The sequence below is a fragment of the Nocardia brasiliensis NBRC 14402 genome, from assembly GCF_000308475.2.
GTDB lineage: Bacteria > Actinomycetota > Actinomycetes > Mycobacteriales > Mycobacteriaceae > Nocardia > Nocardia brasiliensis.
Map to the genome: position 1 here is coordinate 115344 of NZ_BAFT02000068.1, position 57671 is coordinate 173014.

General features: G+C 69.5%; 47 protein-coding genes (2 of these 47 cut by a window edge). 25 read left to right on the plus strand and 22 right to left on the minus strand.

The window, feature by feature from the left end:
• From TY25_RS25225 to TY25_RS25235, 3 genes are all read left to right on the plus strand, one after another.
• Positions 1–768, plus strand: partial view of a bifunctional cobalt-precorrin-7 (C(5))-methyltransferase/cobalt-precorrin-6B (C(15))-methyltransferase gene (locus TY25_RS25225; protein WP_042259880.1) — the 3' portion only. Its footprint begins 489 nt before the window's first position; only the last 768 of its 1257 coding nucleotides appear in the window; the start codon falls outside the window, past its left edge; the stop codon is at positions 766–768.
• 80 nt (positions 769–848) lie between these two features.
• Positions 849–1472 carry a DUF8020 domain-containing protein gene (locus TY25_RS25230; protein WP_042259882.1) on the plus strand — a complete coding sequence of 208 codons (624 nt, stop codon included), beginning with the start codon at positions 849–851 and terminating at the stop codon, positions 1470–1472.
• A complete protein-coding gene (locus tag TY25_RS25235) occupies positions 1469–2227 on the plus strand; it encodes a cobalt-precorrin-6A reductase (RefSeq protein WP_042260007.1) in 759 nt (252 codons plus the stop codon). The genes TY25_RS25230 and TY25_RS25235 overlap by 4 nt, the downstream gene beginning before the upstream one ends.
• Here the strand turns inward: TY25_RS25235 and TY25_RS25240 are convergent.
• The 5 genes from TY25_RS25240 to TY25_RS25260 form a co-directional block, all read right to left on the minus strand.
• Complete coding sequence (locus TY25_RS25240; protein WP_042259884.1) at positions 2204–2734, minus strand: PadR family transcriptional regulator; 531 nt, start codon at positions 2732–2734, stop codon at positions 2204–2206. The two genes, TY25_RS25235 and TY25_RS25240, sit on opposite strands and share 24 nt — an antisense overlap.
• A gap of 76 nt (positions 2735–2810) precedes the next feature.
• The gene (locus TY25_RS25245) at positions 2811–3080 is read right to left on the minus strand and encodes a hypothetical protein (RefSeq protein WP_014986140.1); all 270 of its coding nucleotides are present in this window, start codon (positions 3078–3080) and stop codon (positions 2811–2813) included.
• Positions 3081–3112: 32 nt separating this feature from the next.
• A complete protein-coding gene (locus TY25_RS25250) occupies positions 3113–4984 on the minus strand; it encodes a precorrin-2 C(20)-methyltransferase (RefSeq protein ID WP_042259888.1) in 1872 nt (623 codons plus the stop codon).
• A complete protein-coding gene (locus TY25_RS25255) occupies positions 4981–5616 on the minus strand; it encodes a precorrin-8X methylmutase (RefSeq protein WP_042260008.1) in 636 nt (211 codons plus the stop codon). Before TY25_RS25255 ends, TY25_RS25250 begins: the two co-directional genes overlap by 4 nt.
• Before the next feature lie 54 nt (positions 5617–5670).
• Positions 5671–6108, minus strand: coding sequence for an Lrp/AsnC family transcriptional regulator (locus TY25_RS25260; RefSeq protein ID WP_029895651.1), 438 nt, complete (start codon positions 6106–6108; stop codon positions 5671–5673).
• Positions 6109–6246: 138 nt separating this feature from the next.
• On the opposite strand from TY25_RS25260, the gene ddaH reads away from it, so the two are divergent.
• Positions 6247–7086 carry a dimethylargininase gene (ddaH, locus tag TY25_RS25265; protein WP_226887287.1) on the plus strand — a complete coding sequence of 280 codons (840 nt, stop codon included), beginning with the start codon at positions 6247–6249 and terminating at the stop codon, positions 7084–7086.
• 322 nt (positions 7087–7408) lie between these two features.
• On the opposite strand, the gene TY25_RS25270 is transcribed toward ddaH, so the two are convergent.
• Both TY25_RS25270 and TY25_RS25275 read right to left on the minus strand, forming a co-directional pair.
• Entirely contained in the window at positions 7409–8794 is a 1386-nt protein-coding gene (locus TY25_RS25270; RefSeq protein WP_042259894.1) for a ferredoxin-like domain-containing protein, read from the minus strand.
• A gap of 82 nt (positions 8795–8876) precedes the next feature.
• The gene (locus TY25_RS25275) at positions 8877–9350 is read right to left on the minus strand and encodes a DUF4352 domain-containing protein (protein ID WP_226887288.1); all 474 of its coding nucleotides are present in this window, start codon (positions 9348–9350) and stop codon (positions 8877–8879) included.
• 522 nt (positions 9351–9872) lie between these two features.
• On the opposite strand from TY25_RS25275, the gene cobN reads away from it, so the two are divergent.
• Positions 9873–13490: a cobaltochelatase subunit CobN gene (gene cobN, locus TY25_RS25280; RefSeq protein WP_042259898.1), complete on the plus strand. Its 3618-nt coding sequence runs from the start codon at positions 9873–9875 to the stop codon at positions 13488–13490.
• 178 nt (positions 13491–13668) lie between these two features.
• A complete protein-coding gene (locus TY25_RS25285) occupies positions 13669–14196 on the plus strand; it encodes a DUF8020 domain-containing protein (RefSeq protein ID WP_042259900.1) in 528 nt (175 codons plus the stop codon).
• A 95-nt stretch (positions 14197–14291) separates the two neighbouring features.
• Here TY25_RS25285 and TY25_RS25290 read toward each other — a convergent pair whose 3' ends face one another.
• The 7 genes from TY25_RS25290 to TY25_RS43255 form a co-directional block, all read right to left on the minus strand.
• Positions 14292–15251 carry a helix-turn-helix transcriptional regulator gene (locus tag TY25_RS25290; RefSeq protein ID WP_042259902.1) on the minus strand — a complete coding sequence of 320 codons (960 nt, stop codon included), beginning with the start codon at positions 15249–15251 and terminating at the stop codon, positions 14292–14294.
• Positions 15252–15293: 42 nt separating this feature from the next.
• Positions 15294–15575 carry a hypothetical protein gene (locus TY25_RS25295; protein ID WP_029895639.1) on the minus strand — a complete coding sequence of 94 codons (282 nt, stop codon included), beginning with the start codon at positions 15573–15575 and terminating at the stop codon, positions 15294–15296.
• Positions 15576–15719: 144 nt separating this feature from the next.
• A complete protein-coding gene (locus TY25_RS25300) occupies positions 15720–16394 on the minus strand; it encodes a formylglycine-generating enzyme family protein (protein ID WP_081869095.1) in 675 nt (224 codons plus the stop codon).
• On the minus strand, positions 16387–16917 hold the full coding sequence (locus TY25_RS25305) for a GtrA family protein (RefSeq protein WP_042259906.1): 531 nt from the start codon (positions 16915–16917) through the stop codon (positions 16387–16389). The genes TY25_RS25300 and TY25_RS25305 overlap by 8 nt, the downstream gene beginning before the upstream one ends.
• Positions 16918–17302: 385 nt before the next feature.
• Complete coding sequence (locus tag TY25_RS25310) at positions 17303–17977, minus strand: cysteine hydrolase family protein (protein ID WP_042259908.1); 675 nt, start codon at positions 17975–17977, stop codon at positions 17303–17305.
• A gap of 101 nt (positions 17978–18078) precedes the next feature.
• Complete coding sequence (locus tag TY25_RS25315) at positions 18079–18471, minus strand: VOC family protein (protein WP_042259910.1); 393 nt, start codon at positions 18469–18471, stop codon at positions 18079–18081.
• An 87-nt stretch (positions 18472–18558) separates the two neighbouring features.
• Positions 18559–19059 (minus strand): GNAT family N-acetyltransferase, encoded by a 501-nt coding sequence (locus TY25_RS43255; protein WP_052383178.1) that lies wholly within the window; start codon positions 19057–19059, stop codon positions 18559–18561.
• A 129-nt stretch (positions 19060–19188) separates the two neighbouring features.
• Here TY25_RS43255 and TY25_RS25325 point away from each other — a divergent pair, with 129 nt between their 5' ends.
• Both TY25_RS25325 and TY25_RS25330 read left to right on the plus strand, forming a co-directional pair.
• Positions 19189–20205 (plus strand): TIGR03617 family F420-dependent LLM class oxidoreductase, encoded by a 1017-nt coding sequence (locus tag TY25_RS25325; RefSeq protein WP_042259911.1) that lies wholly within the window; start codon positions 19189–19191, stop codon positions 20203–20205.
• Entirely contained in the window at positions 20202–20999 is a 798-nt protein-coding gene (locus TY25_RS25330; RefSeq protein ID WP_042259913.1) for an enoyl-CoA hydratase/isomerase family protein, read from the plus strand. Before TY25_RS25325 ends, TY25_RS25330 begins: the two co-directional genes overlap by 4 nt.
• Before the next feature lie 423 nt (positions 21000–21422).
• Here the strand turns inward: TY25_RS25330 and TY25_RS25335 are convergent, their stop codons facing one another.
• Both TY25_RS25335 and TY25_RS25340 read right to left on the minus strand, forming a co-directional pair.
• The gene (locus TY25_RS25335) at positions 21423–21953 is read right to left on the minus strand and encodes a TetR/AcrR family transcriptional regulator (RefSeq protein WP_081869102.1); all 531 of its coding nucleotides are present in this window, start codon (positions 21951–21953) and stop codon (positions 21423–21425) included.
• 291 nt (positions 21954–22244) lie between these two features.
• On the minus strand, positions 22245–22433 hold the full coding sequence (locus TY25_RS25340; protein WP_042259915.1) for a hypothetical protein: 189 nt from the start codon (positions 22431–22433) through the stop codon (positions 22245–22247).
• A 149-nt stretch (positions 22434–22582) separates the two neighbouring features.
• On the opposite strand from TY25_RS25340, the gene TY25_RS25345 reads away from it, so the two are divergent.
• The gene (locus tag TY25_RS25345) at positions 22583–23746 is read left to right on the plus strand and encodes an epoxide hydrolase family protein (RefSeq protein WP_088606753.1); all 1164 of its coding nucleotides are present in this window, start codon (positions 22583–22585) and stop codon (positions 23744–23746) included.
• A gap of 113 nt (positions 23747–23859) precedes the next feature.
• Positions 23860–24240: a PPOX class F420-dependent oxidoreductase gene (locus TY25_RS25350; protein WP_042259920.1), complete on the plus strand. Its 381-nt coding sequence runs from the start codon at positions 23860–23862 to the stop codon at positions 24238–24240.
• A 163-nt stretch (positions 24241–24403) separates the two neighbouring features.
• On the opposite strand, the gene TY25_RS25355 is transcribed toward TY25_RS25350, so the two are convergent.
• Entirely contained in the window at positions 24404–24667 is a 264-nt protein-coding gene (locus TY25_RS25355; RefSeq protein WP_029897649.1) for a helix-turn-helix transcriptional regulator, read from the minus strand.
• Positions 24668–24768: 101 nt separating this feature from the next.
• Between TY25_RS25355 and map the strand changes: the two genes are divergently transcribed.
• Complete coding sequence (gene map, locus TY25_RS25360; protein WP_042259923.1) at positions 24769–25533, plus strand: type I methionyl aminopeptidase; 765 nt, start codon at positions 24769–24771, stop codon at positions 25531–25533.
• A 273-nt stretch (positions 25534–25806) separates the two neighbouring features.
• Here the strand turns inward: map and TY25_RS25365 are convergent, their stop codons facing one another.
• The gene (locus tag TY25_RS25365) at positions 25807–26526 is read right to left on the minus strand and encodes a DUF8817 family protein (protein ID WP_042259925.1); all 720 of its coding nucleotides are present in this window, start codon (positions 26524–26526) and stop codon (positions 25807–25809) included.
• Positions 26527–26636: 110 nt separating this feature from the next.
• Here TY25_RS25365 and TY25_RS25370 point away from each other — a divergent pair, with 110 nt between their 5' ends.
• Together TY25_RS25370 and TY25_RS25375 are read left to right on the plus strand one after the other, a co-directional pair.
• Entirely contained in the window at positions 26637–27185 is a 549-nt protein-coding gene (locus TY25_RS25370; RefSeq protein ID WP_042259927.1) for a PadR family transcriptional regulator, read from the plus strand.
• A 25-nt stretch (positions 27186–27210) separates the two neighbouring features.
• Positions 27211–27591 carry a PPOX class F420-dependent oxidoreductase gene (locus TY25_RS25375; protein WP_042259929.1) on the plus strand — a complete coding sequence of 127 codons (381 nt, stop codon included), beginning with the start codon at positions 27211–27213 and terminating at the stop codon, positions 27589–27591.
• Positions 27592–27825: 234 nt separating this feature from the next.
• Here TY25_RS25375 and TY25_RS25380 read toward each other — a convergent pair whose 3' ends face one another.
• Positions 27826–29202 carry a metallopeptidase TldD-related protein gene (locus TY25_RS25380; RefSeq protein WP_042260013.1) on the minus strand — a complete coding sequence of 459 codons (1377 nt, stop codon included), beginning with the start codon at positions 29200–29202 and terminating at the stop codon, positions 27826–27828.
• A gap of 11 nt (positions 29203–29213) precedes the next feature.
• Positions 29214–30743 (minus strand): TldD/PmbA family protein, encoded by a 1530-nt coding sequence (locus tag TY25_RS25385; RefSeq protein ID WP_042259931.1) that lies wholly within the window; start codon positions 30741–30743, stop codon positions 29214–29216.
• Between the two features lie 642 nt (positions 30744–31385).
• Between TY25_RS25385 and TY25_RS25390 the strand changes: the two genes are divergently transcribed.
• A complete protein-coding gene (locus tag TY25_RS25390) occupies positions 31386–32030 on the plus strand; it encodes a TetR/AcrR family transcriptional regulator (protein WP_226887289.1) in 645 nt (214 codons plus the stop codon).
• Here the strand turns inward: TY25_RS25390 and TY25_RS25395 are convergent, their stop codons facing one another.
• Complete coding sequence (locus TY25_RS25395; protein WP_042259932.1) at positions 32031–32798, minus strand: TSUP family transporter; 768 nt, start codon at positions 32796–32798, stop codon at positions 32031–32033.
• Between the two features lie 107 nt (positions 32799–32905).
• Here TY25_RS25395 and TY25_RS25400 point away from each other — a divergent pair, with 107 nt between their 5' ends.
• Together TY25_RS25400 and TY25_RS25405 are read left to right on the plus strand one after the other, a co-directional pair.
• Positions 32906–34078 (plus strand): sensor histidine kinase, encoded by a 1173-nt coding sequence (locus tag TY25_RS25400; RefSeq protein WP_042259934.1) that lies wholly within the window; start codon positions 32906–32908, stop codon positions 34076–34078.
• 43 nt (positions 34079–34121) lie between these two features.
• Positions 34122–34781, plus strand: coding sequence for a response regulator (locus TY25_RS25405; protein WP_014986103.1), 660 nt, complete (start codon positions 34122–34124; stop codon positions 34779–34781).
• A gap of 15 nt (positions 34782–34796) precedes the next feature.
• Here the strand turns inward: TY25_RS25405 and TY25_RS25410 are convergent, their stop codons facing one another.
• Positions 34797–35453: a maleylpyruvate isomerase family mycothiol-dependent enzyme gene (locus TY25_RS25410; RefSeq protein WP_042259935.1), complete on the minus strand. Its 657-nt coding sequence runs from the start codon at positions 35451–35453 to the stop codon at positions 34797–34799.
• A 170-nt stretch (positions 35454–35623) separates the two neighbouring features.
• Here TY25_RS25410 and TY25_RS25415 point away from each other — a divergent pair, with 170 nt between their 5' ends.
• From TY25_RS25415 to TY25_RS25450, 9 genes are all read left to right on the plus strand, one after another.
• On the plus strand, positions 35624–36106 hold the full coding sequence (locus TY25_RS25415) for an FxsA family protein (RefSeq protein WP_014986101.1): 483 nt from the start codon (positions 35624–35626) through the stop codon (positions 36104–36106).
• A 99-nt stretch (positions 36107–36205) separates the two neighbouring features.
• Positions 36206–36457 (plus strand): ribbon-helix-helix protein, CopG family, encoded by a 252-nt coding sequence (locus TY25_RS25420; protein WP_014986100.1) that lies wholly within the window; start codon positions 36206–36208, stop codon positions 36455–36457.
• Positions 36458–36538: 81 nt separating this feature from the next.
• Positions 36539–38170 (plus strand): amidohydrolase, encoded by a 1632-nt coding sequence (locus TY25_RS25425; RefSeq protein WP_042259936.1) that lies wholly within the window; start codon positions 36539–36541, stop codon positions 38168–38170.
• A 384-nt stretch (positions 38171–38554) separates the two neighbouring features.
• The gene (gene lnt, locus TY25_RS44215; protein WP_226887476.1) at positions 38555–40552 is read left to right on the plus strand and encodes an apolipoprotein N-acyltransferase; all 1998 of its coding nucleotides are present in this window, start codon (positions 38555–38557) and stop codon (positions 40550–40552) included.
• Positions 40553–40914: 362 nt separating this feature from the next.
• Positions 40915–54645: a non-ribosomal peptide synthetase gene (locus TY25_RS25435; RefSeq protein ID WP_081869097.1), complete on the plus strand. Its 13731-nt coding sequence runs from the start codon at positions 40915–40917 to the stop codon at positions 54643–54645.
• Positions 54642–54860 (plus strand): hypothetical protein, encoded by a 219-nt coding sequence (locus TY25_RS42870; protein ID WP_146153935.1) that lies wholly within the window; start codon positions 54642–54644, stop codon positions 54858–54860. Before TY25_RS25435 ends, TY25_RS42870 begins: the two co-directional genes overlap by 4 nt.
• The gene (locus tag TY25_RS25440; protein WP_042259942.1) at positions 54857–55852 is read left to right on the plus strand and encodes a daunorubicin resistance protein DrrA family ABC transporter ATP-binding protein; all 996 of its coding nucleotides are present in this window, start codon (positions 54857–54859) and stop codon (positions 55850–55852) included. The genes TY25_RS42870 and TY25_RS25440 overlap by 4 nt, the downstream gene beginning before the upstream one ends.
• A gap of 62 nt (positions 55853–55914) precedes the next feature.
• Positions 55915–56697: an ABC transporter permease gene (locus TY25_RS25445; protein ID WP_042260016.1), complete on the plus strand. Its 783-nt coding sequence runs from the start codon at positions 55915–55917 to the stop codon at positions 56695–56697.
• A 350-nt stretch (positions 56698–57047) separates the two neighbouring features.
• A protein-coding gene (locus tag TY25_RS25450) for a hypothetical protein (RefSeq protein WP_052383179.1) crosses the window boundary here: on the plus strand, positions 57048–57671 show its 5' portion. Its footprint extends 1101 nt past the window's final position; only the first 624 of its 1725 coding nucleotides appear in the window; the start codon lies at positions 57048–57050; the stop codon falls past the right edge of the window.

The following is a 57671-nucleotide window of genomic DNA, read 5'->3' on the forward strand; positions in this document are numbered from 1 at the left end:
GAACTCCTGGCCCGCAACGGCTTCGGTGATTCCGCGCTGACCGTGCTCGAGCAGCTCGGCGGTCCGGGGGAGCGGCGGGTGACGGATACGGCGCAGCACTGGCGGTACCCGCCCGGCGATCCGCTGAACATCGTGGCGATCGACTGCGTGGCCGATCCGGCACGGCCGCGGGCGACGCGAATTCCTGGCCTGCCGGACGAGTTGTTCGGCGGCGACGGTCAGCTCACCAAACACGAGGTGCGCGCCCTCACCCTCGCCGCCCTCGCCCCCGCGCCCGGCGAGCTGCTATGGGATATCGGCGGCGGCTCGGGCAGTATCGCGATCGAGTGGTGCCGCACGCACCCCGGCTGTCGCGCAGTCTCTTTCGAACGCTCGGCCGGGCGCAGACAGCAGATCGCCGACAACGCGGCGGCGCTCGGCGTCCCCCAGGTGGCGGTGCGCGGCGCCGCCCCGGCGGAGCTGATGCACGAATCCGGCCCGCCGGATGCGGTTTTCCTCGGCGGCGGGCTCACCCAGCCTGGCCTGTTCGAGACATGCTGGGCGCAGCTGCGCCAGGGCGGCCGCCTCGTCGCGAACGCGGTGACGGCCGAATCCGAATCGTTGCTGCTCAGCTGGGCGGCGGCGCACGGCGGTGCGTTGCGCAAGTTCCAGATCTATCGTGCGGAGCCGTTGGGATCGTTCACGACCTGGCGTCCGCAGTTGCCGGTGACGCAATGGTCGGTAGTGAAAGTGCACAATGCGGGGTCGCGAAATGAGGTCCGCGGATAAAAATCGTGCACCCGCGGCGGGTAGGGTCGGTGGCCGAGATCCGATCATGATCGGAAATCCGGTTCCTGATGGGGAGATAGATGAAATACAAAAAGTTCGCCGCAACCGCATTTCTGGCCATCGCCGCTACCGGCGTCAGCGCGGGCACCGTGTACGCCGCACCTTCGCCCGTTCCGCCTGCGACGCAGGACCAAGCAACCACCGCACCCACCGTCACCGGTAAGGACCAGGGCGTCGACTATGCCCTGACCCTGGCCGACGCGGGCAAGTCCCTCGTCACCACCGTCACCGGCGGCGCGTTCACCCTGGCCGCCGACAAGCAGTCGGTCACGCTGCAGAACGCGGCGGGGGAGACCGTCACCAGCATCCCGCTCACCGCGACGGCCAAGGGTCAGCAGGTGGAGATCGCCGCGGCCATCGCCGACGACGCCAAGCAGTTGACGCTCACCCCGAAGGTGCAGCCGTCCGCGAACGCGCCGGTCGCCGCCGAGTTCATCGGCGCGCAGGAGTGGTTCTTCGCGGAATTGCAGCGGGCTTCGCTCGGCGCGCTGGTGGGCGGCTTGATCGGGGCCGCGGTCGGGTTCCTGTTCTTCGCGGTCGGCATCGTGCCCGGCGCCGTGCTCGGCGCGCTCATCGGCCTCGCGGTCGCGGGCGGTCCGTCGCTGCTGAACGCGGGTATCGCCTACTTCAGCGGCCAGCCCTGAGAACCCTGATTCTGGGCGGCACCGGGGAAGCCCGGGAACTCGCCCGCATCGCGACCGGCGAGCCGGGATTCGACATCGTCTCCTCGCTCGCCGGTCGCGTTCGCGACCCGGTGCTGCCGGTCGGCGCGGTGCGCGTCGGCGGCTTCGGCGGGGTCGCGGGTTTGTCGGAATGGTTGGCGGCCAACGGGATCGAGGCCGTGGTCGACGCCACCCATCCGTTCGCGGGGGTGATCAGCGGCCATGCGGCCGCCGCCGCGAAATCGCTCGGTCTGCCCCTGGTGCAGCTGCGGCGGCCGGGCTGGACCGCCGGGCCCGGCGATCGGTGGATTCGCGTGCCCGATCTGGCCGCGGCCGCGAAAACCGTTGCCGAGCAAGGTGAACGCGTCTTCCTGACCATCGGCCGGCAGGGCGTCGCCGCGTTCGCCGGTCTGACCCGGCCGTGGTTCCTGATCCGCGCCATCGACCCGCCGACCGGTGCGCTGCCGCCACGGCACGAATTGTTGCTGGCGCGTGGACCTTTCACACACACGGAGGAAACCCGGTTGCTCGCGGACCGGCGCATCGATCTGCTGGTCACCAAGGACAGCGGCGGCGACCGGACCGAGGCCAAGCTGACCGCGGCCCGGGCGGCGGGAGTGCCGGTGGTCGTGATCGAGCGCCCGCCGCTGCCGGACGGGGCGGTGCCGATGGAAACCGTTGCGCAGGTGTGGGAATGGCTGCGGGCGCAGCGATCAGCGACCGAGCAGCTCGGGTAGGCGGTCGAACCAGTCGAGCACGGCGCGTTCGTAGCCGATGCCGAAATCCAGCGTGGCGCGGGCATAGGGCGGTAGATCGGTGGGGTCCTCGTCCAGATACCTGCTCAACCTGCCCTGATGGATCTCCCGGTTGGCGGCGATGATGCGATCCAGGTGGGCGCGATCGAGGTGGTCTCCGAAGGAGAGCGTGAGCAAGAGCGGGAAGCGGATGTTCTCGCCGCCCGGATCGCGGGCGATCCACTCCAGGAACGCTTCTCGCCCCGCGTCGGTGATCAGATAGGGGGTGCGCTCGCGCGCGCCGGGGACGCCTTTCTCCACCAGTCCCGCCGCGTCCATCGTGGCGAGTTCGCGGTAGACCTGGCTCTGGGTGATCGTCCAGAAGTCACCGATCCGGTCCTGCGCCTTGGCCACCAGATCCCAGCCCGACATCGGGCCTTCGTGCAGGAATCCGAGCAGCGACGCCGCCGTGGAGTTCAACGGCTTGCGGCTGGTCGCGGTGTTCGTCAACCGACTGCTCCCTTCGCTCTCAACATTCCATAGTGGAATGTTATACGAAACGCGTGTCAGGTTCTTCGGCAGTGCACTAGTTGTCGCCGGTCAGCAGCTCGAGCCGGGCCAGTACCTGGGCCATGCCCGCCTCCAAACGGATCTGGCTGCGGCGCAATTCGACGAGATCTTCCTCGATCCGTTCGGCACGCTCGTCGATCCGGTGGATGCCGTCGAGCGCCTTCCTGGTGAGTGCCGCGAGTTCGTTGAGAACGTCCCCCTGTTCGTCGAGTGCCTGTTCGCTCGCGGTGGCTCGGGCCTCCAGGGCTCGGGCGCGCAGCGTCAGCTCCGACAGTGTCGCGGCCAAGATCCCTCCAATCGTCGGTGCGTCAGGAGATCCTACGCGTTCGACGACCTCGCGTCGCCTGCCCCGGCGTAGCGACGCGAGGTGTAGACGCGGACCCCGTGGTCGGTTTCGGTGGCGACGGTGGTCGACGCGCCGATGATCAACAGGGTGCGCATGTCGACGTCCGCCGGGTCGAGCTCGCCGAGCGCGACCACCCGCACCGACTCGGCCGGGCCGCCGACATCGCGGCCGAGCACCACCGGCGTATCCGGCTTGCGATGCTCCAGCAGCAGATCACGCATGGCGCCGACCTGCCAGGTGCGTTGCGAGGAGGCGGGGTTGTAGACGGCGATCGCCATATCGGCGGCGGCCACCGCGGAAAGTCGTTGCGCGACAACCTCCCACGGCTTGAGCCGGTCGGAGAGCGAGATCATCGCGTAGTCGTGCCCGAGCGGCGCGCCGACCCGGCTGGCGACCGCGTTGGCCGCGGTGAGGCCGGGCAGCACGCGCACCGGGACGCCGGCCCACTGGGGATCGTCCGCCTCCTCCAGCACGGCCGCCGCCATCGCGAACACCCCCGGATCGCCCGACGACACGACCGCGACGCGCGCGCCGCGCCGCGCCAGATCCAGTGCCATCGCGGCGCGTTCCGATTCGACCCGGTTGTCGCTGGCGTGCCGTCGCTGTCCCGGGCGGACGGGCACCCGGTTCAGATAGGTGGTGTAACCAACGAGATCCGTTGCCTCCGAAAGTGCTTCGAGCACCTCGCTGGTCGTCCACGCCGCCGCGCCAGGGCCGAGGCCGACGACGGTGACGTGTCCGCCTTCGGCCGCCCCCGCTGTGCCGAGGGTGGGCTCCTGGACAGCACCGGCTCTGGTGCTCGGCTCGTGCCGGACCGCTGTGACATGCTCGCTATCGGCAACACCCGTCGTGTCGAGGGCAGGTTCCGTCGTGGCCCCGGCCAGGGGGTACTGCTCGCTGGATGCTGGGTGGGTGAGCCGCGCCGCAGAGACGTTCTCAGCGGTGTCCTGCTCCTCGAGTTGCGCGGCAACAAATGTGGGCTCTGGCGCGCCGGACGGCGTTGCCGGGGAGCTGTTCTCCGTATGGCCGGTGCCAGTAGGGCGATTACGGGTATCCCGGGAGACCTGCTGCGCGGTAGCGGGATTCGCCGTCAGAGCGGGGATGGTGGTCGGGGTGGGGCCGGGGACCACGGTGATCGCGAAGTACGGTACGTCCGCGTCGTCGACGTCTGCGGCCCGCAGCACCCGCTGCCGGGTGCTGCTCGCCCGTTCGACGTAGTACGCGTCGTCGAGTCGCCCCGAGTCGGAAAGTGCTTGGCGCACACCGGGATAGGTGCGGCCGAGTTTCATGATGGCGGCGGCCTCGGTATCGCGCAGCCGCCGGGTGAGTTCGTCCACCGGCATGGTGCCGGGCAGCACGGTCAGCACCTGCTCGCCCTCGACCAGCGGGGTGCCGAGCGCGGCCGACGCGGCGCTCACCGAGGTGATGCCCGGAATGATCTCGGCCTCGAACCGGTCGGCCAGCCGCCGGTGCATATGCATGTAGGAGCTGTAGAAGAGCGGGTCACCCGCGGCGAGCAACGCCACCGACCGGCCTGCCGCCAGATGGGCGGCCAAGCGTTGCGCCGCCTGCTCGTAGAACTCGTCGATGGCGCCCTGATAGCCGCCGGGGTGGTCGGTGGTCTCGGTCGTCACCGGGTAGACGAGATGCTCCTCGAGCTGGTCCGCGCGCAGGTACGGCGCGGCGATGGCGCGCGAGATGCTGCGTCCGTGCCGCGCGCTGTGGAACGCGATCACGTCGGCGGCGGTGATCACCCGCGCCGCCTTCACCGTGACCAGTTCCGGATCGCCGGGACCGAGCCCGACCCCCCACAGTTTGCCGGGAGTATTCGTCGTCTCGGTCATTCCTGTTCGCTCGCAATCGCATTCAACGCCGAAGCGGTGATGGCGCTGCCCCCGCGCCTGCCCCGGACGGTGAGGAACTCGACCCCGCCGAAAGCGGCCAGCGCGTCCTTGGATTCGGCGGCGCCGATGAAGCCGACCGGGATGCCGAGCACGGCGGCGGGCCGGGGCGCACCCGCGTCCAGTAGGTCCAGCAGATGGAACAGCGCGGTCGGCGCGTTCCCGATGGCGACCACCGCGCCGTCGAGCCGGTCCCGCCACAGCTCCAGGGCGGCCGCGGAACGCGTATTGCCCATGGCGGCAGCGAGTTCCGGCACCCGCGGGTCGGTCAGCGTGCAGATCACCTCGTTGTCCGCGGGCAGTCGCTTGCGCGTCACGCCCGAGGCGACCATGTTCGCGTCGCACAGAATCGGCGCGCCGGCCCGCAGGGCCGTGCGCGCCGCGGCCACCACAGCGGGCGAAAACGCCACGTCCGCGGCCAGATCCACCTGTCCGCAGCCGTGGATCATCCGCACCACCACCTGCGCGACGTCCGGCGGGAACCCGCTGAGGTCCGCCTCGTCGCGGATCATCGCGAACGAGCGCCGATAGATCTCGGCGCCGTCGGTGAGGTAGCTGGCACGCACGTCGGACATGCGCATCACCCTAGGACGTGCGCGCCCGCCCAGTTCGGCGCGGGTAGCCGGAGCTCAGGTGCGGGGACGTTCGAGGATGCGGGACATGACGATGGAACTGCGGGTCCGTCCGACCCGCGCGTTCTCCCGGATGCGTTCGACGGTGACCTCGATTTCGGCCATGTCCGTGGCCATCACGTGCACCAGCGCGTCGGCCTCGCCCGCGATCGTCCACACGCCGACCACCTGTGGAATCGGTTCCAGACTGCGGCGCAGTTCGGCGGGGGAGATGTTGTCGCGGTAGTAGACCTCGACGTAGGCCTCGGTTTTCCAGCCGAGCGCGGCGGGATTCACCAGCGCGGTGAAGCCGATGATCTGCTTGCTCGCCACCATCTTGTCGACGCGGCGCTTCACCGCGGGCGCGGTCAGCCCCACCGCGCTGCCGATCTCCTGGAACGAGGCCCGGGCCTGTCTGAGCAGGTGCTCCAGGATCCGCCGGTCGATGTCGTCCACGTCACAACCCTTTCTTCGATGCACAATAATTCGATGTTCTAGGGCAGATATGCGCAACGAATCGCTGTTTCTGGCGCAATAGTAGGCGAATTACTGTCGTGTAAGCCGCAAGATCGCGCCGACCTACCGGGAGACACGTTGACTTCTGTAGCCACCCTCCGCGCCGAGTCCACCGCACGTCAGCCGTTGCCGAAACGGTTCGTCATGTGCCGGCCGGACCACTTCGAGGTCACCTACTGCATCAATCCGTGGATGGATCCGGACGCGCCCGTCGACCGGGCCCTCGCCCTGGACCAGTGGGAGCGGCTGCGCGCCACCTACCAGGAGCACGGGCACAAAGTCGATGTCGTGCCCGGCGTGCCCGGCCTGCCCGACATGGTCTTCGCCGCGAACGGCGGCCTGGTGATCGGCGACCGCGCGATGTCGGCCAAGTTCACCCACGCCGAGCGGGCCGCCGAAGGTCCCGCCTACCACCGCTGGTTCGCCCAGCACGGTCTGGCCGGGCTGGTCGACGCCCGCGAGGTGAACGAGGGCGAGGGCGATTTCCTGCTGGTCGGTGAGCGGTTGCTCGCCGGGATGGGTTTCCGTAGCTCGCCGGCGGCGCATCAGGAAGTGGCGCAGCACTTTTCCCGCGAGGTGATCTCGCTCGAACTGGTCGACCCGCGCTTCTACCACCTCGACACCGTGCTGTTGCCGCTCGACGCCACCACCATCGCCTACTTCCCGCCCGCCTTCAGCGCCGCGAGCCAGGCGGTACTCGCCGAACTCTTCCCCGACGCCATCGTCGCCATCGACGCCGACGCCGAAGTGCTCGGATTGAACGGCGTCTCCGACGGTTTCAACGTCTTCCTCAGCGACAAAGCCGTCACCCTCAGCGAATCCCTGCGCGAGCGCGGCTTCAACCCGATCGGCATCGACATGTCCGAACTGCTCAAAGCCGGCGGCAGCGTCAAATGCTGCACCCTCGAAATCCACTGACACCACCGGAATAGCACGGCCCGAGGGCTGCGGCCGCCACCGCAACCCTCGGGCCGTTGCCGTGCCGGAGGTATGGCGAAGGAGTGGCCCGCGCGGGGCGACCTGTGCCGGTGGCGCCCGGCGGACCGCGGCCTCAGCGCAAGCGCGGCCGAACGCGTGGCGGGTCTTCGCGTCCTCTGGGCCGGACGGTTTGGACGTGTCGGTGAGGCCCCGTCAGCGGGCGCGGGCTCATGTACCGGGGAGCCGAAGTAGACATCGGCCGCGGCAACGATGTCGTCTCCACCGCGACCGAGATCAGCCGGGCCGCGTCGCGGGCGGTGGTTCAGTCGATGCGGTAGCCGGAATCTGTGGCGATGACGTCGGTGACTTCGCCGCGGGGGCGGCCGCAGCGGCGTTCGCAGCCGGACCAGTGTTGGCGGCCTGCGACGGTCACATCGGTGGCGTTCAGTGAAAGGGGTTGGTGCGCGGGGGAATCGGCGGCGGTGCCGGGCTCGGGAGCATCGGTGTGGGCAGGCGGATCGGCGTGCGCGGGCACCTCGGCGGCGGGCGCATCGGCGTGAGCGGACGGATCGGCATCGGCGGGCGAATCGGCGTTGGCGGGCACCTCGGCGGCAGACGCCTCGGCGGTGGGCGGATTGGCGGCGGGCGAATCGGCTTGGACCGCTGGGTCGTTCGCAGGCGCGAGTACTCGGCCGGATTCGATCGCGTCGGTGACGTCGGCGCGGACGTCGGTCAGTGCTTTGGCGCAACCGGGGCGGCCGGCGCAGGCGCTGACCTGTAGCCAGGGGGAGTTGGCGTCGAAGATGAGGCCCATGGGGGCTAGCACTCGGACGACCTGTTCGGCGGCCCACTCGTCGAGGTCGGCGATGATGAGGCTGCGCCACGGGGTGAGGAAGACGGGACGTTCTATCGCGGCGATGAATTCGGCGGTGCGGGCGGGCAGCGAACCCAGCCGCACGCCGGCGCCGAGGCTGACCGATCCGTTGTCTTGATCCAGCCAGCCGATCGGAATATTTTGGGCGGCACCGAATTCCAGTCGCTCGGCGCTGCGGTCGAGGCCGAGGTGCTCGGCCACTCGCTCGGCGCCGTCGGCGATGTCGTGCAGCCGCCACTGCCCGGTCTCGTCGTCGCGCAGGTCCAGGAAGCCGTGTGCCGCGGCGAGCACGACGTCCACCGCGTCGACCGCGGAGATCCGGATGCCGGCGTCCGCTCCGGCCAGCACCAGCGCGAATTCGTCTGGGCCCGTGGCATGTACGCCGATATCGCCGCTCAACCCGCTGACGTCGCCGCGCCCGTCGTCGAGCGTGAACAGCACCCGTCCGGGCAGGTCGGCGAGCCGGGGTGCGGCGAGCAGTCCCGCGTCGAGCACCGGCACGAACCGGTGCACATCGGAGGTTCCGCCGATGCGACCCGACAGCGGGGAGGCGACGATATTGCGCACCCGCTCGTGCGTCCGGCTCGGCAACAGTCCGGCCGCGTCGAGCCGCTCGGTCAGCGCCGCCGCGTCCCGCACCTGCCGCACCTGCAGATTCCCGCGTGAGGTGAGTTCGAGATGCCCGTCTCCGAGGTCGCGCGCCGCTTCCGCCAGCACTTGCAATTGCGCCGGTTCGATCCGCCCGCCGGGCACCCGGATCCGAGCCAGCGGCCCGTCCGCCGCCTCGTGCAGCCGCAGCACCCCAGGGCAAGAATCCGGAACCCGTCGCGTCATAGTCTCCCCAGCCTACGAAACCGCCCCGGCGCAGCGCGGCGGCACCGGCCGGCGCGCACGCCGCCCGGTGCCGCCGGGGGAACTATTTCAACGCCACCCGGACTCCGCCGGAGAACATCGAATCGTGGAACTCGATCGCGGCCGGGTCGGTGCCTTTCGGCACGTCGAACACGATCGTGACCGCCACTTTGTTGCCGGGATTGATCTCACCGACGAACTGTGGGTTCACCGCCATTTCCGCGGCGGTGTCGTTGGTGAACGAGCGTCCCTGGGCGTCGATCAGTTTCTGGTTGTCGGCGAAGTAGCTCTGCGGTTCGCTGCCGATATTGCTGACGTCGACACGTACCAGGATGAATTCACCCTGCGCGTCCTCTTTCAGGAATTCGTTGTCACCGACCGTTGTCACCGGCGGATCGACCCCCGTGACCGAGAACGCGAACTTGCCGTCCCGAACTTCGGTGCCGGCCGGTTCGGTGGTGCTGCGTTTGTCGTCGACCTTCGATACTTCGTTGGTAACCAGTGCGATACAGCCTACGAAAAGCGCTGCGATCAGCACGAATACACCGAGTAATGCCCACGGCCAGATGCGTCGCCGCCGGGGCGGCGCATAGCCCGGCTGTCCGTACGGCGGCGGAGTAGCCGGCCCTTGCCACGGCTGGGGTGCTTGTGGAGCAGTCAAAGCGGGTCCTTCCGAAATTGCCGCAGAGAGGTCCCCCTGCGACAGCTGAATCTGGCTACGGTCGACTCGTAGCTGATTCATAGCGGTTACACATTGCTGTGTTACAGCTCACAAATCATCGGGACCGCAATCGGGCGCTGACGGGCGCGGCTTCGAACCATTTCGCGCTGCCGATCCCGGTGAACATGGCCAACCTCGGTGCGTCGCGCCGCGACGCGCGGGGTAGCATCCCAGGGCTCGGCGGGTGACGAGGAAACCGGTGTAAATCCGGTGCGGTCGCGCCACTGTGAAAGCCAGACCCTCTGGGCTTGCCCACTCCGCCGGCTCCGCTGGCTGCCGAACCCCGGCAGCGAGCAGCGAACACCCGATGGGCGCGTCACCCGAGGAAGGCTGCCACCTGTGATCCTGCTGCTGTCCACGTCCGATACCGATTTGCTCAGTGCCCGTGCCAGCGGCGCCGACTATCGGTGGGGTAACCCCGCCCGGCTGCTGGTGGACGATCTGCCCGCGCTGCTCGACGGCGCCGATCTGGTGGTCGTGCGCATCCTCGGCGGCAAGCGCGCGTGGGAGGACGGGCTCGCGGTGCTGCGCGACAGCGGGGTGCCGATGGTGGCGCTCGGTGGCGAGATCGCGCCGGACGCGGAGCTGATGGAATGTTCCACGGTGCCAGGCGGTGTCGCCGCGGACGCGCACAACTATCTCGCGGCCGGCGGCGCGGCGAATCTGCGCCAGCTGCACAACTTCCTGTCCGATACGGTGCTGCTGACCGGCCACGGCTTCGAGCCGCCGGTGCAGTTGCCGAGTTGGGGTGTGCTGGAACGGACTCCGGGGGTGGCGATACCGGCGGACGCGCCGACGGTCGCGGTGATCTATTACCGCGCACAGCATCTGGCCGGTAACACCGGCTACATCGACGCGCTCTGCCAGGCGATCGAGAACACCGGCGCCCGCCCGCTCCCGCTGTACTGCGCGTCGCTGCGCACCGCCGAACCGGAGTTGCTCGCGACCCTGCGACAGGCCGACGCGCTGGTGGTGACGGTGCTGGCGGCGGGCGGCACCAAGCCGGCCACCGCCTCGGCCGGCGGCGAGGACGAGGCGTGGGATGTGGGCGCGCTCGCCGACCTGGATGTGCCCATCCTGCAAGGTTTGTGCCTCACCAGCGGACGCGAGCAGTGGGCGGCCAACGACGACGGGCTGTCCCCGCTGGATGTCGCCACCCAGGTCGCGGTGCCCGAATTCGACGGACGGATCATCACGGTGCCGTTCTCGTTCAAGGAGTTCGACGCCGACGGCCTGTCGACCTACGTCCCAGATGCCGAGCGCGCGGCGCGCGTCGCCGGTATCGCGGTGCGTTACGCGCGGTTGCGGCACATCCCGCCCGCCCGCAAGCGCATCGCCCTGATGCTGTCCGCGTACCCGACCAAACATGCCCGCATCGGCAACGCGGTCGGCCTGGACACGCCGGCCAGCGCCATCCGACTGCTCACCGAAATGCGCAAGGCCGGTTACGATCTCGGCGCGCCCGGCGAGATCCCCGGCCTCGACGAACAGGACGGCGACGCCCTGATCCACGCGTTGATCGCGGCGGGCGGCCAGGATCCGGATTGGCTGACCGCCGAACAGTTGGAGGGCAACCCGATCCGGATCAGTGCCGCCACCTACGCGGCCTGGTTCGACACCCTGCCGGACGACCTGCGCGAGGCCGTGATCGAGGCGTGGGGCCCGCCGCCGGGCGAGCTGTACGTGGACCGCTCGGCCGATCCGAACGGTGAGATCGTCATCGCCGCATTGCGCTTCGGCAACGTGGCGCTGATGGTGCAGCCGCCGCGCGGTTTCGGCGAGAATCCCGTCGCCATCTATCACGACCCCGACCTGCCGCCGAGTCACCACTATCTCGCCGCCTACCAATGGTTGCGCGCGGCAGCGGGTTTCGGCGCCGACGCGATGGTGCACCTCGGCAAGCACGGCAACCTGGAGTGGCTGCCCGGTAAGACGCTCGGCATGTCCGCGTCCTGCGGCACCGATGCCGCGCTCGGCGACCTGCCGCTGATCTACCCGTTCCTGGTGAACGATCCCGGCGAGGGTACCCAGGCCAAACGCCGGGCGCACGCCACGCTGGTCGACCACCTGATCCCGCCCATGGCGCGGGCCGAAAGCTACGGCGATATCTCGCGTTTGGAGCAGCTGCTCGACGAGCACGCCAACATCTCCACCCTCGACCCGGCCAAACTGCCCGCCATCCGGCAGCAGATCTGGACGTTGATGCGCGCGGCGAAGATGGACCACGATCTGGGCCTGGCCGAACGCCCGGACGAGGACGTCTTCGACGACATGCTGCTGCACGTCGACGGCTGGCTGTGCGAGATCAAGGACGTGCAGATCCGCGACGGCCTGCACATCCTCGGCCAGGCGCCGGCGGGGGAGAGCGAGCTGGACCTGGTGCTGGCCATGCTCCGGGCCCGCCAGCTGTGGGGCGGTGAACGCAACGTGCCCGGTCTGCGGGAAGCGTTGGGGCTGGACGAGTCCGGCACCGAGGCCCGTGGCCGGGTCGACGTGGTGGAGGAGCAGGCCCGCGGCCTGGTCGCCGCGTTGCAGGCCGCCGACTGGTCCGTGGACGAGGTCGACCGGATCGTCGACGAGTTCGCGGCGGCGGGCGCGACCGCCGACCGTGAGCTGACGGCGGTGCGCGCGGTATTGCGTTTCGCCGCCGCCGAAGTCGTGCCGCGCCTGCGGCAGACCGGGGTCGAGGTGCAGCGCGTCCTGCACGCGTTGAACGGTGGGTTCATTCCCGCGGGTCCCAGCGGCTCGCCGCTGCGCGGCCTGATCAACGTGCTGCCCACGGGCCGTAATTTCTACTCGGTCGACCCGAAGGCCGTCCCCTCGCGGCTGGCCTGGGAAACCGGTCAGGCCATGGCGGATTCGCTGCTGGCCCGCTACCTGGCCGATCACGGCGAGTACCCGCGCTCGGTGGGGCTGTCGGTGTGGGGCACCTCGGCGATGCGCACCTCCGGCGACGATATCGCCGAAGTCCTTGCCCTGCTGGGTGTCCGGCCGGTCTGGGACGAGGCGAGCCGCCGGGTCACCACGCTCGAGGTGATCTCGCTCGACGAATTGGCCCGTCCGCGTGTCGATGTCACGGTGCGCATCAGCGGCTTTTTCCGCGACGCCTTCCCGCACGTGCTGGCGCTGCTGGACGACGCGGTCCGCCTGGTCGCCGAGCTCGACGAGCCCGCCGAGTCCAATTACGTGCGCGCCCATGCCGCTGCGGATCTGGCCGAGCACGGCGACGCCCGCCGTGCCACCACCCGCATCTTCGGTTCCAAGCCGGGCACCTACGGCGCGGGCCTGCTGCAGCTGATCGATGCCAAGAGCTGGCGCACCGACGACGATCTCGCGCAGGTCTACACCACCTGGGGCGGCTACGCCTACGGTCGCGATCTCGACGGCGCGCCGGCGGCCGATGACATGCGCACTGCGTATCGCCGAATCGCGGTGGCCGCCAAGAACACCGACACCCGGGAACACGATATCGCCGACTCCGACGACTATTTCCAGTTCCACGGTGGCATGGTCGCCACGGTCCGCGCGCTGACCGGGAAGAACCCCGAGGCCTACATCGGCGACAGCACCCGCCCCGACGCGGTGCGCACCCGGACGCTGTCCGAGGAGACCGCGCGGGTGTTCCGCGCCCGGGTGGTCAACCCGCGCTGGCTGGAGGCGATGCGCAGGCACGGCTACAAGGGCGCGTTCGAGATGGCCGCCACCGTCGACTACCTGTTCGGCTACGACGCCACCACCAATGTGGTCGCCGACTGGATGTACGAGAAGCTCGCGGAGAGTTACGTTTTCGACGACGTGAACCGCAAGTTCATGGAGCAGTCCAACCCGTGGGCCCTGCACGGTATTGCCGAGCGGCTGCTGGAGGCGGCCGAGCGGGACTTGTGGGAGCGCCCGGAGCAGGCGACACTGGATCGGTTGCGGCAGGTCTATTTGGAGACCGAGGGCGAATTGGAGTAGTCCGGAAAAGCAACCCCCCAATTATCGGGGGAATTTCGAAATCGCTGATCTTGCAGGGCAATTCGATCTGCCGAATGCTCTCGACAACATCATTGCCGAGAGCGCATGATCGATGGTGTTTCCACGGCCGTTTGCCGAGGAAACGCCAATCGAATCGGCTAGATGATTGGAAAGCCTTATGAATATCAGGAAATTCGTAGCGACCGCAGCCCTCACCATTGCCGCGACCGGTATCGCCGCCGCCACCGCGCACGGTGAGGTGCAGGTGGCCGACGCGATCAGCGGCGTCGATCAGGGGGTGGCCTACACCGCCACCGTCGCACCGGACCACTCGAGCGCGACCGTCACGCTCGCCTCCGGCAAGTTCGTGCTCACGCCCGATCAGGGCATCTCCGTCGTGGCGCCGGACGGCTCGCTGGTCGCCACCGTGCCGACCACGATGCAGTCGGTGTCGGGGCAGCAGGTTCGGGTGGCGCCGCAGGTCGACGCCGCCGCAACCACTTTGACGCTGCAGCCGGTCGGGGCCGCGGTCCCGGAGCTGGGCGCACCGCAATTCATCGGTGACGCCGGCACCACCGTCGCGGGCGTGTTGATCGGCTGCGCGATCGGCTTCCTGATCGGGCTGATCTTCGCGATTATCGGGGCCATCCCCGGTTGCATCATCGGTGGCATCATCGGCGGTATCGCGGGCGCCAACCAGCCCTAGTAGGTAATCGCAGTACGAGCGAACCCGGTCGCGATCGGCCCGGTGCCGAGTCGGCCGGGTTTCGCTATTTTCCCGAATTGTGCTGCGTCGAAGTTTTATTCGGCACCGGCCGCGCGCCGGAATCGCTCGGCGGTCGCCAGCAGCTGCTCGACGAGTTCCGGGCCGTCGAGCACCTCGAAATCGACGTCGGCCAAACCGAGATAGTGCGCGAGCATCCGCGGGTCGTCCGAACCCGCCTGCACCACACAGTGATCCGGTCCGTCCGCGGTGACCGACACCGCGGGCGGCAGCTTCGCCCGGATCTCCGGCGCGGGTGCGGCCATGCGCACCGTCGCACGATAGCGCCAGGTCGCGGCGCCGACGCCGCGCTGCACCCGTTCGGTGATCTCGGCTTCGGACAGCTCGCGCGGCGTGAACCGCGGACCGTTGGGCGTCTTCGGCACGATCCGGTCCACCCGGAAGGTGCGCCAGTCGGCGCGCCCGGGATCCCAGGCGACCAGATACCACCGCCCGCGGAAATGCACCATCCGGTGCGGTTCGACCGCGCGTCGCGACGGCGTCCCGGCGTGCGTCTCGTAGTCGAACCGCAGCTGCTCGCTCGCCCGGATCGCCCCCGCCACGGCGGTGAGCACCGCGGCGTCGACGGAGGTGCGCTGGAATTCCGCTGCGTGCACGGTGGCCGAGGTGAGCGTGGCGACCCGGTGCCGCAGCCGTGCGGGCAGCACCTGTTGCAACTTCACCAGCGCGCGGACCGAGGTTTCCTCGATCCCGGTGACCGCGCCGTTCGCCGCGGTGGCCAGCCCGACCGCGACCGCGACGGCCTCGTCGTCGTCGAGCAGCAGCGGCGGCAGCGCGGCGCCCGCGCCGAGCCGGTAGCCGCCCGCGACACCAGGCGTCGCGTGCACCGGATAGCCCAGGGTCCGCAGTCGCTCGATATCGGTGCGGATGGTGCGGGTGGACACCTCGAGCCGTGCGGCGAGCGCGGGACCGGTCCAGTCCCGATGCAGCTGTAGCAGCGACAACAGCCGGAGTAGTCGTGCGGAGGTCTCCAACATTGGTCGATCATCGCAGCAATCGCGGAAGCGTGCCTTCCGCGATCAGCTGCCGACCACCGCGTTCATGATCGTGCCCGCGCTGGTGGCGACCACCCCGCCGATCATCGCGCCCGCGATCATCTTCGGCGACTCCAGCGCACCGCCCTGCCACTTCTCCCAGGCGAATCGTCCACCGGCGAAGGTGATTCCGCAGACGCCGGACAGCAGCACCAGCCAGGTGAGGTAGCGGACCATCTGCAGGATCTTGTCCGAGACCGGCGGCGCTTCCGGTGTCGGGTTACCGATTTGGGCGAGGAGGGCGTCGTGCACAGCGATGATGACCATGAATACGCTCGCTTCGGGTCGATGTGACACCGGATGCGGTGTCACGGGCGCGTTGTCTGGGAGATAGCCATGCTTGTCCCGGACAGTATGTGCGGCCCTGACGATTTCGTGGAGCGTACGGCGGAACCTGTCGGGAATGTCCGATCAGGGCGTTATGGTGCGCGCAATCCGGAAGCCGACATCATCGAGGCGCAGACTGGGGTGGCTGCGCCGGCGCACTCCGGCCCGGCAGCTCCAGTGTTCGTCGAACCAGCCGCCGCCGCGCAGCACCCGGTAGGAGGCGTAGACCTCGGCGTCGTAGATGTCCCAGCACCAGTCCCAGGTGTTGCCGAGCATGTCGAACAGGCCGAACGCATTGGGCCGCTTACCGGCGACCTCGTGCATCCGCTCGCCGGAATTGCCGCGGTACCAGGCGATGTCGTCGAGTGGGCCGTAGCGCGGGCCGGTGCTGCCCGCCCGGCACGCGTACTCCCACTCGGCCTCGCTCGGGAGTCGGTAGCCGTCGGCGGCGGTGTCCCACTCGATGTCCTCGTCGGCGATGCGATACGCGGGACGCAAGCCCTCCTGTTCGGACAGGGCATTGCAGCAGCGCACCGCGTCCCACCAGGAGACGCCGTCGACGGGCCTGCGCTCGCCCGCCGTACTGCTCGGCCGTTCCCCGGTGATCTGGGCAAAGCGTTCCTGAGTCATCGGGACCGCGCCGATCCGGAAGGTTGCGATATCGACGGTCCACTGGCGTCGGGTCCGCCGATCCGCCAGCTGTACCGTGCCCGCGGGCACGGTGATCAGCGCGTGCGCGTCCACGCGCAGGTCAGGCACGCAGCTCGGGAATCGCCCCGTCGCGTTCCAGGTCGGGCTCGACCTGGTGCGGGAAGACGAACTTGCGCATGGCCCACCAGCGGAACACCGTGGCGAGCAGGGTGCCGATGATCGTCGCGCTGACGAAGTCGGCGATGTTCTCGGTGACCACCGATACGTGCGGCGCGCGGAGCTGGAAGATGTAGCTCGACACCGCGAGCGGCAGCTGGTTGATCACCATGCCGATGCCGGCCACCACGAAGAACAGCGCCGCCTCGTGCCGCCGCTCGTGCCCGCCGCGTGCGGTGAACGCCCACTCGCGGTTCAGGACGTAGGACACGACCGTCGCGATCAGCACGGCGACCATGTTGGCGGTCACCGGCTTGCCGTGCAGGACGGTCCATTTCAGTCCGAAGAACAGCACCGAGGTGGTGACGAAGGCGATCGCTCCGACGGTCAGAAACTTCAGCAGCTCCGCGTTGCGCACGAACGCCGACAGCATTCGGCTCGGCACGCGGGCAGCGACAATCTGGGCCAAGAACATCGGGCCAGGTTAGCCGAGTGCGGGCGGGCCGCCGTCACCGCCGCCGGATTCTCGATCGTTTCGCGAGTACGTTTGCGGGAGAACGGATCTCGTGTTTCGAAGGGCACGATATGAAAACGATCATGCCAGGCCGTTATCTTTCCGTTATATTCATTCGGATAGCGCTCATCTATTTCCCCAGGTCAGAGCCGTGTGGGCCGACTGTACAGATGCACATGCGCCGCTGGTCACAGTTGCACTCGCGCTCGGTGCGCCGAACGCCCGGAAATGTGAGAGTGTCTTGTATCGAGGCCGGGGCCCAGAGGAAAGTGGCTCGGACACCGGTCGGTACAACCACGAGGGGCCTCAGCCGTCGGCTGCGGCCCCTCGTTGTGTGTCCCGTGCGTTAAGCCGTTGGGCTGCGCCAATATTCGGGATCGCGACCGTAGTCGGGCGTCGTGTACGCGCGATCCCACGGCGCGTCCGGCGCCAGCAGTTCTCGCCAGGGCGCGACCTCGACGTAGAGCACCCGCATGGCGTCCAGGGAGGCGTAGTGCAGGGCAGGGCCGTCCGTGCTGACCGCGTCGTCTGGCACGGCGACGTCGAAATTGCGTTCCAGCGCGGCCCGTACGGTGGCCTCGACGCAGACGTTGGTCTGCAATCCGGCGACGACGAGGCGGTGTGCGCCGAGATTGCGGAGCAGCGGCTCGAGTTCGGTGTAGGCGAAGAAACTGTGCCGGGTCTTGGTGAGCACGATGTCGCCCCGGCGCGGCGCGACGTCGTCCAGGATGCGGGACTTCCACTCGCGTTGCTCGGCAGATACTTTCGGGACCAGCGGGCGGCGGTGCTGCAGATGCCTGCGCGGTCGCGGGCCGGTGCCGATCAAGCCGGACTGTCCGGCGATCATTCGGGAGTAGATGAGCGGGAACTGTTGGCACCGCGCCTGTTCGGCCAACTCGGCACATTCGCGGACGACCGCCTCGAGTCGCCAGATGGGCGGCCAGCCCAGTGCGGCACGCACGCCGTCGTCGGCGATGTAGGTGTTCTGCAGGTCGATCATGAGCACTGCGGTCTCGACCATCGGCGTCCTCCCGTGCGCGTCGAGGAACCCTTGTCTCGAGGGTAGGACGGCACGGCCGACGGCGTCGCGAAACGGCAGGCGCGGGTGCGGGTTCCGGCCCGTCAGTCCGGCGTGACGGGTCCGTTGATCTCCACGATGGCGTCGTTCAGGTCGATGACCGCCGCAACGCGCTGCCCCCAGGGGCGCGTGGTCGGGACCAGAGCGCTGCGCGCACCGGCCTCGACCGCGCGGCGATAAGCGTCGTCCACGTCGTCGGTTTCGAGCAGCACGCGAAAACCGTCGGAGGGCCGGGGTTCGGCGTAGTCCTCGATCTTGCGCCGGTGTTCGACGCTGAGATAGGGCGCGGTGGGCCCGTCGGACCAGCCGCCCCGGCCGAGCACCACGAAGGTGCCGTCGCTGTCGGCGAACACCTGTCCGAGACCGAAGGCTGCCTCGTAGAACGCCACCGTCGCGTCCACGTCGTCCACCAGCAACGCCACCCCGCCGAAGTGCATACCGACTCCTTGGATCCCCGCAGCCATTTGGAAAGGTAAATTACCGTATGGCGGCAATCGGCGCTGCCTCGATCTTTGTGAGATTGGCTACCGTGCGGCGAATGGGGCGGGCGTCAGGTCGAGGGCCATCTCGACCTCGATCAGGGATTCGTCCCGGGGCATCGCTCGCCGCCGCCCGGTCCGCTGGAAACCGTGCCGGAGATAGAGGCGCTCGGCCGGTTCGTTGCCGTCCAGCACCCAGAGCAGGGACCGTCGATGGCCCTGGCCGCGGGCCCAGTCGAGCACGGTGCGCACCAGCGCGTCGCCGACGCCCAGGCCGCGCGCCTGCGGGGCGACCCACATCGAGACCAGGTTGGACGTTTCCGGATGCTCGCCGAGTTCACCGCCCGCGAGGCCGGCCGGTTCGCCGTCGACCGTCGTGATGAACAGCGTTCGTTCGGAAAGCTTGTGCCGCCAATCGGTTTCGGTGCGCTGGGCGGCCTGCGCGTGCGTCAGGTTCGCGGAGTAGGGGGCTTCGAGCAACCCGGCCAGTTGCACGTCCCGGAAGATCTGCCAGTCGTCGCCGACGAGGCGTCGCGTGTTGATCACTGCTGCATGGTCGATCACCCGGCGGGTGCCGCGCAACGCATTTGCCGCCGATGTCAGGTCCGGGACGGGCTTAATTACGTAACATGCTCTAACGTAATTGTGCGTAGCGCACGGCAGTGAGGGAATGCGATGAAGGTCGATCTGAGGTTGGACGCGGGATCGACGCAGGTCGTGGACCGGGCGCGAGAACTCGTAAGGCTCGGGGCGGACGGTCTGTTCACCTTCGAAGGTCCCAACGACATCTTCGTGCCGCTGACGCTGGCCGCCGCGACCGTGCGAGCCGACCTGATGTCCAATGTCGCGATCGCGCTGCCGCGCAGCCCCTTGCATCTCGCGCACACCGCCTACGACCTGCAGACCCTGAGCGGCGGGCGATTTCGCCTCGGTCTCGGATCGCAGGTGCGTCCGCATATCGAGAAACGTTACGGCGCACAGTGGTCCGAGCCGGTGGCGCGGATGCGTGAGACCGTGCTCGCGATCAAGGCGATCTTCGACGCCTGGGAAGGGCGTTCGGCGTTGCGCTTTCGCGGACGGTTCAGCACGCACACGCTGATGCCGCCGATGTTCGATCCCGGACCGAACCCGTACGGTCCGCCCGAAGTCTGTCTCGGCGCGCTCGGCCCGCGGATGACCCGGGCCGCGGCCGAGGTCGCCGACGGCCTGCTGGTGATGCCATTCAACAGCGCCAGGCACTTTCGGGAACGGACACTGCCCGCCGTCGCGGACGGCCTGGCGCGCGCCGGACGGACGCCCGCGGATCTGCGGATCTACCCGCAGGTCATCGTCGGCGTCGGCCGCACCGACGCGGAACTGGCCGCCGCGGCGACGGGCGTGCGAGAACTGCTGGCGTTCTACGGTTCCACGCCCGCCTATCGGCCCGTGCTGGAGGTCGAGGGGTGGGCGGACCTGCAGCCCGAGCTGAATCTCTTGTCCAAGCAAGGTGATCGGGCCACCATGGCGAGCCTGATCGACGACACGATGCTCACCACCCTCGCCGTGCACGGCACGCCCGAGCACTGCGCCGCGTCGATCCTGGATCGGTACGGGGCAGTCGCCGAGCGGGTGTGCTGCTACTTTCCCGGCTATCCCGTGTCGGATTCGCATGTCGCGGAACTGGTTCGGGCCTTACAGGGCGGTACCGCGTGAGCGAGGTCCTGGCCCGGGTCGAGGACGGCGTCGCGATACTCACGCTGCATCGACCCGAGCGGCGCAACGCGTTCACGAAACAGATGGGAATCGCGTTGGGGGAGTACTACCGTGCCCTCGACGCCGATGACGCGGTGCGCGTCGTCGTGCTCACCGGCACACCGCCGGCCTTCTGCGCCGGCGCGGATCTGTCCGGCGGCGCGGACACGTTCGCCGCCAGTGCCGACCCGGGTTTCAGTGCGTCGCCGGTAGTGCCGCCGGCGTTCGAACTCGGCAAGCCGGTGATCGCGGCGATGAACGGCCACGCCATCGGCATCGGCTGCACCCTCGCGATGCAGGCCGATATGCGCATCGCCGCCACCGACGCCAGCTACGCCGTGCCGCAGGTCCGCTTCGGTCTGGTGCCGGATGCCCTGGCGCACTGGACGATTCCACGGATCGCCGGTGCCGCCGTCGCCGCCGAAATCTTGCTGACCGGCCGCAAACTCGACGGCCCCGAACTGGTCCGCCTCGGCCTCGCGAGCCGCACCCTACCCTCCGCCGAAGTCCTGCCCGCTGCCCTCGCCATGGCACGCGATATCGCCACCAATGTCTCCCCGACCTCGGCGGCCCTGTGCAAGAAACTGCTGTGGGACACCGCCCGGCACGGGTTCGACCCAGAGCGTGTGGCGGAGCTGGAAACCGAGCTGCACCACCGGGTGATGGGCTCGCCCGACGCCGTCGAAGGGGTGCGGGCGTACTTGGAGCGGCGGGAACCGCGGTGGGCTGGACGGTTTTCGGCGGGGGAGTCATAGTAGGCAGTCTGCTGCCGATATTCGTCGCCCCGTCGCCGGGTCGGTTCGTTGCCGGGTTGCCGGGTTGCCGGGTTGCCGGGTCGCCGGGTCGCCCCGTCGCCGGGTCGGTTCGTTGCCGGGTTGCCGGGTCGCCCGTTGCCCCGTCGCCTCGTTGCAGGGTCGCCCCATCGCCGGGTTGCCCCGTTGCCGGGTTGCCCCGTTGCCGGGTCGGTTCGTCGCAGGGTTGCCGGGTCGCCCGGTCGGTTCGTTGGCCGGTCGGCTCGTTCGCTCTGTCGGCTCGGGGGCTCGTCGGGCTCGTGGGCTGGACAGCTGGTGGGCTCGCTGGCTGGGCGGCTTGTCTGGTGGCTCGTTTGCTAGCGGGCTGGTGGCGTCGTCAGCCGGTGGTTTCGTGGGCTGCCGGGTTTCGGGGGACTCGACGGCCCGTCAGGTTTCGCGGTGTGCGGCAATGACGTACAACGCTTCGGCGAGGGCGTCGGCGAACCCGTCCTGTTCATCACCGCCGCGCACCAGGGCATGGAAAGTCGTGGTACCGGAAAGGATTTCGAACAGGACATCGGGGTCCGCACGCTGGGTCAGCTCGCCGCGGGTGAACGCGTGCTCGAGCAGTTCGGCGAAGGCCGCGCGCACCGGCGCGCCGATCGCCAGCAACCTGCGGCGCGCCTCCTCGGTCTGCGAATCCGCCAGCAGCCCGGGCACTCCGGCGCGCGCCGCCGGACTCGCCGCACGGGCGAGAAAGATCCGCACCCAAACCCCGAGGTCCGCACGCAGGTCACCGGTCGGCACCGGCAGCGGATGCCCGCCCGGCCCATGCACCGCCTCCTCGAGCAACGCCTCGCGGCTGGGCCAGCGCCGATAAATCGCCGGCGCACTCACCCCCGCCCGCCGCGCAATCGCCACCACCGTCGTCTGCTGATACCCCACCTCCGCCAACAGCCGCCGCGCCGCCCCTAACACAGCCAGATCCTTCTCAGCATCCCGAGGCCGCCCCGGCCGAGCCCGCGCATCCGAGGTCACCTCCGAATAATAGGCCGCCACCGCGCTTCACCGGCGCATCGAGGCGGCGGCCTTTCCCAACGGATGGTCACGTCGCACCCACGGCGACGTTCAGGTCGACGGCGCTCCACCCGCCGCGGCCGACCGACAAAGCCCCGCAAAGATCGGCGCCGCCCCCGCACGCTGGTCAACTGATCACCAGGTAATGGTGGCGGCATCGCCCGAGAGCCCAACACCACCATTACCTGGTGATCAACTGTCCAGCAGCAGGGACTGCCCGCTTTCGCTCGGCCGGCTGACCGTCAACGCGATGGTCGCCGCGAATCGCCTGCGCAGGGTCGAGTTCAGGTAGAGCGGCGATCCGACCGCGGTTCCGCTCGACGCGGGGCAGTAGTCGAGTCGGGAACCGCAGGACCTCCTGAGCACGTCATCCGTGTTCACCTCACGCAGGACCCCGTCCCCGAACTGTCCGCCGCCCGGCCCGACGCGCTGTGGCGCAGACGGGAGCGCGTCAGTACGTGGGCGAGAATCTGGAAGAAGGGTTGTATTGCGGAAGCAAGTCTTCCGCAATGGGGTGGAGGGTGGTGCTCATGACAAACACAGCGATTCATCCTTTCCGTATCGAGATCTCGCAGGGCGAGTTGGAGGATCTGCGGGCTCGGTTGAGCAGTGCGCGGGTGCCGGTGGTGGTGCCGGGGACCGAGGGGGATTGGGGGCGGGGGATCGCGCCGAGCTACCTCGCGGAGTTGGCGGCGTACTGGCGCGACGAATTCGATTGGCGGGCGCAGGAAGCGAAGCTGAATGCGTATGACCAGTTCACTACGGAGATCGACGGGCAGACGATTCATTTCATCCACGTTCGATCGGCGGTGGAAGGGGCGGTGCCGCTGTTGATCACGCACGGGTATCCCGGATCGGTGGTGGAGTTCGTCGATCTGATCGGACCGCTGACCGATCCGGCGGCGTACGGCGGCGACCCGGCGGACGCGTTCCACGTGGTGATTCCGTCGCTGCCGGGGTTCGGCTTCTCCACGCCGCTGGCCTCGACCGGGTGGGAGCTGGCCCGCACGACCGACGCGTTCGCCGAGCTGATGACCCGGCTCGGGTACGAGAAGTTCGTGGCACAGGGCGGCGACGTCGGTGCGGGGGTGACCTCGAGGCTGGCCGCCGTGTATCCGGAACGATTGATCGCGACCCATGTGAACAGTGATCAGGGCACCCTCGGGCTGGTCGGTGAGCAGTTGCCGATCCCGGAGGGCCTCAGCGCGGACGATCTCGCGGCGATCGAGGAGGCGCGGGCGAGCTGGGCCGAACAGAAGGGGTACCTGGTGCTGCAATCCACGCAGCCGAACGCGATCGCGGCGGCGCTCACCGATTCGCCGATCGCGCAGCTGGCGTGGATCGCGGAGAAGTTCCAGGCGTGGACCGATCCGGGGCAACCTGCGGGTGAACGGGTCGACCGGGACGTGCTGCTGACGAACATCAGCATCTACTGGTTCACCCGCAGCGGCGCTTCGGCTGCTCAATTTCTGTGGGAGACTGCACATTCGGGCATGGCGTGGGCGGCTCCGTCGGGCGTCCCGCAGGGGTGGGCGATCTTCAACACCAGCCCGTTGATGCGTCGGGTGATGAACCCCGGCGGCTACCTGGAGCATTTCACCGAGTACACCTCGGGCGGGCATTTCGCGGCCTTGGAGCAGCCGGAGCTGTTCCTCGAGGATGTCCGCGCCTTCTTTCGCAAGTATCGTGGCTGAACCGATCGGCGGGGCGTGTGGGTGCGCCCCGCCCGGTGTACGTCGCAGCGCGTACGTGCGGGCGAGCCGCAGAGCGGATGTCCGGCTGTACCCGTCGACCTACGGTTTCCCCTATGACTTGGAATGAGCTGGGCGCGAGCAAGTTCGCGCTACTGACCACCTACAAGAAGGACGGAACGCCCGTCGGCACCCCGGTGTGGGTCGCTTCGGACGGGGATCGCATCGTGGTGTGGACGAACCCGAAAACCTGGAAGGTGAAGCGTATTCGGCGCAATCCCGCGGTGACGCTGCAAGTATCGGATGCGCGGGGACGCCCGAAAGGTGACGAGGTGTTCGCCGGCACCGCCACGATCCTCGACGCCGCCGGCACCCAGCGGGTCCGCGACCTCGTCGCCCGCGAGTACGGTCTCGTCGGCACCCTGGTCATCAAGTTGCACAAGCTCTTTCGCGGAGCGGACGGTTCCGTCGGCCTCGCCATCGCGCCGACCCGGTGATCGCCGGGTCGCGGCGGTGCCCTCCCCTCGGCATCCCGCCGCTGCCGACTGGTCGCATTGTTCACTGCTGATACTCGGTTGAGCCCACCACCGATGCGGGCAGGGTTCCTCGCTGCTCACGCCCCTGGACGCGTGACGCGAACCGGGCGCGCCCGCTGCGATTTCAGGCCGACTCGGCGAGGCCCGCTGCGCGCCAGGTGTCGGCGAGGTCTTGCAGGGGCAGGTCCAGGACCATGCTCAAGGCGACGACGGTGCCGAAGGCGGGGGAGGGGAGGCGGCCGGTCTCGATCTTACGCAGGGTTTCCGGTGAAATGCCTGCTGCCCGAGCGACTTCGGTGAGGTCGCGCGCGGCGCGCGCGGCGCGCAGGGCGGCGCCGAGGCGGCGGCCTGCGTCGATCTGAGCCGGAGTCAACGGGAGGCGGACCATGGGAAACAGGCTAGTGTTGGTATTTAAATACCGCAAGTCCCCTATGGTGTGGTATTAAAATACCGTTCATATTGGGTATTTTAATACCGAAAGGGAAGCTCATGGTGGAGCTGAAGACGCCGGACGAGATCGCCCGGATGCGCGTGACCGGGCAGTTCGTCGCCGAGGTGCTCGCGGAGTTGCGCGTGCTGGCCGACGTCGGGGTGAACCTGCTCGAGCTGGAGAAGCACGTGCGTGAGCGGATCGGGCGGCGCGGCGCGCAATCCTGCTACTGGGACTACGCGCCCTCGTTCGGGCGCGGCCCGTTCCGGAACACCGTCTGCCTGTCGGTGAACGACGCTGTGCTGCACGGCCTTCCGTTCGACTACCGGTTGCGTGACGGGGACGTGCTGACCATGGACCTCGCGGTCGGCATCGACGGCTGGGTGGCCGACGCCGCGACGACGATCGTGGTCGGCACCGCCGACGAGGCGGATCTGCGGCTGATCCGCGCCACCGAGGACGCGCTCGCCGCGGCGATCGCGGTCGCGCTACCCGGCAAGCACATCGGCGACATCTCCGCCGCCATCTCCGCGGTCGCGCGCGACTACGGCTATCCGGTGAACACGGAATTCGGCGGTCACGGGCTCGGCCGCACCATGCACGAGGATCCGCACGTGGCCAATCACGGGCGCGCGGGCCGCGGCTATCGGCTGCGGCCCGGCCTGGTCATCGCCATCGAACCCTGGTTCGCCCGCACCACCGACCGCATCGTCACCGACCCCGACGGCTGGACGCTGCGCTCGGCCGACGGTTCGCGCACCGCCCACTCCGAACACACCGTCGCGATCACCGAGTCCGGTCCGCAAGTGCTCACCGCAGCCTGAGTTCGCGAAGGGCTGTGCGGGGCTACTCGCCCGCTGGGCCGGGAATGGCGAGCGCCGCAAAGCTACTCGTGCTCTTGGGCCGCGAAATGGTGAGTGGTGCAGAGGCGCTTGCTCGTGGGGGCGAGAATCGTGCGCGGCGCCGGGTTGCTCGCTGACGGGGCTGGGAATGGCGAGTGGCGCAGAGACACTCGCATTCCTGGGTGGCGATAGGTGAGTGGCTGAGGCCTGGGTTGCGGAAGGGCGAGTGGCGCAGGGCCACTCGCCTGTCTGTGACTACTCCGATGTGCCGAGCCAATCCTCGAGGTCGTCGGCGATCTTCAGGTGGGTCGCGACCTCGGCGCGTTCGTCGGCGGAGAGGTCGAGTGCTGCTATCTCCTTGCGTAGTTCGTCGGCGCGGGCCGGATCTTCCATGGCCACCGCCAATTCGGTGAGTTCGGCCAGGACGTGGGCCTTGTCGAGGGTCGGCGCGGTCGCGCCGAATCGGCGCAGGCCGGCTTCGAGGGTCTTGCGCGCCGCCTCGTCGTCTTCCTTGGAGAAGCGCAGGATCCGGGCGTTGTCCAGAATCCGTTGCAGCCCTTGGAGTTCGCGCGAGCCGCCGTACTCGAAATCGGGTTCGTCGCGTTGCAGGTAGGTGACGCTGTTGCCGCCGGGATCGACCGTGGTGAACCGGGTTTGGCCCGGGCGGAAGCGGCTGATCCGGGGCACTCCCTGCGCGGGGACCCGTCCGTAGCGTTCGCGCAGCGCGGTGCTGAAGGACGCGTGTAGCTCGGCCACCTCGTCGACCATGACCAGGCAGCCCATCTCTGCCTCGCCGACCTCCCGCTTGTCCTTCTTGTCGCGGTAGAAATGCAGCTCGTAGTCGTTGCGCTGCACTGAGCAGTAGACATACGGGGTGTGTTGCTCCCCGGTGACCTCGTATCCGAGGGTCCGATAGAACTCGAGCGTCTCGGCGGAGTTGCCGCCCCACATCACTGGCACAGCCGCGTCGCCCATCAGGCCTCCAAGCTTTGGTAATCAATTTTGACTAGCCCAGGTTAGGGCCGTTTCGCTGCGGAAGTCAAACTTGACTACTATGGGAAATTCCTATCTGAAGGAGGTTCGCCATGTCGGCCGTGCGCCTGTTGGTGCTGGGGGTGATGCGGTTGCGTCAGCCCACCTACGGCTACGCCGTGCGCCGCGAATTGCTGTCCTGGCGCGCCGAAACGTGGACGAACGTGAAACCCGGCTCGATCTATCACGCGCTGAAACAGCTGACGCAGGAAGGCAAGCTGAGCGCGTTCGGCACCGAGGGCAGCAGTGAAGGTCCGGGTCGCACGCTGTTCCAGATGACCGAGGCGGGCGAGGCGGAATTCCGCAAGCTGATGGACGAGGCGCTGGTCAGCATCGACATGGAGGAACTCGGCGCGGGCATCGCGTTCATGGACGCGCTGCCGCGGGCGCACGTGCTGGCGAAGCTGCGCGAACAGCGCCGGCGCAGCGAGGAGGTCCGCACCGGCCTGCTCGCGATGATCCCGGATTTCCCCACCCGCTACGAACAGCCGCACTCGACCGATCTGCTGGAACTGTGGAGCAGCGTGTTCGGGAACCTGGCGCAGTGGACCGACGGCCTGGTGGAAAGGATCGAAGCGGGCGAGTACCGAATGCCCGATTGAACCGGATCGGATTACGCTGCCCTTCATGACGAACACGCTGGGTGCTGTCGGCAAAGCCGAATACGTACTGCTGACCACGTACCGCAAAGACGGCACGCCCGTCGGCACCGCGGTGTGGGCGGTAGCCGACGGGGACAAACTCTATGTGTGGACGGTGACCGACAGCTGGAAAGTGAAGCGGCTCCGGCGTAATCCGGAAGTCACGGTGCAGCCGTGCAACGTCGCGGGGAAAACGCGCGGTGAGATCGTCAAAGGCACCGGGCGCCTCCTCGACCCAGCGGGCACCGAGCGCGTCCGCAAACTCCTGATGCGCAAGTACTGGTTGATGGGCCCGATCACCATCCTCGGCAGCAACCTGCGTCGCGGAAAGAAGGGCACCATCGGGATCGAGATCACGTTCCCCTGAACGGTCCTGGACGCACGGGTGGGCTGAGCCTGGTTCCGCCGAGCCCGGTTCTGCCGAGCCTGGCCATTCGCGCACCAGTTCTGTCTCCTCGCACCCCCTGTGGCCAGCCACAGGGGGTGCGAGGAGACGAAAAGGGTGCGGCTGTCGGTGATCTGCCGATCGGTGCGGTGCGGTCCGGTGGTCGGCAGACCGGCGGCTTGCCCACCGCTGGGCCTTTCCGCCGTGGGCGCGCCCTTACGTAGCCTGACTCACCGAGGACATGTGGAAATCGGGAATGCGCAACGGTGGCATGGCCGTTCGGGTGAACCAGTCCTTCCACTCGCGAGGGAGGGTGATTTCGGTGGTGCCTGCTTCGGTGACTCGGCGGAGCAGGTCCAGTGGACTCTCGTTGAAGCGGAAGTTGTTGACCGCGGCGGTGACCTCGCCGTTCTCCACGAGGTAGACGCCGTCCCGGGTGAGGCCGGTGAGCAGCAGGCTCGCCGGATCGACCTCGCGGATGTACCACAGGGTGGTGAGCAGCAGACCGCGCTCGGTGCGCGCGATCATCTCGTCGAGGGTCGTCGCGGCACCGCCGGTGAGCAACAGGTTGCCGCCGGGAACGGTTGCGGTGGTACCGAATTCGGCGGCGGTGGCGCGCGGATAGATCAGCGACTCGATGACGCCGTCCCGGATCCAGTCGACCCGTTCGGCGCTCAACCCGTTGTCGAACACCGACATCGCTTGCGACGATGCGGAAGTGGCGACGAACGGCCGATACTCCAGCCCGGCCGCGCTCGGGTCGGAGTACAGCGTCAGCGGAATATCGCTGAGCCGCTCACCGATTCGCGTACCACCGGCGCGCGAGAATGCAGTATGTCCCTCGTGCGCGCCGCGCCCCTCCATCTGCCAGTGCAGATAGATCATCATGTCGGCGACCGTGGACGGCGGCATCAACGTCTCGTAGCGACCCGCGGGCAGCTCGACCTTGCGTCCGGCCCAGTCCAGGCGGCGCGACAATTCGGCCAGCAGGGCGGGGACGTCGACATCGGTGAAGTCCGCGGTGCCGACACCGGCCCAGGCGCTGGCGAGATCCGTTCCCGCACCGCGCTTTCCGTTGATCTCCACCGAACCCGTCGGCTGGGTGAACCGGCGGCGCACTCCCGTTGAGGTGCCTAACCAGGTGGTGTGCACCGTGTGATGCGCGAATCCGTACAGCCGATCACTGCGGTCGAAACCCGCCGAGAGGCCACGCGCCAGGTCGGTGAACACCTCGATGCCGGTGCTGCCCGCGGGATCGGCCCAGTCCTCGGCCGGTCGGTCCGAATCCAGCAGCGGCATCGCGTCTTCGGCGGGTGCGGCGGCACGGGCCGCCTCCTCGCTGCGGCGCACCACCGCTTCGATCTCCGCCGGGTCGACACTGGTCGACCCGATGGTGCCGACCCGTGCGGCGCGCGGGCCGTCGCGGAAGATCGAAATCACCGCCCAGTCACGGTAATTCGACGATCCGTTGGTGGTCATCGAATTACCGGCCCAGCGCAGCGATGCGTCGTGCGCGTCGGTGACGATCACCATGGCCTCGTCGGCGCGGGACAGGGCGAGCACACGCTCGACGACCTCGCCCGCGGCGATGATGGTCTGCTGGCTCACTGCCCCGCCTCCGTCCGGGTGTTGAGAATGTTGATGCCGCGCACCAGCACCGACGGGCAGCCGTGGCTGACCGCGGCGACCTGCCCGGGCTGGGCCTTGCCGCAGTTGAACGCGCCGCCGAGCCGCCAGGTGGACGGTCCGCCGACCGCTTCCATCGCGCCCCAGAAGTCGGTGGTGGTGGCCTGGTAGGCGACGTCGCGGAGCTGGCCGTCCAGCTTGCCGTCGCGAATGCGGAAGAACCGCTGACCGGTGAACTGGAAGTTGTAGCGCTGCATGTCGATCGACCACGACTTGTCGCCGACGATGTAGATGCCGTCCCGCACCCGGGAGATGAGTTCCTCGGTGCTGGTGTCGTTTTCGGGATCGGGCTGCAAGGAGACATTGGCCATGCGCTGGATCGGCACGTGATGCGCCGAATCCGCGTAGGAGCAGCCGTTGGACCGGTCCAGGCCCAGGCGCGGCGCGAACACGCGGTCCAGTTGGTAGCCGACGAGCACGCCGTCGCGCACCAGATCCCAGCGCTGCCCGGCCACGCCCTCGTCGTCGTAGCCGACGCTGGCCAGGCCGTGCGGCTCGGTGCGGTCACCGGTGACGTGCATGATCGGGGTGCCGTATTGCAGCGTGCCGAGCTTGTCCGGGGTGGCGAACGAGGTACCGGCGTAAGCGGATTCGTAGCCGATGGCGCGGTCGTACTCGGTGGCGTGGCCGATGGATTCGTGGATGGTCAGCCACAGGTTGGTCGGGTCGATCACCAGATCGGTCGGGCCGGGGGTGACGGTCGGCGCCTGCACCTTCTCGGCGAGCCAGGACGGGATCCGGGCCAGTTCGTCCGACCAGTCCCAGGTGCCGTCGGCGCCGGTGACGTACTCCCAGCCGCGCCCCACCGGCGGTGCCAGCGTGCGCATGGTCTCGAACACGCCCGCCGCCGAATCGACCGTGGTCGCCTCGAACTGCGGATGCAGCCGGACGCGCTGCTGGGTGATCTTCGAGCCCGCGGTGTCGGTGTAGAAGGTCTGCTCTTTCACCTGCAACACGTAGGCCGTGACGTGGTCGACGCCGTCGGCGCCGGACAGGCGTTCCGAATAGTCCTGCAGCAGTGCGACCTTCTCGGTGGTCGGCACGGTGAACGGGTCCACGTCGTAGGCGGAGACCCAGTGCACGTCGTCGTAGATCGGTTCGTCCGCGAGTTCGACCCGTTCGCGGTTCAATGCGCGCAGCGTCGTCGCGACCGTTACCGCGGTGCGCGCCACCTCGGCGGCGGTCGCGGGGGTCAGCGCGGCATGCGAGGCGAAACCCCACGTGCCGTCGACGATCACGCGGACCGCGAAACCGAGTTCGATGTTGTCGGTGATCGCCTCGACGCGCCCGTCGCGCAACCGGATCGTCTGCGTCACCAGCCGGTGCACGCGCAGGTCGGCATGCTCGGCGCCCGCGGCGCGCGCCGCACCCAACGCGGCGTCGGCGAGCGCGGTCAGCGGCAGCTCGAGAAACTCTGCGTCCACATCCTTGGAAGTCGCGATGCTCACCCAGCCCAACCTAGTCCCTCCCGCCCCACCACACCCCGCGCCACCCCGCGCAAACCTGCACCCCCTGCAAACATGCACCCCCGCACCCCGCACCCCGCACCCCGCACCCCGCACCCCGCACCCCGCACCCCTCCGAAACCCCCACCAGCACAGCACGACCGGCTCCCGCGCAGTCGAACGCCCACCCCCGGCCGTGTCACCTGCGACGCCCAAGATCCATACCAGCAGCGCCCCAACCCCACGCTGCCCGCCGCGTTCGTGCCCGCGCTGCCATCGCAACGCGTGGTTTCGCTCGAGTCGGCACAGCGCGGAGCCGACCACCGCTCCTGGCCATGGACGCGCCACGGGCCGACGCCTGCGGATCGCGGCGAATCAATCGCGTCCCCGCACCAGACGCACCGACGGCCGCTCACGCAGCCCCCGAACGTAAGCCCCCACTGGTCAATTGATCACGAGGAACTGGTGGCGGCATCGGCCGAGAGCCCGCCGCCACCGGTTCCTCGTGATCACTCGTCCAGCTCCGACCCGGGTGGGCGGGGTCAAAGGTGCAGGGGCGCAATGTCAAAGGTGGGGGAGTCGGAACGGCACGCGCGAAACCCGCGCATACCACGCCTGTCTCACGAAATGCCGTACTGTGCCCGCGTGCCGCCATCCGCCCTCCGTGACCGCAAACGCGAACGTACCCGCCGTGCGCTGCTCGAGGCAGCCGTAGACCTTTTCGAGTCCAGAGGCTACGACGAGACGACGGTGGCCGATATCGCGGCGGCGGCCGAGGTGGGCACGCGCACCTTCTTCAACTACTTCGCCAGCAAGGAAGAACTGCTCTTCCCGGAGACCGACGAGCGGGTACGGGCCGCGGTGGCCGCGATCGGCAGCCGCCGGCCGGGGGAGCGTCCGGTCGAGGTGTTACTCCGGGCGTTACGCGCGGCCGGTGACAATCCCGGCGAACATCTCGTCGACGATCTCAGCGCCCGGATCGCCGCATTGCGCGCGCAGGTGTCGCGCACCGTGCCGTCGGTGAGCGGCCGGGCCGCGCACGCACAGTTGGTGGCGCAGCGCGAGATCGCGCGTCAGTTGCATGCCGCGTTCCCCGCCGAACTGGACGAGGTGGGGGCCGCCGCGCTGGTCGGCGCGGTCGTCGGCGCGGTGTCCGGCGCGCTCACCGTGCTGTTCCAGCAGCCGATCAACGGCGCGGACGACGGCGAGCGACTGCACCGCCAGATCCACGAGACCACCTCGCGGGTGCTGAAGCCCTGGCTCGCCTCGCAGGTCGAGCCGATCGGCTGATCAGCCGAACTGCTGCCAGCCCAAGCGGATCACCATCGCGACCACCACCACGAGCAGCACGACGCGGACGAATTTCGCGCCGTTGCGCAACGCCATGTGCGAGCCGACGATCGCGCCCGCCACGTTGCCGACCGCCATGGCCGCGCCGAGCAGGAACAAGATGTGGCCGGTGAGCCCGAAGAAGATCAGCGCGCCCACATTGGATCCGCAGTTGATCACCTTCGCCATCGCGGCGGCCCGCACGAACTCGGTGCCGAGCAGTGTCGCGAACGTGATGATGAGGAAGGTGCCGGTGCCGGGGCCGAGCAGGCCGTCGTAGAAGCCGACGAGTCCCGCGGCGAGCGCGATGGTGAGGATCACTTTGCGCCGGGTGGGCGCGTGCGTGGCGAGCGTGACCCCGATCGAGGGGCGCAGCGTGACGAACACCGCGACGCCGACCAGCACCACCATGACGATCGGAATGAACAGGTCCCGGTCGATCAATGAGACTGCGGCAGCACCGGTTCCGGCGGTCACCGCCGCGATTCCCGCCGCGGGCACGAGCACCCGCCACTGCATCGGCACTTTTCTGGCGAAGGTCAGCACCGACGCCGCGGTGCCCGCGACGGCGGCGAGCTTGTTCGTGCCGAGCGCGGTCTGCGGCGCGATGGTCGGTGCGACGAGAAACAACGTCGGCAGAATGATGAGCCCGCCGCCGCCGACCACCGCGTCCACCCAGCCCGCGGCCGTCGCCGCGGTTATCAACACCGCCCAATCACCGATCTGCACGGGGCAAGCCAACCAGGTGGTCGGATGCGGGCCAGTCAGCAGTCCAGTTCGTCGCACTCGGCGCGCGGGTGCGCCCCGGGGAGGCCGCCCCGACCTAGGGTGGACGGGTGCGCCGGTTCAGCCTGTGGCTTCGCGGGAAGCCCATCGTCTCGGATTCGATACTGGCGGCTGTCCTTTTACTGCTCGAGATCCTCAGCGTCGGGAACTCCACGCACAAGGTCGCCTTTCTCGCGGTCGGGGTATTTCTGCCGCTGCCGATCGTGTTGCGCCGGGTGTATCCGCGGGCGATGGCGGCGATCGCGCTGGTGTCGTCGCTGGTCGCGACGGCGGTCGCCTATGTGGTCGGCGACGATGCCGATCACATCACGCTGTTCAGTCTCGGGATCATGCTGTACACGCTCGTCGCCTACGTGGGCAGGCGGGAGGGTCTGTGGTTCGGGCTCGGCGTGGTGCTCGATTCGGTGCTCTCGAATCTGGCGCTGGACAAGCCCGCGGGCGGCGAGGCCGTCTTCACCGTCATGTTCTTCGCGTTGTGCTGGACGCTCGCGGAGTTCATCGGCGCGCGGCACGCCTATGACACCGAGGTCGCGGCCCGGCTCGCGGTCGCGGACTACGACAAGGAACGTCGCGCGCACGACGCGGTGTCGGCCGAACGCACCCGCATCGCCCGCGAACTGCACGACGTGGTCGCGCACGCGGTGAGCGTGATCATCGTGCAGGCCGACGGCGCGAAGTACGCGCTGCGGCGCGACCCCGACGCCGCCGAGCAGGCGCTCACCACCATCGCGGGGACCGGTCGCGAGGCGCTGCGCGAACTGCGCCGGACCGTCGCGCTGCTGCGGACCGAACACGCGCCCGACCAGCTGCCCCAGCACGGCACCGCCGGACTCGCCCGGGTGGTGGACATGATGCGCGGCGCCGGCCTCGCCGTGGAACTCGAATTGACCGGGGAGCTCGACGATGTCGCGCCCGAGGTCAGCCTCGGCGTGCATCGCATCGTGCAGGAGTCGCTGACGAACACACTGCGCCACGCCGGGCCGCATCCCAAGGCGTGGGTGCGGGTGCGCCGCCGCGACGCCGACGTGACGATCGACATCTCCGACACCGGCGGCGTCCCGTTGGACGAACCCGCGGTCCGGATCAAAGGCGGCGGAATGGGTTTGGTCGGAATGCGCGAACGCATCGCCGTGCTCGGCGGCACGCTGGAGACCGGTCGCGCCGCGGACGGGGCGTGGCGGGTGCAGGCCACGATCCCGCTCGCGCCCGGCTTGCCGGAATAGGTTGGCAGGCCGTCGGCGGGCCCGCGCACGTTAGATTAGGTGCGTGCCGATCACCGTTCTCGTTGTCGACGACCAGGAACTCATGCGCATGGGGTTGAAGATGGTCCTCGGCGCGCACCCCGACATCGAGGTGATCGGGGAGGCGGCCAACGGAGCGGCCGCGGTGAGCCGGGCCGCCGAGCTGGTACCCGATGTGGTGCTGATGGACGTGCGGATGCCGGTGGTCGACGGCGTCACCGCGACCGCGCGGATCGTCGAGGCGGGGCACGGCTGCCGGGTGCTCGTGATGACCACCTTCGATCTCGACGAGCACGCGCTGGGCGCATTGCGCGCGGGCGCGAGCGGCTTCCTGCTCAAGGACACCCCACCGGAGGACCTGATCTCCGCGATCCGCAGCGTCGCCGCCGGTGACGCGGTCGTCTCGCCGAAGGTGACCAAGCGCCTGCTGGATCGGCTCATCGCCGAGGACCCCGCGCGGATGCGCGACCCGGGCGTGCTCGAGGTGCTCACCGCCCGCGAGCGCGAGGTGCTCGAACAGATCGCGGCGGGCCGGTCCAACGCCGAGATCGCCGAACAGCTGTATCTCTCCGAGGCCACCGTGAAGACGCACGTCGGCCGCGTGCTCACCAAACTCGGCCTGCGCGACCGCGTGCAAGCGGTGGTGCTCGCCTACGAGACCGGTCTGGTCCGTCCGGGCGGTTGATCCCCGTCGCCCGGTTCACCCCGGCTGGGCGACCGACAAACGGCTACGCAGCGTCGGCAGTCCGGGCCCGGTCAGATCATCGCAGTAGGCGATCCGGCCTGCCATCGCCATGACCAGTGCGATGGTCGTCCCGTGCACCTCGGGACCGGTGCCGATCTCGAACGGGCCGTCGGTCGCCGTCACGCGCAGCCCCGCGATCGCGCTGTGGCCGGACACCGTGAAATCCCGGCTCGCGTAGAACTGGGCCACCGCGGTCGCGGCCGCCACCGCGGGCTCGCGCGGCAATCCGAGCGGACGCCGGATGTCCTGCGCGTGCACGACCACCTCGCCGAGCCAGGCCGCGGTATTGCCGAAGGTGGCGGTGGTGCTGGTGCCGACCGCTCGGAACCGGTCCAGCGTTTCGGCGGGTGTCGCGCCCCGATGCGCGGCCAGCAGCCGATCGTTGTGCAGCGCGAAATCGAACCGGGCACGCAGTGCGCTGAGCACCCAGCGGATCCGGCCGACACTAGCCGCCGCGGTCAGGTGGGCGAGCACCTCCTCGACCGTCCACTCCCCGCACAGTGACGGGCTCGCCCATTGCGTCTGGTCCAATTCGGCCAGATCCTCGGCCAGCGCCGCGCGCTCGGCATGCGTCATCGCCCAGATCTCGGCCCGCGACAGTTCGTTCGCCACCCGTCCTCCTTCGTCCGGCGTTGCCCGCCGTTCCGTTGTTCCACTGCTACGGACGGCCTGAACGCCGTGAACTCATCGGCGGCGCGGGTCTCATGGGACTCTCAGGCGGATTCGGGAGAAAAATTGCGGGCCTGGACGTTGGATCGGGTAGATCGTCCGAAAGGAACGCCATGCCCGCCCTGGTATTCGTGCTCTATGTGATCACCGAGATCGCCGCCCTGGTCGCCGTCGGCCAATGGCTCGGCGTGATACCGGCCATTCTGCTGCTCATCGCCGGATCGGCGGCGGGCATGCTGCTGGTCGGCTCGCAGGGACGGCGGGTGTTCGAGCAGTTCCGCCGCGTCGGCCGCGGCGAGATCGCGCCGGGTACCGCGGTCGCCGACGGCGCGCTGGTCGCGGCGGGCGGGTTCCTGATGTTCGTGCCCGGCCTCGTGACTTCGCTGATCGGCCTGTTCCTGCTGCTGCCGCCGACCCGATTCCTGGTGCGGCCGATGGCCGCCGCGTTCGCCGCGCGCCGGGTCGCCAAGTTTCAGGCCGCGATGCCGTATCGGGGCGTGGTGATCGACGGTGGCGAAGTCATCGACGGCACTGTCGTGCACCAGTACTACGACGACGGACAGGGCAACGCGCGCCGCGCCATCACCAACCCCTGACCATCCGAATTGTCAAAGGGTGGTAGCGCCATTACCAACGAGTAGTAAAGACACGCCAGCGCGCTAGGGATCCCGCTGAAAAGCGGCTACGGTGACGCGATGGCCACCGAGCAACTCACCATCACGGTGAGCGAAGAGCTGGCCGCCGCGGTGAAACGCGCGGCGGCGGCTGCGGGACAATCGATTTCCGGGTTTGCGGCCGCCGCGTTGCGGCTGGAACTGATCGCCGTCGAGGCGGGTTGCCCGCCGGGTTCGCCGTACGGTCCCGGCGACGCGCCGCCGCGCTTCGCCGACGTGATGACGGTACTGGCCCACGCCGAGGACGTGCGGCAGCCCGTACTGAACGGCTGACCCGAAAGCCCGAATCGGGCATACGGCAGACTGGGTTCTCGTGAGTGAGCGTAGCGAGCGAACCAGTGACACAGCGTGCGTATGCACGACGGAACCGAGCGTCAGCGAGGTGCAGTCGTGAATACCCAGTTGCTCATCGGCGGTCGTATCTACAGCTCCAGTTCTCCGGACGCGACGGCGATGGCGGTGGCCGACGGCACCGTGGTGTGGCTCGGCGCGGAACAGCCCGGGCGAGCACTGCATCCGGACGCCGAGATCATCGATCTGGACGGCGCGTTCGTCGCGCCGGCGTTCGTGGACCCGCACGTGCACGTCACCGCGCTGGGACTGAAACTCACCGGACTCGACCTGTCCGTCGCCCGTTCGCTGGAGCACTGCCTGACCTTGCTGCGCGATTTCGCCGCGGCGCGGCCCGAGGGTGCGATCCTCGGTGACGGCTGGGACGAGACCACCTGGCCGGAGGGCAGGCCGCCCACGGTCGAGGAGATCGACAAGGCCGCCGGGGCCCGCCACGTCTACCTGTCCCGGGTCGACGCGCACTCGGCGGTGGTGTCGTCCGCGCTGCTGGACGCGCTGCCGCAGGTGCGCGCGGCCGACGGGTTCACCCGCGGCGAGCCGGTCCGGGCGGCGGCGCACCACCTGGTGCGGACCACGGTGCTCGCGGAACTCGATCGCGCGCAACGGGATCGGGCGCGGGCGGCGGCGCTGGACCACGCGGCCGCGCACGGCATCGTCGCGGTGCACGAATGCGCGGGGCCGGAGATCTCCGGTCGCACCGACGTGCGCGAACTGCTCGAATTCCGGCACGGCGTCGAGGTGCGGGCGTACTGGGGCGAGGCGGTGCGCAGTGCCGAACAGGCGCGCGCACTGGTGGCCGAACTCGGCGTGCACGCGCTCGGCGGCGATCTGTTCGTCGACGGCTCGTTCGGTTCGCACACCGCCTGGCTGCGCGAGGACTACGCCGACCAGCCCGGCACCGGCCGGTCCTATCTCGACGCCGAGGCCATCGCCGCGCATATTCGCGCCTGCACGGAGGCGGGCATCCAAGCGGGCTTCCACGTGATCGGCGACGCCGCCATGGACGCGGTCGTGGCCGGATTCGACCGTGTCGTAGGCGAATTCGGCGGTCCGGCGGTTGCGGCGCTCGGGCACCGGGTGGAGCACGCCGAGCTGCTGGATGCCGCGCAGATCGGCAAGCTCGCCGCGTGGGGTGTGCTCGCCAGCGTGCAACCGGGATTCGACGCGGCGTGGGGCGGCGCGGACGGCATGTACGCGGCGCGACTCGGCGCCACCCGGGCCGCCGCGCTGAACCCGTTCGCCGCCATGGCCGCGGCCGGGATCGCACTGGCTGTCGGTTCGGACGCGCCGGTCACTCCGCTCGATCCCTGGTCGGCCGTGCGCGCCGCCGCCCACCACCGCACCCCCGGCCACGGACTCTCTCCGCGCGCCGCGTTCGCCGCCGCGACCAGGGGCGCGTGGCGCGCGGGCGGAGTCAGGGACGGAATCGCAGGCACCCTGGTACCCGGCGCGCCCGCCTCCTACGCGGTCTGGGACGCCGACGATCTGGTCGTCGCCGCAGCGGCCGACTCGGTACAGCGCTGGTCCACCGACCCGCGCTCCCGCGTGCCCGGACTGCCACCCCTGCAACCAGGTTCAGCGCTACCGCAGTGCCTGCGCACCGTGCATCGCGGCGAAACGATCTACACCGCGTGAGGTCGGTCATCGAACGCGTGTCCGGCTTGCCCGCCGCAGCCGGGGTCGGTACTTCCGAGGTGTGTGGATTGCGGAGAAGCGATGTGTGCGGCGTGCGGTCGGCGGCGGTCATGCAGCGTGTGTCCGGAATGCCTGCGGCGAGCGGGTTCGGCGTCGGGAAAGTGATTGCGGACTGTGCGGCGCGGCGCAACGGCTTTCGCGGCGTGGGCTCGGTGGCGGTCCTCGAGCGCGTGTCCGGATTGCCAGCTGCCGCCGGGCGCGGTGTTGCCGGGGTGCCCGCGCACCGTGCGGCGCAACGCAACGATTCATGCGGCGGGCGTTCGGTGGGGGATCAGCGAGAGTGCGCCGTCGTGCGCGGGAAGGTTACGCGGGGTGCGTGAGCCGATGTTGGGTGTGCTGAGGCGGTTTCCGGTGTTGTCGCGGGCGGTGGGCTCGATCTGCGCTGGGCTGTTGATCTTCGGGAGTTTTCCGCCGCGACCGTGGTGGTTCCTCGCGCCGCTCGGTCTCGCGCTGCTCACGCTGGTGGTGCGCGGCAGCGGGCGACTCCGGGCCGGGTTCGGGTACGGATTCCTGGCCGGTCTGGCGTTTTTCGTGCCGCTGCTGCCGTGGACCGGCATCTACGTCGGTCCGGTGCCGTGGTTGGCGCTGTCCACGGTGTGCGCTGTGTATATCGGCCTGTTCGGCTTGCTGGCACGAACGGTGGGACGACTCCCGGGCTGGCCGCTGTGGGTGGCGCTGGCGTGGGCGAGCGCCGAGTGGGCGCGTTCCAGTTTCCCCTTCGGCGGATTCCCCTGGGGCCGTTTGGCCTTCGGGCAAGCCGACGGCTGGTACCTACCCCTCGCGTCGCTCGGCGGCGCCCCCTTCGTCAGCTTCGCGGTGGCGCTGACCGGCGCGGGCGCAGCCGCTCTGGTCCTCCAGTTGCGCGTGATCTATGCCGATGCACGGCCTGCTGCTGAGCCCCGCGCCGACGAGGTCACGTTCGGCGAGAACACGGCCGGAGACGGCAAGGGAATCACGGCAGACCGTAGCGGTGCGGCCGCCACCGGTGCGAGTGCTCGCACAGCCGGAGTCGGTGGCAGCGAAGCCGTTGCTGACGCGAGTGTGGTCGCGGGCGGCGGGATTACGCCCAGAGTCAGTGGGAGCGAAGCCGTTGCCGGTGCGAGTGTGGCTGCTGCTGGCGGGAGTGCGGCCGTTGCCGATGCGAGTGTTGCTGCGGCCGACCGCGATTCCGCGGGTGGTGGTGCCGAGCTGTCGGCGGGCGCCGTTGCGGCGGACCGAGCAGACGCCGCGGTGCACGCTGCCGACGAGCCGCCGGCGGGCCGGGCGCCGCAGCCGATCGCCGGATCCCGCCGGGCCGCGTGGCTCGGATGTGCCGCCGCTGCGGCAACTCTCGCGGTTCTGCCGTTGGCGGGGCTGCTGCTCGGGGCGACTCTGCCTGCGCCGGATCAGGGGGATCGGGTGATCACGGTGGCGGCGATTCAGGGGAGTGTGCCGCGGCTCGGGTTGGACTTCAATGCGCAGCGGCGGGCGGTGCTGGACAATCACGTGCGCCGCACCGAGGAGCTGGCGCAGGCGGTCGCGGCGGGGGCGGCGAAAAAGCCGGATGTGGTGATCTGGCCGGAGAATTCGTCCGATATCGACCCGCTGCGCAACGCCGACGCGGCGGCCCTGATCACCCGGGCGTCCGAGCGGATCGGCGCGCCGATCCTGGTGGGCGCGGTGCTGGTGAACGGCGATCGGACCACGACCAACTCGGTGATCGTGTGGAACGGCGCCGCGGGCCCGGGGGAGCGCCACGACAAGAAGATCATCCAGCCCTTCGGCGAGTACCTGCCGATGCGTTCGTTCTTCCGGCTGTTCTCCGAATATGCCGATCGCGCCGGATATTTCGTGCCGGGCCACGGCGACGGTGTGGTCCGTGCGGCCGGTGTCGACATCGGCGTGGCGACCTGTTACGAGGTCGCCTTCGATCGCGCGTTCGAGGACGCGATGCGCGCGGGCGCGCAGCTGCTGACCGTGCCCACGAACAACGCGACGTTCGGCGACAGCGAGATGACCTATCAGCAGCTGGCCATGTCGCGGGTCCGGGCGGTCGAACACGGCAGGGCGCTGGTGGTCGCGGCGACCTCCGGCGTCAGCGCGATCATCGCGGCGGATGGCACTGTGCAGCAAGAGAGTCCGCAATTCGTGCCCGCCGCGCTGGTCGCCCAGCTACCGCTGCGCAGCAGCAACACCTTCGCTACTTTTGTTGGGCCGCTGCCGGAACGGGTGTTCGTCGCGCTGACGGCCGCCGCCGTCCTGGCTGTGTTGATCCGTCAACGTCGCGCCCGGCGCGCGCATGTGCCCGGGAAAAACGTGCCGCAGGTCACAGTGCGCGACTGAAAGTCGTTGCGGGGGCTAACCGGACCTCCGGTATTTTCTGTGATTGCTGTAGCCGAACCGTGATGTAGCGAGTTATTCGCACATACGCATTGTTGATGTTGTATTAGCTTGTCAGGGCGGGTTTTTCCTGGGCTTTTGGCGAGGCGAACTGGGCGAATTGTCGTGTTAGCCAAATGTTTGCTATGCAAGATCAACGGCGCTGACTAGCCTGCGATGTGAAACAAATCCGCCACGCTGGCAATCCGGCCGATCAGACGCTCCGAATCATAGGGCGTGGATCACTTTTCACGGTCGGCCTCGCGCGCCTTGCTGTGGTCTGTGTTCTGGAAGTTGCGTCGAACAGCGGCAGAACGGAGTGATTGATGAGTTCATTGGCCACGGACAGCGTCGACCAATGTTCATCGGGCGAATCCTCGGCACAGCCATTCGTCTTGTCGCCGGCTCAAACGGCGCTCTGGTACGCGCAGCGGATTCGGCCGGATGTGCCGCTGACGATCGCCCAGTATGTCGAGATCCACGGCGACCTGGACGTCGGCCGCCTGCTCTACGCGATCGAGCGATTCGGCGCGGAGTCCGAGGTCGGCAAGCTGCGCCTGGCGGAGATCGACGGAATCCCGCACCAGATAGTCGATCCCGCGCGCCGGCCGGGGTGGGCCAGGGTCGATCTGCGTGGTGAGCCCGACCCGCACGCCGCGGCGCTGCGCTGGATGCACGAGTACACCGGCTCGCCGATCGATCTCGAGCGCGACCCGCTCACCGCGAATGTGGTGCTGCGGACCGGGGATTCGGATTACATCTGGTACTCGCGTGCCCATCACATCGTCATCGACGGCTACGGCGCGATGAACGCGCTCACCCGCACCGCCGAGATCTACACCGCATTGGAGAATCGGACCGAGCCGGTGGTGTCGCGCGCCGCGCCGCTGGCCGAGATCTACGCCGACGAGGTCCGCTACCGCGAGACCAGCAGGTTCCGCGCCGACCGCGACTACTGGCTGGAACAGCTGGCCGGCGCGGGCGAGCCGATGAGTCTCGGCGGCAGCACCGTCACCGCGGCCGCCCAGGACGCGGGCCGCCGCATCGCCGCGGGCGTGCTCGACGACCGTGCGCAGGCCGCGATGGACGCGGCCGTCACCACCTTCGGCACCGCCAACTCGGCGCTGTTCGTCGCCGCGCTCGGCGCGTATGTCCGTTCGGTGACCGGAAATCCGGATGTGGTGCTGAGCCTGCCGGTCTCCGCGCGCACCACCGTGTCGCTGCGCCGCTCGGCCGGCGTGGTGTCCAATGTGGTCCCGATCCGGTTGCGCTTCACCGCGGAAACCACCCTCGCCGATGTGGTGAAGGCGACCGAACTCCAGATCACCGGCGCGCTGCGGCACCAGCGCTACCGGCACGACGACATCCGCCGCGACTGCGGCTACTCGCGCGACTCGCGCGGCTTCTTCGGGCCGATGGTCAACATCATGCTGTTCCACGACGAGTTGACCTTCGGCAGCCTGGTGGGCTCGCTGAACGTGCTGGCCACCGGCCCGGTCGAGGACCTGTCGGTGAACCTGTACAACGGTGTCGGCGGCCGGATCCACGTCGATTTCGAGGCCAACCCGCGGCTCTACGGCGAGGCCGAGGTGTCGGTGCACCACGACCGCTTCCTCGACTTCCTCACCCGATTCCTCAGCGCCGCACCGGACACCCACGCCGAGACGCTCACCGCGATCACCGCCGCCGAGCACGAGCGCGTCCTGCACGAGTGGAACGCGACCGAGGCCCCGCGGCAGCCGGGCACCCTCGCCGAGCTGTTCGCCGAGCGCGCGGCCGCCTGCCCCGACGCGATCGCGCTGGAATCCGGCGACGACACCCCGGCCGCCGCGACGCTCACCTATCGCGAACTCGACGAGCGCGCCAATCGCCTGGCCCGCCTGCTCATCGAGCGCGGGGCCGGGCCGGAGACCGTGGTCGGCCTGTGCCTGCGTCGCAGCATCGATCTCGTGGTCGGCATGTACGCGATCGTCAAGACCGGCGCGGCCTACCTGCCGCTCGATCCGGAACATCCGGCCGATCGGCTCGATCAGATCGTGCGGCAGGCGTCGCCGGTCTGTGTGCTCACGGCCGCGCGCGACGAGCTCGCGATGCCCGAATCCGCTGCCGCACTGGCCGTCGACACCGTCGACCTGGCCGGCTACCGCGGTGCGCCGATCACCGATGCCGAACGCACCGCCGCCCTGCGCGCCGACCACCTCGCCTACGTGATCTTCACCTCCGGCTCCACCGGCAAGCCCAAGGGTGTCGGCGTGAGCCACGCCGCGATCGTGAACCGGCTGCGCTGGATGCAGCACGAATACTCGCTCGACCGGACCGATGTGGTGCTGCAGAAGACGCCCGCCACCTTCGACGTCTCGGTGTGGGAGTTCTTCTGGCCCTTGCAGATCGGCGCGCGACTGGTCGTCGCGGCGCACGACGGGCACCGGGACCCGGCCTACCTGGCCCGGCTGATCGCCGAAAAGGGCATCACCACGGCGCATTTCGTGCCGTCCATGCTCTCGGTGTTCGTCACCGACACCGACGTGCGCGGTTGCACCGCGTTGCGTCAGGTGTTCTGCAGCGGCGAGGCATTGCCCGCGGCCACCGTCCGGGACTTCCACGCGGCGCTGCCCCGGCCCGCGTTGCACAATCTGTACGGCCCCACCGAGGCCGCCGTCGACGTCACCTACTGGCCCTGCCCGGCCGACCCGGCGACCGTGCCGATCGGCTCGCCGGTCTGGAATACCCAGACCTACGTGCTGGATTCGCGGCTGCGGCCGGTGCCGCCCGGCGTGGTCGGCGAGTTGTACCTGGCCGGTGTGCAATTGGCGCGCGGCTACCTCGGCCAGCCGCGGCTCACCGCGGATCGCTTCGTGGCCAACCCGTTCGGCGCGGGCGTGCGCATGTACCGCACCGGCGACCTGGCCCGCTGGCAGCTCGGCGCGGACGGTCCCGGCGTGCTGGAGTATATGGGCCGCAGCGACTTCCAGGTCAAGATCCGCGGTCTGCGGATCGAACTCGGCGAGATCGAGGCGGCGCTGCTCGACGACGCGCGGGTCGCCAGGGCGGTCTGCGTGGCCCACGCGGCGCGCAACGGCGACGAACTCGTCGCCTACGTGGTCGCGACCCCCGCGACGGGACGCCTGGATACCGCCGCCCTGCTCACCGAACTGCGCCGCACGCTGCCCGCGTACATGGTGCCCTCGGCCCTGATGGAACTCGACGAGCTGCCGCTCAGCGCCAACGGCAAGATCGACCGCAAGGCGCTGCCCGCCCCGGTCGGCGTCCGGGCCACCGGGCGCTCCACCGCGGAACCGCGTACCGAGGTGGAGCGGGTGCTCGCCCGGGTCTTCGCCGAGATGCTCGGCACCGAGGTCGGCGTCGAGGACAGCTTCTTCGACCTGGGCGGCAACTCGCTGGTCGCCGCGCGCGCGGTGGCCCGGATCAATGCCGCCCTCGGCACCGGTCTGACCATCCGCGACCTGTTCGAGGCCTCGACGATCGCCGCGCTCACCCAGCGTTTCGCCACCCACACCGCCGATGTTTCCTCGCCGAAACTCGTTGCGGCGCAACGCCCTGAGCGGATTCCGCTGTCACTGGCGCAGCAGCGGCTGTGGATCCTCAACCGCTTCGCCGAACACGCGGCCGCCTACAACATGCCGCTGGCGGTCCGTATCGCGGGCGCGCTCGACGTCGAGGCGCTGCGGGCCGGCCTGGTCGACGTGATCGAACGGCACGAGAGCCTGCGCACCACGTTCCCGGAGTCGGCCGAGGGGCCGGTGCAGCTGATCCATCCGGCCGCGGAGATTCCGCTCACTCTGGATCCGATCGACGCCGCGGGCGCCGACGTGGCGGAACTGGCCACCGAGTTCGCCGGGTACGGCTTCGATCTGCGCAGTCAGGCGCCGATCCGGGTGGCGCTCTACCGCACCGGGCCGGACCAGTGGGTGTTCCTGGTCGTGCTGCACCACATCTGCGGTGACGGCTGGTCGATCGCGCCGCTGGCCCGCGATCTGATGACCGCCGTCGCGGCGCGCGGCGCGGGCGACGCGCCGCAGTGGGCGCCGCTGCCGGTGCAGTACGCCGACTTCGCGCTCTGGCAGCGGGAACTGCTCGGCAACGAATCCGATCCGGCGAGCGCGCTGAGCGCCCAGCTGACGCACTGGCGTTCGGCGCTGGCGGGCCTGCCCGACCAGCTCGACCTGCCGCTGGACCGCCCGCGCCCGCTGCGCAGGTCGACCACCGGCGGCCGGGTCGATTTCACGATTTCCCCCGAGATCCGCCGCGCCGCAAGCGAACTGGCCGCCGCCCGGGGCGTCAGCATGTTCATGGTGCTGCACGCCGCGCTGGCCACCCTGCTGTCGCGGCTGTGCGCGAGCACCGATATCGCGATCGGCACGCCGATCGCGGGCCGCTCCGATCCCGCGCTGGACGAGCTGGTCGGCATGTTCGTCAACACGCTGGTGCTGCGCACCGAGATCGATCCGGCCGCAGGCTTCGACCGCATGCTCGACGTGGTGCGCGAGACCGATCTCAACGCCTTCGCCAACGCCGACGTGCCGTTCGAGCGACTGGTCGAGGTGGTCAACCCCGAGCGCTCGGCCGCACGGCACCCGCTGTTCCAGGTGATGCTGTCCTACGACCGGGATCCCGATCTGCGCATCGAGCTGCCCGGCGTGCGGGCCGAGGTGCTGCCGATCGTCTCCGATATCGCGAAGTTCGATCTGCAGCTGGTGGTGCACGACGACGTCACCGACGGCCCGCTCACCGCCGAATTCGGTTATGCCACCGATATTTTCGACCGCGCCACGGTGGAATCGTTCGCCCGTCGCTTCGTCGCCGTGTTGAACGCCGTGGTCGCCGCGCCGAGCATGCCGATCGGCGATCTGAGCATTCTCGATCGGCGCGAGATCGCCAATCTGGTGCCGATCGCCGGCGCGCCCGCCGAACCGTTCACCACGCTGGCCCGGTTACTCACCGACACGGCCGAGCGGGTGCCGGACGCGGTCGCCGTGCGCTACCTCGGCGTCGACACCACCTACCGGGAACTCGACGAGTCCTCGAACCGGTTGGCGCGCGTGCTGATCGAGCACGGCGCCGGCCCCGAGGTGGTCGTCGCGATCGCGCTGCCGCGCGGCCTGGACGCGATCACCGCGGTGTGGGCGGTCGCGAAAACCGGTGCGGCGTATGTGCCGATCGATCCGAGCTACCCGGGCGAGCGGATCGCGCACATGATCGGCGATTCCGGGGCCATCCTCGGCCTGACCGACGCCGCCTGCCTGGCGGCCATGCCGGAGTGGCCCGCGCCGCGCGGCAAGCACCGCAAGAACTACGTCGACTGGCTGGTGCTGGGCTCGGCCGAACTGGCCGCGGAAGCGGTGGACTGCTCGACCGCCCCGATCACCGACGCGGACCGGCACCATTCGCTGTGCACGGTGCATCCGGCCTACCTGATCTACACCTCCGGGTCGACCGGCAAGCCGAAGGCGGTCGTGGTCACCCACGCCGGCCTCGCCTCGCTCGCGAACGAACAGACGCACCTGTTCGGCGTCACGGATTCGGCTCGGACGCTGCAGTTCTCGTCGCCGAGCTTCGATGCGTCGGTGCTGGAGCTGCTGCTCGGTTTCGCCGCGGGCGCGACCATCGTCGTGGCGCCCGCCGGTATGTACGGCGGTGCCGAGCTGGCCACCCTGTTGCGCACCGAGCGGGTCACCCACGCGTTCGTCACCCCGGCCGCGCTGGCCACCGTGCCGACCGACGGGCTGGACGAGCTGGAAGCGGTCATTGTCGGCGGCGAGGCCTGCTCGGAGGAACTGGTCGAGACCTGGTCGGCCGAACACCGCATGCACAACATGTACGGCCCGTCGGAGGCGACCGTCGCCGCCACCGCGACCGGGCCGATGGTGCCGGGCCGCCCGGTGCCGCTCGGCCTGCCGATCCGCGGCATGCGCCTGTTCGTGCTCGACGGACGGCTGCACCCGGTGCCGCCGGGCACCCCCGGCGAGCTGTACCTCTCCGGTCCCGGTCTGGCGCGCGGCTATCACGGACGTTACGGCCTTACCGCGCAACGGTTCCTGGCCAACCCGCACGGTCGCCGCGGCGAGCGGATGTACCGCACGGGTGATCTCGTCGTGGTCGAGACCGGCGGTCAGGTGCGCTTCCTCGGGCGTGCCGACGACCAGATCAAGATCCGCGGCTTCCGGATCGAGCTGCGCGAGATCGACCACGTGCTGCGCGCGCACCCCGGCGTGAGTTTCGCGCTCACCGTGGTGCACACCGATGAACACGGCCAGCCACGGCTGGCGTCGTACGTGACCGTGGACCGGCCGGTGGCGGCCGCCGATCTCACCGAGACCGCCCGGCAGCGCCTGCCCGGTTACATGGTGCCCGCCTCGGTCACCGTGCTGGACGAACTCCCGGTCACCCCGGCGGGCAAGTTGGACCGGAAAGCGTTGCCGGAGCCGGTCTTCGCGACCGGCGGCAGCTCGCGGGCACCGGCCACCGAACTGGAGTCGCGGGTCGCGGGCGTGTTCGGCGAGATCCTCGGCCGTCCCGTCACCGGGGCCGAGGACAGCTTCTTCGACGTCGGCGGCAACTCGCTGCTGGCCACCCGGCTCGCCGCCGCGCTGCACGCGGAGTTCGGCGTGGACCTGCCGGTGCGGGTGATCTTCGAGGCGCCCACCGTCGCGGGGGTGGCCGAGCGGCTCACGGAAGCGCCCCGGACGCAGCGGTTGGCGCTGGCTGTGCAGACCACGCGTCCGGGACGCATTCCATTGTCGCTGCCGCAGCAGCGACTGTGGTTCCTCAATCGATATTCTCCCGAATCGAGCGCATATAACATCGCTTTCGTTATCCGGATCGCGGGAGATCTCGATGTGGCGGCGCTGCGTGCGGCGCTCACCGATCTGGTGGAGCGGCACGAGGTGCTGCGCACCGTGTTCCCGGAGGACAGCGCGGGCGCCCAGCAGGTGGTGCTGCCGACCGCGCGGGCGCTGCCCGTGCTCGAGGCGATCGACACCGACGAGGCGGGCGCGACGGCCGCGCTCGGCGCGCTCGCGCATCGCGGCTTCGACCTGATCCGCGCTACGCCGCTGCGAATGACGCTGCTGCGCACCGGCTCCGAGCGCTATCTGCTCGGCATCGTGGTGCATCACATCGCTGCGGACGGCTGGTCGCTCGGCCCGCTGACCCGCGATCTGGCCGCCGCGTACGTGGCGCGGCACGAGGGCGCGGCCCCGGCCTGGACTCCACTTCCGGTGCAGTACGCGGACTTCGGGCTGTGGCAGCGCGCCTGCCTCGGCGACGAGGGCGAGCCCGGCAGCCTGGCGGCCGAGCAATTGGCCTACTGGCGTAGCGCGCTCGCCGATCTGCCCGCGGAATTGCCGCTGCCCTACGACCGGCCGCGACCGGCGGAGCCGACCCAGCACGCGGGCACCGTGCCGTTCACGGTGCCGGACCCCGTGCAGCGCGCCCTCGCCGAGCTCGCCAAGGAGCAGGGCGTCAGCATGTTCATGGTGCTGCGCTCGGCGCTGGCCGTGCTGCTGCGCAGCGTGACCGGCGGGCGCGACATCGTGATCGGCACCCCGGTGGCCGGCCGGACCGACACCAAGCTCGACGAGCTGGTCGGCATGTTCGTCAACACCCTGGTGCTGCGTTCCGACGTGGACCCGGACCGCCCGTTCGCGGGTCTGCTTCGCGCCGACCGGGATACCGAGTTGGCCGCGATGGCGCACGCCGATATCCCGTTCGAACGGGTGGTGGAGGAGCTGGCCTCGGGCACCACCCGGGGCAGGCATCCGCTGTTCCAGGTGGCGCTGACCGTGCAGGACGGTCCGGTGCCGACGCTGGAGCTGCCGGGCCTCGAGCTGCGGGCCGAGGAACTCGATATCGCGCTGGCCAAGTTCGATCTGGAACTGCGGGTCGCCCACATCGGCTGCGACGCCGGGCCGGGCGAGCCGGGGCGCGCGTTCGAATTCGTCTACGCCGCAGAGCTGTTCGACGAGGCGACCATCCACACCCTCGCCGACCGGTTCCTCCGGGTGCTGGCCGCGGTGACGGCCGATCCGCGAGTGCTGGTGCGCGACATCGACACCCGCACCGAACGGGAACGCCGCCTGCTCGCCCCGGCGACCGGCGGGCCGACCACGCCGCAGTGCACGCTCGCCGCGTACTTCACCGCGACCGCGCACATGCATCCGCATCGCACCGCGGTGCGTTCGGGCGCGACCACGCTCACCTACGCCGAACTCGACAAGCGCACGAATCGCTTGGCCCGGGCGCTGATCGCGCGGGATATCGGCATCGGCGATCGGGTGGCCCTCGGCCTGACCCGCTCGGTCGAGTCGGTGCTCACGATGCTCGCGGTGGTGAAGACCGGCGCCGCGTTCGTGCCGATCGACCCGAACTATCCGGCGGACCGGGTGCGGCACATGCTCGCCGACGCGGGCTGCTGGGTCGGCGTCACCGTCGGCGCGCACACCGAGCGGTTGTGCGCGGCCGGTGCGGACGGCCCGGCGACGGACTGGTTGCTGCTCGACGACCCGGCTGTGCGCGCCGAACTGGAAACCTATGACGACGCACTGGTCGACGATCTCGACCGCATGTGCACCATCGAGGCGGCCGACCTGGCCTACCTGATCTACACCTCCGGCTCCACCGGAAAACCCAAGGGCGTCGCGGTCACCCATGCCGGGCTGTCCAATTTCGCGGACGAACTCCGCGATCGGATGCGGGTCGACCGCGAGTCGCGGACACTGCATTTCGCCTCGCCGAGCTTCGACGCGGCGGTGCTGGATCTGCTGCTCGCGGTCGGCTCCGGTGCCGCCATGGTGCTCTGCCCGCCCGACGTGTACGGCGGTGACGAGCTGGCCGCGCTGCTGGAGCGGGAGCGGATCACGCACACCTTCATGACCCCGGCCGCGCTGGCCACCATCGATCACGAGCGATGGCCGCTGCCGCACCTGCGCGCGCTGATGGTCGGCGGCGAGGCGTGCGCCCCCGACCTGGTGGCCCGGTGGGCGCCGGGACGGACCATGCTCAACGGGTACGGACCCACCGAGACCACGATCGTCGCCACCATCGCGACGCTCACCGCGGAGCAGCCGGTCACCATCGGCACGCTGGTGCGCGGGGCGCGGGCGCTGGTGCTCGACGAGCGGCTGCGCCCGGTGCCGACGGGCGTGCCCGGCGATCTGTACCTCGGCGGGCACGGTGTCGCACGCGGCTACTTCGATCGATTCGGGCTCACCGCACTGCGTTTCGTGGCCGACCCGTTCGGCCCGGCCGGGGCGCGGCTGTACCGCACCGGCGACGTGGTGCGCTGGAACGACGCCGGTGAACTGTGCTACCTGGGGCGCAGTGACCACCAGGTGAAGGTGCGCGGCTTCCGGATCGAGCTCGGTGAGATCACCGCCGCGCTCGGCGAGCACCCGGCCGTGCGGTTCGCGCACACCGAGGTCAGGCAGATCGCGGGCGCCGACCGGATCGTGGCGTTCGTGCAGCCCGTCGACGAGCACACCGGGGTGGACGTGGCGGCGGTGCGCGACCGGTTGGGCGCGCAGCTGCCGACGCACATGGTGCCCGCCAGCATCACTGTGCTGGAACGGATTCCGCTCACCCCGGTGGGCAAGCTGGACAGCGCCGCGCTGCCCGAGCCGCAACTGGCCGTCGCCGCGGCCACCCGGGAACCGTCGACCCCGTCGGAGCGACTGGTCGCGCGGGTGATGGGGGAGCTGGTCGGCGTCGAGGGGGTGCGCGCGGACGACAGCTTCTTCGATATCGGCGGAAATTCGCTGCTGGCAACGCAACTCGTCGCGCGGCTGGCCGCGGCCAGCAACACCAGGCTGGAGGTGCGTACCGTCTTCGCCGCGCCGCGGGTCGCCGAACTCGCCGCGCACCTGGATTCGGGACCGGCCGGGGCCGGTTCGCGTCCGGCGCTGGTACGGCAGGCTCGCCCGGATCGGATTCCGCTCTCGGCGGCGCAGCGCAGGCTGTGGTTCCTCAACCGGTTCAACGGGATCGGCGAGGCGGCGGCCGACGGCACGGACCTGTCCGCGGGCGCGTACAACGTGCCGGTGGTGCTGCGGATGAACGGCAAGCTGAACGTCGACGCGCTGGTCGTCGCGCTGCATGCGGTGCAGGACCGGCACGAGACGTTGCGGACGGTGTTCCCCGAGGTCGGCGGCGAACCGACGCAGCAGGTGCTCGATCTGGTCACCGCGGCGATCACCCTTTTCGTCGCCACGGTGCGCCCGGCCGAGGTGGACGACGCGGTACGGCGTTTCGCCGCACCGGGATTCGATCTCGCGGGCGTGGTGCCGATGCGGGCCGCGCTGATCTCGGTGTCCCCGGAGGGCGACCGCGGCGTGCGGAATCCGGCCGAGGTGTCCGACGAGCACGTGCTCGTGCTGGTGGTGCACCACATCGCGATGGACGGGCAGTCGCTCGCGCCGCTGGCGCTCGACGTGGCCACCGCCTACCGGGCCGCGTGCGCGGGCCGGTCGCCGGAATGGGACGAGCTCGCGGTGCAGTACGTGGATTACACGCTGTGGCAACAGGACACGCTGGGCACCGAGGACGATCCGGACTCGATCATCCGCAGGCAGCTCGACTACTGGCGCCACCAGCTCGACGGCGTCCCCGAACTGCTCACCCTGCCCGCCGACCGGCGCCGCCCGCCGGTGCCGTCCTACCGCGGCGGGCTGGTCGAATGCGAGATCGACGCCTTCACCCATCGGGCCCTGCACCGGGTCGCGACGAGCAACAACGTCAGCATGTTCATGGTGCTGCACGCCGCGCTCGCGGTCCTGCTGCACCGGATGTCGGCGACCGACGACATCACCGTCGGCACGCCGATCGCGGGGCGTGCGCATCCCGCGCTGGACCGGTTGATCGGCATGTTCGTCAACACGCTGGTGCTGCGCACCCGGATCGATCCGGATGCCCGGTTCACCGACCTGCTGCACACCGTGCGCGATGTCGACCTGGACGCGTTCGCGCACGCCGACCTGCCGTTCGAACGCCTCGTCGAGGTGCTGAATCCGGCGCGGTCCCAGGCGCATCACCCGATGTTCCAGGTGATGCTCTCGGTGCAGAACCATCCGGTGGGCGGGCTGGAACTGCCCGGCCTGCGGATCGAGGCGGCCGATGTGGACACCGGCATCGCCAAGTTCGATCTGCAGTTCACCCTCACCGAATCGCAGACCCCGGAACGGGCTCCGGCGGGCATCACGCTGTCGGTCAACTACGCCAGCGACCTGTTCGACGAGCAGACCGCGCTGCGGCTGGGCCACCGCCTGGCCCGCTTGCTCGCCGCGGTCGCGGCGAATCCGACCACCGCGGTGGGTGATCTGGAGCTGCTCGATCCCGCCGAGTGGTCCGGCCTGGCCCCGGTGCGCGGCGCGGAGCCGGACCGTGCGGTCACCTTCCCTGAGGTGTTCGCGGCGGCCGCCGCGGTGGATCGCGCGGCGATCGCCCTGCGCGCCGACGGCACCCAGATCAGCTACGACGCGCTGGACCGCTGGACCAACCGGCTCGCCCGGGTGCTGATGCGCCGTGGCGTCGGCCCGGAAACGCTGGTGGCACTGGGGATCCCGCGCTCGGTGGAGTCGGTGGCCACGGTGCTCGCGGTGGCCAAGGCAGGCGCCGCGTTCGTGCCGGTCGATCCGAACTATCCGGCGCAGCGGATCGCGCACATGCTCTCGGATTCCGGTGCGGCACTGGGTATCACGCTCAGCGCGCACCGCGACGAGCTGCCCGGTGACGTGGAGTGGATCGTGCTCGACGATCCGATCTTCCGTGGGCTGGTGCTGGATTCACCCGACGGGCCGATCGCCGCGGCGGAGCGCACCGCGCCGCTGCGGATGGACAACCCGGCGTACGTGATCTACACCTCCGGTTCCACCGGCACGCCCAAGGGCGTCGTGGTCACCCACGGCGGCCTGTCCAACTTCGCGGCGGAGACCGCGCAGCGCTTCGACGTCCGTCCGGGTTGCCGGGTGCTGCACTTCGCCACGCCGAGCTTCGATGCGGCGATGCTCGATCTGCTGCTCGCGCTCGGCGGCGCGGCCACGCTGGTGATCACCCCGGCCGGGGTGGTCGGCGGCGAGGATCTGGCGCGGGTGTTCATCGACGAGGCGATCACGCACGCGTTCATCACCACCTCGGCGCTCGGCACGGTCGATCCCGCCGGCGTCACCGCGCTGCGGCACGTGCTGGTCGGCGGCGAGGCGTTGCCGCCGGATCTGGTGACTCGGTGGGCGCCGAACCGCAACCTGTACAACGTGTACGGGCCCACCGAGACGACCATCGTCACGGTGATCTCGCAGCCGATGACGCCGGGCGGCCCGATCACCATCGGCGGTCCGATCCGCGGCGTCAGCGCGACCATCCTGGACGGTCGCCTGCATCCGGCCCCGGTCGGCGTCACCGGCGAACTGCATCTCGCCGGTTCGGCGCTGGCGCGCGGTTACCTCAACCGTCCCGGCCTGACGGCGCAGAAGTTCGTGGCGAACCCGTTCGGCAAGCCGGGCGAGCGGATGTACCGCACCGGCGACCTGGTGCGCTGGTGGACCGGCCACGGTGCGCCGGCGGCGGGGCGCGATCACGGCGGCAGCCGGGAGATCGAATACGTCGGCCGCACCGACCACCAGGTCAAGATCCGCGGCTTCCGCATCGAACTCGGCGAGATCGACGCGGCGCTGGCCAAGCACGGCGGCGTGGAGTTCGCCACCACCATCGGGCACCGCACCCCCGCGGGGAGTATGGCACTGGTGTCGTATGTCAAGGCGCGCAACGGTATCGGGCTCACCGCGGCCGAACTCACCGAGCATGTGGCCGGGCTGGTGCCGAATTACATGGTGCCGCAATCGATCATGCTGCTCGACCGGGTGCCGCTCAGCCCGGTCGGCAAGCTGGATCGAAAAGCCCTGCCGGAACCGGTGTTCTCGGCGGCCGACGGCTATCGCGCACCCGCGACGCCGACCGAGGTCGCGCTGTGCGCGGCGTTCGCGGCGGTGCTCGGGGTGGAGACGGTAGGCGCCGACGACGGCTTCTTCGAGCTCGGCGGCAACTCGCTGCTGGCCACGAAAGTCGTTGCGCAGGTGCGGGCCAACGGCCTCGATCTGCCGGTGCAGGCCATGTTCGGCGAGGCGACCCCGGCCGCCATCGCCGCCCGGCTCGACGGATCGGGCGCGGGCATCGTGGCGGCGCTGGGGCCGGTGCTGCCCATCCGGCCCAACGGCAAGGCGGCGCCGCTGTTCTGCGTCCATCCCGCGATCGGGTTGGCCTGGTGCTACTCGGGCCTGCTCGCGCACCTCGCGCCGGACCGTCCGGTGTACGGGTTGCAGGCCCCGCACGTCGCGGGCGAGGACGGGTTCGCCTCGATCGCGGAGGCCGCGCAACAGTATGTGGCACATATCAAGTCGATCCAGCCGACCGGCCCCTACCACCTGCTCGGCTGGTCGCTCGGCGGCCTGATCGCGCACGAGGTGGCGGTGCAATTGCAAGAAGCGGGCGACGAGGTGGCGCTGCTGTCCATGATGGACAGTTACCGGCTCTCCGACGCCTGGCTCGAGCACGCGATCCCGAGCGTGGCCGAGATCATCGAGGAGTTCGGCAGCGACCAGCTCGACGCGCCGCTGGACCCCGCGATGAACCTGCGCGACGCGGCAGAGCTGCTGCGCGCGCGTCCGGGGCCGTTCGCGGCGCTCACCGTCGAGCACCTCGAACGGCTCTACGCCGGCTACACCAACGGCACCCTGCTCGCGCACGGCTTCCGGCCCCGGGTCTTCGACGGCGATCTGCTGTTCTTCACCGCCGCCGCGGACGAGATCAACCGGGCCGATCCGGAACGCACCGCGGCGGCCTGGCAGCCGTTCGTCACCGGCGCTATCCGCGATCACGAACTGCCGTGCCGGCATTCGGCGATGACCGCGCCCGAATCGCTCGCCGCGATCGGACAGGTGCTGCGCGGCGCACTGGACGGGGCCGCGGCACTGCTGCCCGCCGGTGCGCATCCAGCGAAGAACGGTGTGCGGCGAGCCAAGAGCGGCGCACGAAAGGAGAAGCAGAGGTGAACGGGCAATACCCGGCCACGCGCCAGTCGATGCGCCCGGAACGATCGGTCGTGCCCGCGCCGGGACCGGCCGCGGGCGGGGACTGCGAGGTGGACGGGCTCGACCTGTCCATGCTCCGGCCGTTTCGGGCGGTCGCCCGGCCCGCACGGCGCAAGCGGTGCGCGTCCGCCGTGGCCGGTCGATCGACTTCGACGACGGGGGAGGCGGCACAATGAGTTTGGCGGTGGAAGTACTCGGCCTGGTCAAGCACTACGGGCGGATCCGGGTGCTCGACAACATCGATTTGCAGATACCGAGCGGCACCGTGATGGGCCTGCTCGGTCCCAACGGCGCGGGCAAGACCACGACGGTGCGCATCGTGACCACCCTGCTGCGCCCGGACGCCGGAGCGGTGCGGGTGGCCGGTGTCGACGTGCTGCGCAATCCGGGTGCGGCGCGGCGGCGGATCGGCCTGTCCGGGCAGTACGCCGCGGTCGACGCGAACCTGTCCGGGTTCGAGAACCTGCGCATGGTGGCCCGGCTGTACGGGATGTCGCCGCGGCAGGCCAGCACGCGTGCCACCGACCTGCTGGACGCGTTCGGGCTCGAGCACGCCGCCGACCGCAGGGCGGGCACCTACTCCGGCGGTATGGCACGCCGGCTCGACCTGGCCGGCGCGCTGGTGGCCAAGCCCGCGGTGGTGGTGCTCGACGAGCCGACCACCGGGCTCGACCCGCGCGGCAGGCTCGACATGTGGCGCGTCATCGGCGAACTCGTCGACGACGGCACCACCGTGCTGCTCACCACGCAGTACCTGGAGGAGGCCGATCTGCTCGCGGATCGGATCACCGTCATCGATCGCGGGCGGGTGATCGCGCGCGGCTCGGCCGACGAGCTGAAGACCTCCATCGGCGGTGACCGGCTCACCGTCACGCTGGCTCCCGGCCAGGACGTGCAGCCCGCGCTGTCGGTGCTCGCCCAGGTGGGCATCGGCGAACCGAGCCACGAGGCGGGCACCGACGAGGCCTCGATCGTGGTCGGCGACGGCTCGCGCACCATGGTCGAGGCGCTGCGCAGGCTCGACGACGCGGGCGTCTGCGTGGTGGACGCCACCGTGCACCGGCCGAGCCTGGACGACGTATTCCTTTCTCTCACCGGCACATCGGCCCGACCCGCGGCCGACCGGAAGTCCGAAACCGATGACGTACAAGAGGAGATCCTGTCGTGACGGCGGTCCTGGAAAGTCCGAAAGTGCAGGCGGCGCAGGTCGATTCGGGGCCGCGGCTGCGAATCTTCCGGGACAGCGCGATCGTCGCCTACCGCAACCTGCTGACCATTCTGCGGGTGCCGACCCTGCTGGTGACCGCCACCATCCAGCCGCTGATGTTCGTGTTCCTGTTCGCCTACATCTTCGGCGCCTCGCTGGGCGGCAGTCAGTACCGGGAATTCCTGCTCGCTGGAATCTTCACCCAGACAGTCGCTTTCAACGCGGCGTTCACCACCGTCGGGCTCGCGGGCGACCTGCAGAAGGGCATCATCGACCGGATGCGCACCCTGCCCATGTCCCGGCTGGCCGTGCTGATGGGACGCACGCTGTCGGACCTGGTGGTCAATATCCTCAGCGTCGCGGTCATGGTCGGCTGTGGCTATCTGGTGGGTTGGCGGATCAACGGCGGCATCGCCGACGCCGTGCTCGCGTTCGGCATCATCCTGCTCTTCGCCTTCGCCATGTCCTGGGTCGGCGCGCTCACCGGCCTGATCTCACCGACCGTTGAGGTGGCACAGAGTGCCGGGCTGATCTGGATGTTCCCGCTCTCGTTCATTTCCTCGGCCTTCATCTCGGCGGAGACGCTGCCGGGTCCGCTGCGCACCATCGCCGAGTGGAACCCGATCACCGCGGTCTCGGCCGCGGGTCGCAAGCTCTTCGACAACGACGCGCCGCCGTCGTTCGCACCGCCCACCGGATGGGCCGCCGAGCACTGCGTCGGGTATGCCATCGCCTGCTCGCTCGTCATCCTCGCGGTTGCCATGCCGCTGGCACTGCTGCGCTACCGCAAGGTCGCCAGCCACTAGAGCGCTCGAGACCCCTGAGGCTCCGCCTCCCCGGTTGTGCACACCCGGGAGTGCGGAGTCTCTGGCGTTTCCGGCCAAAAGGCGCAGGCCGTAGGGGCGAATCCGCAGGCTGCGAGCGGAACCCTTGCATCTGCACTACTGCCGATCGGAATATTCTGGGCGATTGCCAATAGCTGGCTGTCTGACACGGATGATGTGCTCGACATCGACGAAGCGGTCGATGATACCCGGCTGCCTCTGTCGCGTCCTTCGAATGGAACGAAAGGAGCCGGTCAGTGGCTATGGATGCCTTTATTCGCCGGAGATACCCGGTACGCGCAGCCGTGCGCTGGTCGGTGCTCGTAGGAGTCGTGACGGTCGCGGCGAGCCTGGCTGTGCCGACGGGTGTCGCGTCCGCGGAAGATTCTGTCCCAGTCACCCAGGCCACCGATCGCCAGGAGGAGGTCCTCGCCGTTCGCGACGGGGTCATCGTGTCGCAGGTCAGCTATTTCCTGCCGTTGCCCGCAGGGACGGCCGCGCACCCCGCGGCCTGCGATCGCACCGGATACCTGCGCTACCGGGCCGTCGGTAGTCCGGAACGTTCCGCCGACGCCGACAAGGTGATCGTGCAGCAGCCGGGTGCCAACGGCGGCGCGGTGAACTCCGACAGCGTGGCCGCGAACACCGTCGTCGCCGCGCGGGCGAACGGCCAGCACGTGGAGTTCTGGGCCTTGGCGCGCCGCAGCCAGTGCCTCGATGAGTCGTTCGGGTTCGACTACGCACTGCGCTCGGGCAACTACCTCGACGCGGTCGACTACTACTTCAACCACAAGCCGCTCGACGGCCAGGTGTTCCCGGGCTTCAAGGATTCGCCGCAGCTCGCGGTGCTCGATGCCATGGGCATGGAGCGGTTCATCCGCGATCAATACGAGGTGATGCTGTCGGAGCTCCCCGAGCAGGCGAGCCGGCAGCAGAAGTACGTGTGCACCGGTATT

What these genes read in the sequence shown, in the direction of transcription:
- TY25_RS25230 (WP_042259882.1), top strand. Translation starts at nt 849, where the DNA reads ATGAAATACAAAAAGTTCGCCGCAACCGCATTTCTGGCCATCGCCGCT.
- TY25_RS25250 (WP_042259888.1), bottom strand. Translation starts at nt 4,984, where the DNA reads ATGACCGAGACGACGAATACTCCCGGCAAACTGTGGGGGGTCGGGCTC.
- TY25_RS25255 (WP_042260008.1), bottom strand. Translation starts at nt 5,616, where the DNA reads ATGTCCGACGTGCGTGCCAGCTACCTCACCGACGGCGCCGAGATCTAT.
- TY25_RS25270 (WP_042259894.1), bottom strand. Translation starts at nt 8,794, where the DNA reads ATGACGCGACGGGTTCCGGATTCTTGCCCTGGGGTGCTGCGGCTGCAC.
- TY25_RS25285 (WP_042259900.1), top strand. Translation starts at nt 13,669, where the DNA reads ATGAATATCAGGAAATTCGTAGCGACCGCAGCCCTCACCATTGCCGCG.
- TY25_RS25290 (WP_042259902.1), bottom strand. Translation starts at nt 15,251, where the DNA reads ATGTTGGAGACCTCCGCACGACTACTCCGGCTGTTGTCGCTGCTACAG.
- TY25_RS25295 (WP_029895639.1), bottom strand. Translation starts at nt 15,575, where the DNA reads ATGGTCATCATCGCTGTGCACGACGCCCTCCTCGCCCAAATCGGTAAC.
- TY25_RS25305 (WP_042259906.1), bottom strand. Translation starts at nt 16,917, where the DNA reads ATGTTCTTGGCCCAGATTGTCGCTGCCCGCGTGCCGAGCCGAATGCTG.
- TY25_RS25310 (WP_042259908.1), bottom strand. Translation starts at nt 17,977, where the DNA reads ATGGTCGAGACCGCAGTGCTCATGATCGACCTGCAGAACACCTACATC.
- TY25_RS25315 (WP_042259910.1), bottom strand. Translation starts at nt 18,471, where the DNA reads ATGCACTTCGGCGGGGTGGCGTTGCTGGTGGACGACGTGGACGCGACG.
- TY25_RS25325 (WP_042259911.1), top strand. Translation starts at nt 19,189, where the DNA reads ATGAAGGTCGATCTGAGGTTGGACGCGGGATCGACGCAGGTCGTGGAC.
- TY25_RS25345 (WP_088606753.1), top strand. Translation starts at nt 22,583, where the DNA reads ATGACAAACACAGCGATTCATCCTTTCCGTATCGAGATCTCGCAGGGC.
- TY25_RS25350 (WP_042259920.1), top strand. Translation starts at nt 23,860, where the DNA reads ATGACTTGGAATGAGCTGGGCGCGAGCAAGTTCGCGCTACTGACCACC.
- TY25_RS25355 (WP_029897649.1), bottom strand. Translation starts at nt 24,667, where the DNA reads ATGGTCCGCCTCCCGTTGACTCCGGCTCAGATCGACGCAGGCCGCCGC.
- map (WP_042259923.1), top strand. Translation starts at nt 24,769, where the DNA reads ATGGTGGAGCTGAAGACGCCGGACGAGATCGCCCGGATGCGCGTGACC.
- TY25_RS25365 (WP_042259925.1), bottom strand. Translation starts at nt 26,526, where the DNA reads ATGGGCGACGCGGCTGTGCCAGTGATGTGGGGCGGCAACTCCGCCGAG.
- TY25_RS25370 (WP_042259927.1), top strand. Translation starts at nt 26,637, where the DNA reads ATGTCGGCCGTGCGCCTGTTGGTGCTGGGGGTGATGCGGTTGCGTCAG.
- TY25_RS25375 (WP_042259929.1), top strand. Translation starts at nt 27,211, where the DNA reads ATGACGAACACGCTGGGTGCTGTCGGCAAAGCCGAATACGTACTGCTG.
- TY25_RS25415 (WP_014986101.1), top strand. Translation starts at nt 35,624, where the DNA reads ATGCCCGCCCTGGTATTCGTGCTCTATGTGATCACCGAGATCGCCGCC.
- TY25_RS25420 (WP_014986100.1), top strand. Translation starts at nt 36,206, where the DNA reads ATGGCCACCGAGCAACTCACCATCACGGTGAGCGAAGAGCTGGCCGCC.
- TY25_RS25425 (WP_042259936.1), top strand. Translation starts at nt 36,539, where the DNA reads ATGCACGACGGAACCGAGCGTCAGCGAGGTGCAGTCGTGAATACCCAG.
- lnt (WP_226887476.1), top strand. Translation starts at nt 38,555, where the DNA reads ATGTTGGGTGTGCTGAGGCGGTTTCCGGTGTTGTCGCGGGCGGTGGGC.
- TY25_RS25435 (WP_081869097.1), top strand. Translation starts at nt 40,915, where the DNA reads ATGAGTTCATTGGCCACGGACAGCGTCGACCAATGTTCATCGGGCGAA.
- TY25_RS25440 (WP_042259942.1), top strand. Translation starts at nt 54,857, where the DNA reads ATGAGTTTGGCGGTGGAAGTACTCGGCCTGGTCAAGCACTACGGGCGG.